The 57,671-nt window shown below is 41.1% G+C and carries 53 protein-coding genes and 1 pseudogene (1 of these 54 running past the window's edge); 32 read left to right on the plus strand and 22 right to left on the minus strand.

Annotation, left to right across the window (positions count from 1 at the left end; translation table 11 throughout):
• From BM266_RS13690 to BM266_RS13700, 3 genes are all read right to left on the minus strand, one after another.
• The coding region (locus tag BM266_RS13690; RefSeq protein ID WP_139220651.1) for a transposase at nucleotides 1-274 on the minus strand (274 nt) is incomplete at its 3' end.
• 77 nt (nucleotides 275-351) lie between these two features.
• Complete coding sequence (locus tag BM266_RS13695) at nucleotides 352-903, minus strand: hypothetical protein (protein WP_093410693.1); 552 nt, start codon at nucleotides 901-903, stop codon at nucleotides 352-354.
• Nucleotides 904-1,286: 383 nt separating this feature from the next.
• Nucleotides 1,287-3,950, minus strand: a complete 2,664-nt coding sequence (locus BM266_RS13700) for a cation-translocating P-type ATPase (RefSeq protein ID WP_093410694.1) — start codon at nucleotides 3,948-3,950, stop codon at nucleotides 1,287-1,289.
• Between the two features lie 424 nt (nucleotides 3,951-4,374).
• On the opposite strand from BM266_RS13700, the gene BM266_RS13705 reads away from it, so the two are divergent.
• Nucleotides 4,375-5,697: an OmpP1/FadL family transporter gene (locus tag BM266_RS13705; RefSeq protein WP_093410696.1), complete on the plus strand. Its 1,323-nt coding sequence runs from the start codon at nucleotides 4,375-4,377 to the stop codon at nucleotides 5,695-5,697.
• A 484-nt stretch (nucleotides 5,698-6,181) separates the two neighbouring features.
• Here the strand turns inward: BM266_RS13705 and BM266_RS13715 are convergent, their stop codons facing one another.
• The 3 genes from BM266_RS13715 to BM266_RS13725 form a co-directional block, all read right to left on the minus strand.
• Nucleotides 6,182-6,640 (minus strand): hypothetical protein, encoded by a 459-nt coding sequence (locus tag BM266_RS13715; protein WP_139220652.1) that lies wholly within the window; start codon nucleotides 6,638-6,640, stop codon nucleotides 6,182-6,184.
• A gap of 196 nt (nucleotides 6,641-6,836) precedes the next feature.
• On the minus strand, nucleotides 6,837-9,395 hold the full coding sequence (locus tag BM266_RS13720) for an ABC transporter permease (protein WP_245760453.1): 2,559 nt from the start codon (nucleotides 9,393-9,395) through the stop codon (nucleotides 6,837-6,839).
• Nucleotides 9,392-10,078, minus strand: a complete 687-nt coding sequence (locus tag BM266_RS13725; protein ID WP_093410700.1) for an ABC transporter ATP-binding protein — start codon at nucleotides 10,076-10,078, stop codon at nucleotides 9,392-9,394. The genes BM266_RS13720 and BM266_RS13725 overlap by 4 nt, the downstream gene beginning before the upstream one ends.
• A gap of 69 nt (nucleotides 10,079-10,147) precedes the next feature.
• On the opposite strand from BM266_RS13725, the gene BM266_RS13730 reads away from it, so the two are divergent.
• Nucleotides 10,148-10,837 (plus strand): arylesterase, encoded by a 690-nt coding sequence (locus BM266_RS13730; protein ID WP_093410702.1) that lies wholly within the window; start codon nucleotides 10,148-10,150, stop codon nucleotides 10,835-10,837.
• A gap of 12 nt (nucleotides 10,838-10,849) precedes the next feature.
• Here the strand turns inward: BM266_RS13730 and BM266_RS16965 are convergent, their stop codons facing one another.
• Nucleotides 10,850-10,987, minus strand: coding sequence for an SOS response-associated peptidase (locus tag BM266_RS16965; RefSeq protein ID WP_139220653.1), 138 nt, complete (start codon nucleotides 10,985-10,987; stop codon nucleotides 10,850-10,852).
• 139 nt (nucleotides 10,988-11,126) lie between these two features.
• Here BM266_RS16965 and BM266_RS13735 point away from each other — a divergent pair, with 139 nt between their 5' ends.
• Nucleotides 11,127-12,191: a transporter substrate-binding domain-containing protein gene (locus BM266_RS13735; protein ID WP_093410704.1), complete on the plus strand. Its 1,065-nt coding sequence runs from the start codon at nucleotides 11,127-11,129 to the stop codon at nucleotides 12,189-12,191.
• Between the two features lie 70 nt (nucleotides 12,192-12,261).
• Here the strand turns inward: BM266_RS13735 and BM266_RS13740 are convergent, their stop codons facing one another.
• Nucleotides 12,262-12,483: a hypothetical protein gene (locus BM266_RS13740; protein ID WP_093410705.1), complete on the minus strand. Its 222-nt coding sequence runs from the start codon at nucleotides 12,481-12,483 to the stop codon at nucleotides 12,262-12,264.
• 14 nt (nucleotides 12,484-12,497) lie between these two features.
• Between BM266_RS13740 and BM266_RS13745 the strand changes: the two genes are divergently transcribed.
• The 6 genes from BM266_RS13745 (at nucleotide 12,498) to phoU (ending at nucleotide 17,940) form a co-directional block, all read left to right on the plus strand.
• The gene (locus BM266_RS13745) at nucleotides 12,498-13,703 is read left to right on the plus strand and encodes a porin (protein WP_093410707.1); all 1,206 of its coding nucleotides are present in this window, start codon (nucleotides 12,498-12,500) and stop codon (nucleotides 13,701-13,703) included.
• 12 nt (nucleotides 13,704-13,715) lie between these two features.
• Nucleotides 13,716-14,654, plus strand: a complete 939-nt coding sequence (locus tag BM266_RS13750) for a PstS family phosphate ABC transporter substrate-binding protein (RefSeq protein WP_093410708.1) — start codon at nucleotides 13,716-13,718, stop codon at nucleotides 14,652-14,654.
• Nucleotides 14,655-14,717: 63 nt separating this feature from the next.
• Complete coding sequence (gene pstC / locus BM266_RS13755; protein WP_093410710.1) at nucleotides 14,718-15,596, plus strand: phosphate ABC transporter permease subunit PstC; 879 nt, start codon at nucleotides 14,718-14,720, stop codon at nucleotides 15,594-15,596.
• Nucleotides 15,589-16,443, plus strand: a complete 855-nt coding sequence (gene pstA, locus BM266_RS13760; RefSeq protein WP_093410712.1) for a phosphate ABC transporter permease PstA — start codon at nucleotides 15,589-15,591, stop codon at nucleotides 16,441-16,443. The genes pstC and pstA overlap by 8 nt, the downstream gene beginning before the upstream one ends.
• On the plus strand, nucleotides 16,444-17,244 hold the full coding sequence (gene pstB / locus BM266_RS13765) for a phosphate ABC transporter ATP-binding protein PstB (protein WP_093410714.1): 801 nt from the start codon (nucleotides 16,444-16,446) through the stop codon (nucleotides 17,242-17,244).
• A 12-nt stretch (nucleotides 17,245-17,256) separates the two neighbouring features.
• The gene (phoU, locus tag BM266_RS13770) at nucleotides 17,257-17,940 is read left to right on the plus strand and encodes a phosphate signaling complex protein PhoU (protein WP_093410715.1); all 684 of its coding nucleotides are present in this window, start codon (nucleotides 17,257-17,259) and stop codon (nucleotides 17,938-17,940) included.
• A gap of 64 nt (nucleotides 17,941-18,004) precedes the next feature.
• Here the strand turns inward: phoU and BM266_RS13775 are convergent, their stop codons facing one another.
• Nucleotides 18,005-18,208 carry a hypothetical protein gene (locus tag BM266_RS13775; RefSeq protein WP_093410717.1) on the minus strand — a complete coding sequence of 68 codons (204 nt, stop codon included), beginning with the start codon at nucleotides 18,206-18,208 and terminating at the stop codon, nucleotides 18,005-18,007.
• Nucleotides 18,209-18,278: 70 nt separating this feature from the next.
• Between BM266_RS13775 and BM266_RS13780 the strand changes: the two genes are divergently transcribed.
• From BM266_RS13780 to BM266_RS13790, 3 genes are all read left to right on the plus strand, one after another.
• Nucleotides 18,279-18,761 carry a DinB family protein gene (locus BM266_RS13780; RefSeq protein ID WP_093410719.1) on the plus strand — a complete coding sequence of 161 codons (483 nt, stop codon included), beginning with the start codon at nucleotides 18,279-18,281 and terminating at the stop codon, nucleotides 18,759-18,761.
• Between the two features lie 246 nt (nucleotides 18,762-19,007).
• Nucleotides 19,008-20,501 (plus strand): flavin monoamine oxidase family protein, encoded by a 1,494-nt coding sequence (locus BM266_RS13785; protein WP_093410721.1) that lies wholly within the window; start codon nucleotides 19,008-19,010, stop codon nucleotides 20,499-20,501.
• A gap of 56 nt (nucleotides 20,502-20,557) precedes the next feature.
• The gene (locus BM266_RS13790; RefSeq protein ID WP_093410723.1) at nucleotides 20,558-21,070 is read left to right on the plus strand and encodes a gamma carbonic anhydrase family protein; all 513 of its coding nucleotides are present in this window, start codon (nucleotides 20,558-20,560) and stop codon (nucleotides 21,068-21,070) included.
• A 206-nt stretch (nucleotides 21,071-21,276) separates the two neighbouring features.
• Here BM266_RS13790 and BM266_RS13795 read toward each other — a convergent pair whose 3' ends face one another.
• A complete protein-coding gene (locus BM266_RS13795; protein WP_093410725.1) occupies nucleotides 21,277-21,816 on the minus strand; it encodes a hemerythrin domain-containing protein in 540 nt (179 codons plus the stop codon).
• A gap of 516 nt (nucleotides 21,817-22,332) precedes the next feature.
• Here BM266_RS13795 and BM266_RS13800 point away from each other — a divergent pair.
• The gene (locus tag BM266_RS13800; protein ID WP_093410727.1) at nucleotides 22,333-22,794 is read left to right on the plus strand and encodes a DinB family protein; all 462 of its coding nucleotides are present in this window, start codon (nucleotides 22,333-22,335) and stop codon (nucleotides 22,792-22,794) included.
• A gap of 150 nt (nucleotides 22,795-22,944) precedes the next feature.
• Here BM266_RS13800 and BM266_RS13805 read toward each other — a convergent pair whose 3' ends face one another.
• The 5 genes from BM266_RS13805 to BM266_RS13825 form a co-directional block, all read right to left on the minus strand.
• Complete coding sequence (locus BM266_RS13805) at nucleotides 22,945-23,946, minus strand: lipoate--protein ligase (RefSeq protein ID WP_093410730.1); 1,002 nt, start codon at nucleotides 23,944-23,946, stop codon at nucleotides 22,945-22,947.
• Nucleotides 23,947-24,245: 299 nt separating this feature from the next.
• Nucleotides 24,246-25,991 (minus strand): trypsin-like peptidase domain-containing protein, encoded by a 1,746-nt coding sequence (locus tag BM266_RS13810; RefSeq protein WP_093410731.1) that lies wholly within the window; start codon nucleotides 25,989-25,991, stop codon nucleotides 24,246-24,248.
• Between the two features lie 161 nt (nucleotides 25,992-26,152).
• Nucleotides 26,153-26,995 carry an aldo/keto reductase gene (locus BM266_RS13815; protein WP_093410733.1) on the minus strand — a complete coding sequence of 281 codons (843 nt, stop codon included), beginning with the start codon at nucleotides 26,993-26,995 and terminating at the stop codon, nucleotides 26,153-26,155.
• A 247-nt stretch (nucleotides 26,996-27,242) separates the two neighbouring features.
• Nucleotides 27,243-27,896: a hypothetical protein gene (locus tag BM266_RS13820; RefSeq protein ID WP_093410735.1), complete on the minus strand. Its 654-nt coding sequence runs from the start codon at nucleotides 27,894-27,896 to the stop codon at nucleotides 27,243-27,245.
• Between the two features lie 165 nt (nucleotides 27,897-28,061).
• Nucleotides 28,062-29,069, minus strand: coding sequence for a TlpA disulfide reductase family protein (locus BM266_RS13825; RefSeq protein ID WP_093410737.1), 1,008 nt, complete (start codon nucleotides 29,067-29,069; stop codon nucleotides 28,062-28,064).
• A gap of 480 nt (nucleotides 29,070-29,549) precedes the next feature.
• Between BM266_RS13825 and BM266_RS13830 the strand changes: the two genes are divergently transcribed.
• Both BM266_RS13830 and BM266_RS13835 read left to right on the plus strand, forming a co-directional pair.
• Nucleotides 29,550-30,107: a DUF4494 domain-containing protein gene (locus BM266_RS13830; protein WP_093410739.1), complete on the plus strand. Its 558-nt coding sequence runs from the start codon at nucleotides 29,550-29,552 to the stop codon at nucleotides 30,105-30,107.
• A gap of 513 nt (nucleotides 30,108-30,620) precedes the next feature.
• Complete coding sequence (locus tag BM266_RS13835) at nucleotides 30,621-31,442, plus strand: DUF7282 domain-containing protein (RefSeq protein WP_093410740.1); 822 nt, start codon at nucleotides 30,621-30,623, stop codon at nucleotides 31,440-31,442.
• An 86-nt stretch (nucleotides 31,443-31,528) separates the two neighbouring features.
• On the opposite strand, the gene BM266_RS13840 is transcribed toward BM266_RS13835, so the two are convergent.
• Complete coding sequence (locus BM266_RS13840; protein WP_093410743.1) at nucleotides 31,529-31,984, minus strand: universal stress protein; 456 nt, start codon at nucleotides 31,982-31,984, stop codon at nucleotides 31,529-31,531.
• 343 nt (nucleotides 31,985-32,327) lie between these two features.
• On the opposite strand from BM266_RS13840, the gene BM266_RS13850 reads away from it, so the two are divergent.
• Nucleotides 32,328-33,734, plus strand: a complete 1,407-nt coding sequence (locus BM266_RS13850) for a glycosyltransferase family 2 protein (RefSeq protein WP_093410747.1) — start codon at nucleotides 32,328-32,330, stop codon at nucleotides 33,732-33,734.
• 175 nt (nucleotides 33,735-33,909) lie between these two features.
• On the opposite strand, the gene BM266_RS13855 is transcribed toward BM266_RS13850, so the two are convergent.
• Complete coding sequence (locus tag BM266_RS13855; protein ID WP_139220654.1) at nucleotides 33,910-34,155, minus strand: YgaP family membrane protein; 246 nt, start codon at nucleotides 34,153-34,155, stop codon at nucleotides 33,910-33,912.
• A gap of 127 nt (nucleotides 34,156-34,282) precedes the next feature.
• Nucleotides 34,283-36,160, minus strand: coding sequence for a S9 family peptidase (locus tag BM266_RS13860; protein WP_093410751.1), 1,878 nt, complete (start codon nucleotides 36,158-36,160; stop codon nucleotides 34,283-34,285).
• Between the two features lie 111 nt (nucleotides 36,161-36,271).
• Here BM266_RS13860 and BM266_RS13865 point away from each other — a divergent pair.
• Nucleotides 36,272-36,768: pseudogene (locus BM266_RS13865) on the plus strand (glycosyltransferase family 2 protein); the annotation flags it as partial.
• Between the two features lie 171 nt (nucleotides 36,769-36,939).
• Here the strand turns inward: BM266_RS13865 and BM266_RS16970 are convergent.
• Nucleotides 36,940-37,110 (minus strand): Lacal_2735 family protein, encoded by a 171-nt coding sequence (locus tag BM266_RS16970; protein ID WP_139220655.1) that lies wholly within the window; start codon nucleotides 37,108-37,110, stop codon nucleotides 36,940-36,942.
• A 192-nt stretch (nucleotides 37,111-37,302) separates the two neighbouring features.
• Between BM266_RS16970 and BM266_RS13870 the strand changes: the two genes are divergently transcribed.
• From BM266_RS13870 to BM266_RS13935, 14 genes are all read left to right on the plus strand, one after another.
• The gene (locus BM266_RS13870; protein ID WP_093410753.1) at nucleotides 37,303-41,793 is read left to right on the plus strand and encodes an AAA family ATPase; all 4,491 of its coding nucleotides are present in this window, start codon (nucleotides 37,303-37,305) and stop codon (nucleotides 41,791-41,793) included.
• Between the two features lie 361 nt (nucleotides 41,794-42,154).
• The gene (locus BM266_RS13875) at nucleotides 42,155-42,619 is read left to right on the plus strand and encodes a (2Fe-2S)-binding protein (RefSeq protein WP_093410755.1); all 465 of its coding nucleotides are present in this window, start codon (nucleotides 42,155-42,157) and stop codon (nucleotides 42,617-42,619) included.
• Between the two features lie 15 nt (nucleotides 42,620-42,634).
• Nucleotides 42,635-44,911: a xanthine dehydrogenase family protein molybdopterin-binding subunit gene (locus tag BM266_RS13880; protein ID WP_093410757.1), complete on the plus strand. Its 2,277-nt coding sequence runs from the start codon at nucleotides 42,635-42,637 to the stop codon at nucleotides 44,909-44,911.
• 113 nt (nucleotides 44,912-45,024) lie between these two features.
• The gene (locus tag BM266_RS13885) at nucleotides 45,025-45,363 is read left to right on the plus strand and encodes a winged helix-turn-helix domain-containing protein (RefSeq protein WP_093410759.1); all 339 of its coding nucleotides are present in this window, start codon (nucleotides 45,025-45,027) and stop codon (nucleotides 45,361-45,363) included.
• A 69-nt stretch (nucleotides 45,364-45,432) separates the two neighbouring features.
• Entirely contained in the window at nucleotides 45,433-46,587 is a 1,155-nt protein-coding gene (locus tag BM266_RS13890) for a cysteine desulfurase family protein (protein ID WP_093410761.1), read from the plus strand.
• Entirely contained in the window at nucleotides 46,584-47,738 is a 1,155-nt protein-coding gene (locus BM266_RS13895) for an XdhC family protein (RefSeq protein WP_093410763.1), read from the plus strand. The genes BM266_RS13890 and BM266_RS13895 overlap by 4 nt, the downstream gene beginning before the upstream one ends.
• Complete coding sequence (locus BM266_RS13900; protein WP_093410765.1) at nucleotides 47,735-48,343, plus strand: nucleotidyltransferase family protein; 609 nt, start codon at nucleotides 47,735-47,737, stop codon at nucleotides 48,341-48,343. The genes BM266_RS13895 and BM266_RS13900 overlap by 4 nt, the downstream gene beginning before the upstream one ends.
• A 93-nt stretch (nucleotides 48,344-48,436) precedes the next feature.
• The gene (locus tag BM266_RS13905; RefSeq protein ID WP_093410767.1) at nucleotides 48,437-48,673 is read left to right on the plus strand and encodes a MoaD/ThiS family protein; all 237 of its coding nucleotides are present in this window, start codon (nucleotides 48,437-48,439) and stop codon (nucleotides 48,671-48,673) included.
• On the plus strand, nucleotides 48,673-49,683 hold the full coding sequence (locus tag BM266_RS13910; RefSeq protein WP_093410769.1) for a HesA/MoeB/ThiF family protein: 1,011 nt from the start codon (nucleotides 48,673-48,675) through the stop codon (nucleotides 49,681-49,683). Before BM266_RS13905 ends, BM266_RS13910 begins: the two co-directional genes overlap by 1 nt.
• The gene (locus tag BM266_RS13915) at nucleotides 49,676-50,119 is read left to right on the plus strand and encodes a molybdenum cofactor biosynthesis protein MoaE (protein WP_093410770.1); all 444 of its coding nucleotides are present in this window, start codon (nucleotides 49,676-49,678) and stop codon (nucleotides 50,117-50,119) included. The genes BM266_RS13910 and BM266_RS13915 overlap by 8 nt, the downstream gene beginning before the upstream one ends.
• Nucleotides 50,120-51,016, plus strand: coding sequence for a bifunctional molybdenum cofactor biosynthesis protein MoaC/MoaB (gene moaCB / locus BM266_RS13920; protein ID WP_093410772.1), 897 nt, complete (start codon nucleotides 50,120-50,122; stop codon nucleotides 51,014-51,016).
• The gene (gene moaA, locus BM266_RS13925) at nucleotides 51,009-52,001 is read left to right on the plus strand and encodes a GTP 3',8-cyclase MoaA (RefSeq protein WP_093410773.1); all 993 of its coding nucleotides are present in this window, start codon (nucleotides 51,009-51,011) and stop codon (nucleotides 51,999-52,001) included. The genes moaCB and moaA overlap by 8 nt, the downstream gene beginning before the upstream one ends.
• Entirely contained in the window at nucleotides 52,001-53,167 is a 1,167-nt protein-coding gene (locus BM266_RS13930) for a molybdopterin molybdotransferase MoeA (RefSeq protein ID WP_093410775.1), read from the plus strand. The genes moaA and BM266_RS13930 overlap by 1 nt, the downstream gene beginning before the upstream one ends.
• 1 nt (nucleotide 53,168) lies before the next feature.
• A complete protein-coding gene (locus tag BM266_RS13935) occupies nucleotides 53,169-53,924 on the plus strand; it encodes a sulfite exporter TauE/SafE family protein (RefSeq protein ID WP_093410777.1) in 756 nt (251 codons plus the stop codon).
• A gap of 135 nt (nucleotides 53,925-54,059) precedes the next feature.
• Here the strand turns inward: BM266_RS13935 and BM266_RS13940 are convergent, their stop codons facing one another.
• From BM266_RS13940 to BM266_RS17155, 3 genes are read right to left on the minus strand one after another with little or no spacing between them, the layout of a single operon-like run.
• The gene (locus BM266_RS13940; RefSeq protein WP_093410779.1) at nucleotides 54,060-54,725 is read right to left on the minus strand and encodes a response regulator transcription factor; all 666 of its coding nucleotides are present in this window, start codon (nucleotides 54,723-54,725) and stop codon (nucleotides 54,060-54,062) included.
• A gap of 9 nt (nucleotides 54,726-54,734) precedes the next feature.
• Nucleotides 54,735-56,654: a tetratricopeptide repeat-containing sensor histidine kinase gene (locus BM266_RS13945; RefSeq protein WP_093410781.1), complete on the minus strand. Its 1,920-nt coding sequence runs from the start codon at nucleotides 56,652-56,654 to the stop codon at nucleotides 54,735-54,737.
• A gap of 59 nt (nucleotides 56,655-56,713) precedes the next feature.
• Nucleotides 56,714-56,878, minus strand: coding sequence for a hypothetical protein (locus BM266_RS17155; protein WP_175494813.1), 165 nt, complete (start codon nucleotides 56,876-56,878; stop codon nucleotides 56,714-56,716).
• Nucleotides 56,879-57,165: 287 nt separating this feature from the next.
• Here BM266_RS17155 and BM266_RS13950 point away from each other — a divergent pair, with 287 nt between their 5' ends.
• A protein-coding gene (locus tag BM266_RS13950) for a hypothetical protein (RefSeq protein WP_093410783.1) crosses the window boundary here: on the plus strand, nucleotides 57,166-57,671 show its 5' portion. The gene runs 136 nt beyond the window's last position; only the first 506 of its 642 coding nucleotides appear in the window; it begins with the start codon at nucleotides 57,166-57,168; its stop codon lies off the right edge, out of view.

The raw sequence follows: 57,671 nt of genomic DNA on the forward strand, positions 1-57,671 counted from the left end.
AGTGAACATTCTCCCGCAGGGCTTGTTCAATTTTTCGGGAAGAATAAATGTTGCGTAAATAGGCATAGATAACAACTTTGAGAAGCATCCGCGGATGATAGCTTGAAGTGCCACCACCTTTATAGCTCTTCTCCAAAGCAGAGATGTCTATATGATCAATAATTGTATTTACTATTCGTACGGGATGATTCTTGGGAACTAAATCATCATAACTGGGAGGAAGAAGACTTAACTGGTCCTGTTGGTAAGTCTTGAATACTACTTTGCTGCTCATGCTTAAAAATAAACATGATCACTTAATTATACAAAAAAGAGGCTGCCTTTTTAGACAGCCTCTTCTAAATACATTTTTTAATCTATGGCAAGTCTGCCATCTTCGGCTTGCTGTTCAATTTTAATAGTCTGACTTCGGTTACCGTTAACCAGCTTTATTTTATAATAAGCTTTTTTAATCTTGTCTCCGTTACCTCGGGCAATATATTTATTCCCTACGGCTACCCAGCCTTTATGATCTCGGTATAGATCTGCCATAATTTTTCTGGAGAGTACAACATCCTTAAAGGACTGTCTATGTCTTTTTAACTCTCCCTCATCATCGAACTCAGCGTTCAAAGCTCCTTTGGTAGTTCTGAAGCTAACAAGATAAGAATCATAATCCTTATCGAGGTGATCGATTAAACTCAGGACATTAAAATTATTCATCATAAATCCAATGGGATTTTGCATAAACTCTCCTGTGTATTCCTCTTTTACTGAAAATGTGAATTCATCAGCTTCTCCAGCAATAATTTTCTCAGAAACCGGGTTCATAAATACCCTGGCTTCTTCCAGTTCGGTAATTTCCTGTGATTGTGCGGTTGCGATAAAGCAAACCAACAACGAATAAAAAATTAAATTTTTCATAACAATAATATTTAGTGATTAATAATTCCGTTTTTAATCGTCAAATACGTGTTATGGGGTTGACTTCAGACTTCTGAATTTTAAGATTCAAAGTCTTTTGAATTGAATCGGGGAGGTAGGATTCCCGATAATTCCTTGCAGAGAGCTGAAGGGTTTAGCTTCCGCGTACTTGTAATTTCTTATATGTAAAAGTAGGTGAAAAGAGTACTGCCCGCAATCCCTTTTTAGGGTGAAATTTTTCCAGATTTATTAGTTAAAAGGCTTATAAATAGATAATTACCGTAAAAAAGGGATTTATCCCCCCTCTTTTAGGGGGAGTGCGTTTTGAAGTTGTTTTAAAATTTTTGAAAATCAGCGGCTTATTTGGAGTGAATCAGAATATTTCAGTTAGAATTATCTCCTCGCTTCCTATGAAAGAGTTTAAATATTTCCATAGCCACAAGAATTATAGTCGCGGTGAAGAATAATTTGATCCATTCTCCTCCAGTCACCGGGTCCAGTGATAGTAGCTCCTGCATAAAGGGAATGTGCAGCGCAAGGATGTGAATACCCTGTGCGGCCAGGATTCCAATAATGAGAATATAGTTATTACTTAAAGGAATTCTGAATGCCGACCGGGTTTCTGAACGTGCATTGAGCGCATGGAAATTCTGAAGTAATACCATTAATAATAAAATAAGATTGCGAGCCGTGCTTTCCTCATAATTCAGGTTATTGAGTAAATGATACCAGAGGCCAAAGGCCAGCATACTGATAACCGAAGCAGATACCAAAGTTTGTTTGATCATTAGGGGATCAAAAATACTTTCATCTGGTTTTCGGGGTTTCTGGGTCATCACCTTTTTCTCACCGGCTTCAAAAGCGAGTGCTACATCCTGTATTCCATTGGTTACCAGATTTAACCATAGCAGTTGCACAGGCAGGAAGGGCAGGGGTAGGCCTGCGATAAGGGCCATACCTATGCTTAATAGTTCGGCCGCTCCCGTGGAGATCAATAAATAGATGATCTTTCTGAGGTTGGAATAAGTAAACCTGCCTTCTTCAATTCCGGCAGCGATGGAGGCAAAATTATTATCGCTTAAAATAATTGAGGCTGTATCTTTGGCCACATCGGTCCCGTAACCCATAGCTACCCCGATGTTTGCCGTTTTTAGGGCCGGGGCATCATTTACCCCGTCTCCGGTTACCGCGATGAAATGTCCTGATTCCCGTAAGGCTTTTACGATTAATTGTTTTTGATGTGGGGAAACGCGTGAATACACGTATTTTGTTTTTAAGATCTCCCGGAAGTTATCTTCACCCCCGGCAATGATTTCTTCCAGCTCGTTTCCACTTATCAGTTCATCCGGACCCTTCGCGATTCCTATCTCTTTTGCAATAGACAGCGCCGTTTCCGGATGGTCTCCGGTGATCATAGCTACCTGAACTCCCGCCCGGTAACAATCCTCCACCGCTGGTTTTGCCTGTGGTCTAAGGGGATCGATAAGGGCGATGAACCCCAGAAATTCCATTTCCGGTAATTCATCTACCGGTTTTACCTCGTCTACATCTCCTCCTCCTACAGCTATGATCCTGTACCCATCCTGGGCATAGCGCACTGATTCCTCCAGGAGCTCGCGGTACTGTTCTTCGTTTATTTTTGGACGTAGCTTTTCTACCGCACCCTTATAGGCAATCTTCAATTGCCCGTTTTCTTTATAATAGACCGCTGCGTATTGTCTTTCTGATTCGAAAGGTATTTCGCTGATCTTTTCTATATTCTGAAGTAGCTCCTTTGGTGAGGAATTTCCCTTGTATGCTATACTTAGCAAGGCTACATCTATAGGGTCTCCTGAATAGCTCCAGTCACTGTTGCTTTTAAATAGCTCACCTTCGTTGCAAATTGTTATGCTGCTTATAATTTTCCTAAGATCATTCGTGGCTTCAAAATTGATTTCGGAATCATTTTCATCCTTGATCTTGCCTTCCCCGTTATAACCTTCTCCGGTAAGGCTAAAAATCTGTTTGTCGGGAAGAACGATTGCCCGGGCTGTTTGCTGGTCTACCGTTAGGGTGCCTGTTTTATCGGTAGCGATAAATGTGCAGCTTCCCAGACCTTCAACGGCGGTTAATTTTCTAATGATGACATTCCTTTTTGCCATCCTGGAAGCTCCTATGGAAAGAGCAACGGTCATCGCTATAGGCAGCCCTTCCGGAATAGCCGAAACAGCCACCGCCACTGCGAAGAAAAATATCTCTTTAATCGGTATTCCACTGTAATAACCCAATACACCCAGCAAAATAACTGCTATAAGGATTATTGTACTGATGCGTTTGGTGAATTTTTCCATCCGCTTTACCAGGGGAGCTTTCCCTATGCTTAACTCTTTAAGGGAGGAAGCAATTTTCCCTATTTCTGTATCTTTTCCGGTTGCGATTACCAGGCCGGTTCCTCTTCCCGTGCTGATAGTAGTCCCTGCAAATAACATATTGAATCGCTCGGCTACGGGAATATTTTCCTCCTCCAGGGGTTCACTTATCTTATCTATGGCCAGGGACTCCCCGGTAAGGATAGCTTCTTCTGCGGTAAGATTATTCTCTCTGATTATCCTGATATCGGCCGGGATCTTATTACCCGACTCCAGAATTACAATATCGCCGGGAACCAGGTCTTCCCCGTCAATTACAAAACTTCTCCCATCTCGCTTTACGCGCACTTTTAGCTTTATCATTTGTTCCAGGGCCGAAGCCTTTGCCTCGGCTTTCCATTCCTGAAAAGCACCTATGATGGCATTGATAAGAAGAACGATGATTATAAAACCGGCATCTGAATATTCTTTGAGCACTATAGAAACTACCGCAGCGACCAGCAAGACATAGATCAACGGACTTAAAAACTGGTTGAGGATGATCCTGAATAAGGTGAGTTTTTTAGCAGAGGGCAGTGTATTCCTGCCGTATTTTTCCATCCTTTCAGGGATTTCTTCTGAAGAAAGTCCTGCGGGGCTAACATTGAGCTTTTTAAGACTCTCTTCTGCGCTGTAATGGTGCCAGTGAAATTCTGCCATCTTATTTAATTATACCTGTTGCTTTAAATGCCTTAAATGATGAAGTCAGTCATCATTTAAGGCCGATTGTAGAGTAGGTAAGTGGGGAGGCAATCATCTTAACAGCTGATAAAATGCAAGTTTTGCCTGTTCTAAAATACGAAATTAGCAGAATAAAAAGTTGTTTTTGACAGAATTTAAAAGTTGCTGTTTAGGGGTTTATACGAAAAAAAAAGTTATCTGGCAATAACATTGGATACTGATAATGTAAAAATATGGTTTTCAGTTATTTAACTGAATTATCTTATCAAAAACTGACGATTATCATAAATTTTATAGGTGAATTAGAAGTACCTTTAATTACCTGAATACTGTTTGTTTATTGAGGATTTCAGACTTTTTAGGTATTATTAAAAATCCTCTTCTATCAACTAATTTTTCAACTATGATAAAAAATATTCTTAATCTAAGCTTTTTACTGTTTTCGGCTTTTGCCTTTTCCCAGGCCGGACACATTATGCAGGGAATGGGCGCCGTAAACATGTCTATGGGCGGTGCCGCAACAGGGCAACCTCTTGATATTTCAGGTGCACTACATTGGAACCCTGCTGCAATTTCCACATTTGACGAAAAAATCATCAAATTTGACCTCGGCTTATTCTATTCGGCTCCAGAACTCTATTCTACGGTGCCTGAGTTTGATGAAACAGGTCAACCCACCGGGAACTTCTACAGCGGGTATACCGAAGACGACCGTGCAGCTTCCCCAATGCCAGCTTTGGCTATGGTATGGGGTAAGGAAGACAGCAGGCATACTTTTGGTGCCTTTCTCTACGGAATTTCTGGCTTTGGGGTGGACTTCCCTGAAAACATGAGCAACCCGATTAGTATGCCTCAAAGTATGGGAGGTTTCGGTCATATCGAATCAGATTATATGTTGCTACAGGGAGGGATCGCTTATGCTTACGAACTTTCTAACAATTTTTCTATCGGCATAAATCCAACTATTAACTATTCAGCTCTTGAACTTTTGCCAAACCCAACAGCTAATCCTACTGCAGCGGGATATCCCAGTGCCGATAAAGCTTCGGCTATAGGTTTCGGTGGACAGGTAGGGCTTTTTTATGATTCCCAGCTAGGCTTTAAAGCCGGAGCTTCTTATAAGACCAGGCAATACTTCAGCGATTTCGAATTTGAGAATACTTATCTGGATAATTCCACTTCTACCAATGAGTTCAGAATGGACTATCCTGCCATTCTTTCCCTGGGTGTAGGCTATTCTGCAGGCGATTTCGATCTGGCCCTGGATTACCGTATGGTAGATTATGAAAACACCGATGGTTTTTCTGAAACCGGATGGACTCAGAATGCCTCGGTGAAAGGCTTTGGCTGGGAAAATATGGATGTGATCTCTGCAGGAATTCAGTATAAAGGAATTAACAAATTGCCTTTACGGGTGGGTTATACCTATAGTTCAAATCCTATTCCGGAAGAGATTGCATTTTTTAATATTCCAGCAACGGCAATTATTGAAACTTCCGTTATGTTTGGTTTAAGCTATCAGATTAATCAAAACTTTAATCTGGATGCGGTTTACCACCACGGTGCAAGCGATGGCCGTACCGCAGGACCATTGCTTAATCCCATGTTCGTACAAAATTATCCTCCCAATGGAGCCATCCCGGGAAGTGAGGTGGCTTATGAGATGACCACGGACATGGTGATGTTAGGAATTAGTTATAAATTCAATGCTAAAGCTCAGCAATAGATTGCGGGTGTCGCAATGAATTTAATTTTACTTTGCCAAAAGGCTCAGTCAGATAATCTGCCTGAGCCTTTTATTATTTCTGGTTTAGGTGTTCCTGCGGTTGTTCAGCCTTTTTAAAATCCGGGTTTAAGTGCTTAAACAAATCTCTTATTAATTTTTCTTAAAATTATGTGAAAATCCACTTATATTTGTCGATTATGTTAAGGTAATTTTAACTTTTGAAAATGGGTGATGAATAATATGATCTTAAAATTGAAACTTGGGCTCTACAAGAGTCTTAATACTCTATGCAAACCTTTTGTGGCCCTGAATCCTAATAAGAAGTACACTTATCTTTTCTTAATGTTGGCGGCTTTTCTTTTGGCAATATTTCTCTTTTTGCTGGGTGCATTTTTGTTTGGATTTTTAAACTGAAGTTCTTTCGCTTAAGCCCATAAAAAAAGGGAGAAAACTCTCCCTTCCATAAGTTAAATTTCAGGATCAATTAATTGCTTTCCATATCCTGCATTCTTTCTTTTACCCTGGCCTGAATTGCGCTGTCTCTTTCCATCATTCTTACCATATGCTGCACCATTCGCTCCCGTTTGGCTTCCGTTAATTGCATAGTAGTATCCTGTTCTAACATGGTCATCATATTCATTCGCATGGAATCCATCATTTCAGGATCGTTCTTCATCATATTTTGCATTTGTTGGCGGCCGTACATATTGCGCATCATAGGCCGGTTCTGCCGCATCATATCCATGGAACCACGATTTCCCCGCATTTCTTCCATAAACTCATTGAAGAGTTCTTCATCATTTAAGATCTGTTGATAAACTTCCTCCCGCTGTTCTTCGTTTTCAGCCAGATTAACGCTGCGATCTTGATCGCAGGAGGTAAATAAAGCCATCATTAATAACATACTCAATGCTGTGCTTAGTCTTACTTTTAAATTTCTCATAATACTCATTTTTGGTTGTTAATTTTCATTGTTTCTTTTGAAAGACCATAAATATATGCTCCCTCAACTTCTAATAATACAGCGTAAACAATTGATAACAATGAAGGTACAAAGTTTTACTGAGCTAATGAATAGCCTTATGTTTTTGTTAACTTTCCAGTTTAATTTCTGAAACATTATTTTTTTCTTCGGGAACTCATCTTCCTTCCCGGCGCAAAACCTCAAGCGGCGGCTTGCTGATAACCCCTGTACTGTTGGCTAATCCTATTGAAACCACTAACAAGACAATGCCCGGGAAAAGTATGAGAAAAGGAACCCAGGAAGGAACAAAGCTGGATTCGAAGACCAGCCACGCCAGTAACTGACTGCTGATAAGGGAGAGCAGAATACCCGAAAGACTTCCTAAAACACCCAGGTAGATGTACTCCAGTGCCGCGATCTTCAGGATCTGCTGGCTTTTTGCGCCAATGGTCCTTAATAGTACGCTTTCTCTGATGCGTTGGTACTTGCTGGTTCTCACTGCACCAATCAGCACGATTATTCCGGTAAGTATGCTGAAGAAGGCCATAAAATTGATGATCCAGGAGATCTTGTTCAGCAAAGCTTCAATAACGCCGAGTACCTGCCGGAGGTCTATGATGGAAACATTCGGGAATTTCTTTACCAGTTGCTGCTGCAAGGCTGCAGATGAACTTTCATCGGCTACTTTTGTGGTGATTACCCTGAACTGTGGTGCTTCCTCCAAAACGCCTACAGGAAAAACGATGGAAAAATTTGGCTGCATCCTGCTCCAGTCTACACTTCTCACACTGCCTATCCGGGTATTGAGCAATACCCCCTGGACATTGAAAGTTACCTGGTCGTCCAGGCCTACCTTGGCATCCTCAGCAAAATTATTGCTGATGCTTATTGGTATATCTCCCTCATTATCTGATGCGGATTTCCATTCTCCCTGCTCTATTATTTCTGAAGAAATAAGGGAATCGCGGTAGGTGGTCCTGAACTCGTGGTTCAATACCCATCGGTTTACCCCTGAAGCAGTGTCCTGTCTTATTTCATTAACCGATTTGCCTTTTATGCTCTGTACCCTCATGGTAACGATGGGAATGTTATCAAGCAATGGAGCATTGTTGCCTGTTATAGTACTTACAACTGAATCCTGTTGTTCCGTTTGTACATCCAGCAGAATCATATTAGGACTATCGGCCTCGGTTTCAAGAGAAGCCTGGGCCAGCAAGAGGTCTTTGCTGAAATAAAGCGTGCTGATGAGAAAACTTCCAACCCCAATGGCCAGGATAAGGATCAAGGTCTGGTTTTGGGGCCTGAACAGGTTTAGCAAGCTCTGCCTAGCCGGGAAACCCCAGGAGTGGGGGAAATATTTTCTTATGGCTTTCATAAACAAAGCTGCAACTCCCGCCAGAATAGAGAAACTTACAAGAATTCCACCTACAAAAGCAAGAGAATATTGCCAGTCCTTGAGCAGCCAGAAAGCAAAAAGAAATATGAATATGAAGATACCCAGAGAGACAAATACTATGGCCTTACGTGATCTCGACGTTTCATTCTCCTGCACGCGGAGCGCCTGCAGCGGGGAGATATAAAGTGTCCCCATTAAAGGATAAAGTGCAAACAGCACCGACATGAATACTCCTAGCAAAACTCCCATTAGAAGTGCCTGTGGCACCAGACTTACCTGTACATCAACCGGTAGCAAGTCCTGCAAAAAGAGAGGGAACAATTGCTGTAAGAGTAGTCCCACTCCTGTACCTGCGATTCCGCCTAAAAGGCCCATAAAGGCTACCTGAATCAAAAAGATAAGGAAACTTTGTCTTCGGGTTGCCCCTAGGCATTTCAACACGGCTACTGCCCGAAGTTTTTCTTTGATATAGATGTTTATAGCACTGGCAATACCCACACATCCCAGTAAAAGGGCGATAAAGGCAACCAGGTTCAGGAACTTACCAAAATTCTCATAACGCCTGCCCAGCCTGTCGCTGGTGGAGGTATGGGTATCAAGATCGGCGTCTTCCAGGTCCAGCACTGGACCAAGGTCTTTGTCCATTTTCTCCAGGTCGGTTTTCGGATCGGCTTTAAAATAAAACTCATAATCTATCCTGCTACCGGTTTGTACCAGTCCCGACTCCTCGATAAATCGATAAGGAATAACTACCGGTGGCGCCACCGAGCTAAAGAACGCGGTACTGCCCGGGACCGAGTGTAGAGCACCCGCCACAGGCAAACGCACCTCACCTATTTTTATAGTGTCTCCGGCCTCTATTCCCAGCTGAAGCATCAGGGTAGCATCTACAAGCGCTGATCCCTGTTTTTGGTATTGCTCGGCCGCCGAAACCGGACTCGTCTCCAAAGCTCCGTAAAAAGGAAAGTCTCCATCAATTCCTCTAACCTGCATAAGCCTGGTAGCACCACTTTTTTCAAAAGCTACCATCGAAGCAAATTTGATCTCTTTTCCATCGGGCCCGCCAAGAGAATCCATTATTTCTGTTACCCGCTCATTCGGCGGATTGTTACTGTCTATTTTGAAATCGGCACCCATCAGGGCCTTGGATTGCAACTGGATATTATTCTTAAGGTTTTCTCCAAAAGACTGGATACTCACCACCGCCGCGATTCCAAGTACGATGGAGGCCATAAACAGGATAAGCTTGCGACCGCTGGCTTTTCCGTCCCGCCAGGCCATTTTTAAAAGCCACCCGAAGTTCGCTTTTCTGGAAGTATTATTTTGTAGTTCCCTCATGATGCAGAAGTCTCTTTGGAGATTATTCTTCCGCCTTTAAGTCTTAAGATTCGCTGGGTTTTTTGGGCGAGTTCCAGGTCGTGGGTGACGATTACCAGGGTGGTACCGGCTTCCTTGTTCAATTCAAAAAGAAGTTTCACCACCTTTTCTCCGGTTACGGCATCCAGGTTTCCGGTGGGTTCATCGGCAAACAGGATGGAAGGTTTGGTGGAAAAGGCCCGCGCCAGAGCCACCCGTTGTTGCTCCCCACCGGAGAGCTGCGAAGGATAATGATCCATCCGGTCTTTTAAACCAACTTTTTCCAACAACTCTTTTCCGGTTTTTATCGCATCTTTAGCTCCCTGTAATTCCAGGGGTACGGCTACATTTTCCAGTGCCGTAAGCGTTGGCAGCAGCTGGAAATCCTGGAATACAAAGCCTACTCGGCGATTCCGCAAAACGGCCCGTTCATCTTCATTTAAATCGCTTAGATCTGTACCGCATAGTTCTATCCTGCCGGAATCGGCCTGGTCCAGACCCGCGCACAGCCCAAGCAGGGTGGTTTTTCCACTTCCCGAAGGCCCAACAATGGCAAAGCTTTCCCGTTCTTCAATATCAAAGCTGATGTCCTGCAGAACCTTTAATCTTTTTGATCCGCTGGAATAGCTTTTCTCCAGCTGCTGTACGTTTAATATCTTTGCCATCTTAGGTCGTATAATTTTTTTACCGATCTCACAAAATAAAGAAATGATTTTGATTATAATCCCACTGCTATGAGAAACATGCCTATCCTGACGATTTTTTTATCCTTTTTACTCCTTACCTCTTGCGGGGAATCCGCAGAAAAAGAGGAAAAAGGACCTGCTGAAGAAACTGCTGAAACCGATCTTCCACAGAAAAATGAGGAAGAAAAAACTATCCTTTTCTTCGGAACCAGTCTCACCGCAGGCCTCGGCCTGGAACCGGAACAGGCATATCCGGCCGTGATTCAGCAGAAACTAGATTCTCTGGGGCTTGATTATGAAGTGGTGAATGCCGGATTAAGTGGAGAGACCACAGCCAGCGGAAGGAACAGGATCAATTGGGTGCTTAACCAAAACGTAGATGTTTTTGTATTGGAGCTCGGGGCGAACGATGGTCTTCGGGGCGTGCCTCTGGAAGAAACCCGAAAGAACTTGCGGGAGATCATAGAGATAGTGCGGGAAAAGAATCCCGATACCCGGATCATTCTTGCTGGAATGCAGATCCCGCCGAATATGGGCGAGGAATATACCTCCGAATTCCGAAATATTTTCCCTGAGTTGGCTGAAGAATACGATCTGGAAATGATCCCTTTTCTCCTGGAAGATGTTGCCGGAATTCCAAATCTGAATCAGCAGGATGGAATTCACCCAACCGCCGAAGGTCAGAAAATAATGGCTGAAAATGTTTGGGAAGTTCTGGAGTCTGAATTACCGGAATAAGTCCGGCTGTTTCTAAACAGCCGTTGCATTCAGCTTCACCTCATAGGGAAAAGCAAAAGCGGAAATTTCCTGGCCGCTAAGCCAGGTCTGCCGATCTTCTTTTTTTAAAACTACGGGCACGCGTTTCTTACTGTTGTGAATTTCACTCATCAGGTCATTGGCTCATTGGTTTCAGGATTGGTCCAGCTGGAATAGATCCCGAATCATTGGCACAACAACCGGTTAAACCTTATTAAGCCCGATTGCCAAAATAATTTTCTTTAATTTGTCAAAAATCCGACTTCCTGTTATGATCAAATATCTGAAACTCCTTCTTTTTATTGGCTTATTTTTTTCCGCAGAAACTTATGCCCAGGACACTTTGGCTTCCACAAGTGAAAAACTACAGATAGGGATCACCGAAACTCCTCCTTTTGTAGTAAAAGATAATGGGGAATATTCCGGGCTAAGTATTTCATCCTGGGAACTAGTCAACGAAGAGCTTGGCGCCGATTATGAATTCAAGGCTTATCCTTCTTTGATAGGCCTGATGGATGCCGTGGAGAAAGGGGAAGTAGATTTTAGTATCAATCCCGTTACGGTTACCGATTTGCGGATGCAACGAATGGATTTCTCTCAGCCCTATTTTATTTCGTTTACCGGGGTTGCCAAAAAGAGTGAAACCATGATATGGACTTATCTGGCCAATCTTTTTAGTTGGAATTTCATAAAAGGTATCCTGATCCTTTTGGGAGTTATCCTGCTTTTTGGTTTCCTGGTTTGGATCTTTGAACATAAGAAGAACAAAGAGGAGTTTGGTCCGGGAGCCCGCGGAATCCTTCAGGGATTCTGGTGGAGTGCGGTTACGATGACCACTGTTGGTTATGGGGATAAAGCCCCCAGGACTTTCGGCGGTAGGTTTATCGGGCTTATCTGGATGTTTATGGCTATAGTTATGATTTCGGGGCTTACCGCGGGAATCGCTTCTTCTCTAACCGTACAGAGTATTTCTGATGAGATAACCTCGGTAGAGGATCTCAAGCGCTTTGATGTGGTTACCGTAACCGGTTCCAGTGCCCTGGAATTGCTCGATCAATATGCTGTTAAAACCGAAGAGGTTGCTGACGAAAGGCAGGGGATTCAGGATATTTTAGACGGAAAGTCAAGCCTTTTTGTATACGACCAGCCTATCCTTAAATATGAGATAGACCGAAGAGACCTGGGTGACGAACTCGAAGTGCTGCAGCAAACGCTTAAGAGGGATTATTACGGCTACAGTTTCCCAAAGGGCTCTCCCTTGCTTAAAAAAATAGATCCAATTCTGGTAGGCACCCTAAAAACTTTGGAGTGGAATAATCTCCTGGAAGAATATTAAATAGCCTTTTTATCAGAAATTTAGGTCCCGGAAACCTGGACATAGGATTCTATATCCTTAAAATTAAAAATTAGATAACCTTGGCTTTACACAGTATTGCTGCATTTACGGCATATTTGTACTTCTGATATGCATTCAGGATTTCATACCATCTTTGTTTTTGTCGATTGAGATGTATGTAGGTTGCCTCGGCCAGGCAACCTTTTTTTAATTTTAGCAGTTTGCTTTTTACTGAACCATAATTTGCACTTAACTTTGGCTTAACATTAAGGTTGGTTATTTGCAGTGACAAAAACAAAGAAAATTATGGAAATCAGAAAAGGCCTAACGACCTTAACTATTATTTTATTGGCATCACTTAATATGCAATCACAAGACCTTTCAGAAAACACCTTCGGGAAAGGCCTTATTAATATTGTGGCAAAAGATAGCTCCTATAGTATGAGTTTTGCCGCGAGATTTCAGTCTCTATATACTTCCGAGTGGGAATTTCCTCATTACGAAGATTTCGAAACCGGAGAATCTAATATGCTGATTAGACGTTCCCGGTTAAAATTCGGTGGATTTGCCTTAACTCCAAAACTTGAATATAAGATAGAAATAGGCCTGTCCAACCGGGATATTTCGGGTGGTTCAAAATATACCGGTAATACTCCACGTTACATTCTTGATGCGGTACTTAAATGGAACTTTTATGAGAACTTCGAACTCTGGGCTGGTCAAACCAAGCTTCCGGGGAACCGCGAAAGGGTAATCTCTTCGGCGAACCTGGAGACTGTAGATCGTTCTCTGGTGAATAGCCGTTTCAACGTCGATAGGGAAATGGGAGTTCAACTGCACCATTTTATTGACCTGGGTAACGACTTTATTATTAAGGAAGCCCTGGCCTTTTCCCAGGGGGAAGGTAGAAATGTGACCACTGGAAATGAAGGTGGATTTCAATACACCGGAAGGTTGGAAGCCCTGCCTTTTGGAAATTTCGATGACTACAAAGGAGCCGATCTTAAAAGAGAACCGGAACCTAAACTTGGAGTGGGAGTGGCCTATGACTACAATAACGATGCGGTTAGAACCAGGTCCAACTCCGGAGCTTATATGGAAACCGATGCCGGACTTTTTGAAACCGACATCAAAACTCTTTTCCTGGATGCTATGTTTAAATACCGCGGCTGGTCGGTTATGGCTGAATATGCCAAACGTACTGCCGATGAAGCTCAAGCGGTGAATTCTGATGGTACCCCTACCGGAGATGTCGTAAATGTAGGGGAAGGTTTTAACCTGCAAACTGGATATGTATTTAAGAATAACTTTCAGCTTACAGGGCGTTACACCAGTCTTGATAAAGCTGCTGGAATAAGCGGTCTTGGAATTCAGGACCAGTACACCCTTGGGCTTTCAAAATATATTGTGGGGCACAAACTAAAAGTACAAACCGACCTTAGCCTCAATAATTATGAGGATGATATAGACAATAGTTTAATGTTTAGATTTCAAATTGATTTTCACTTTTAATACTAAAAAACAATGAAAAAAATTCTATTTACAAGCGCAATGGCATTCCTGATGTTTGCCTGCGGAAATAATAAGAAGGATAGCAGTGGTTCCGGCATTTCCATCGATGGTTCAAGTACAGTTTATCCTGTAACTGAAGCAATAGCCGAAGAATACAGAAATGAAGATTCAGAAGTAGATGTAACCATTGGGGTTTCAGGTACCGGAGGTGGTTTTCAAAAATTTGGCCGTGGTGATATAGATATTGCCAATGCTTCCAGATCTATTAAAGAGGATGAAAAAGCTATAGCCGCCGAGAACAACATTAAATTCATTGAACTCGAGGTAGCTTATGATGGCCTTGCCGTTATAGCTCACCCTGAAAATGACTGGTTAGACTGTATTACAGTTGAAGAACTTAAAACGATCTGGGAACCTGCAGCCCAGGGGAAGATCAAACGTTGGAACCAGATCAGGTCTGAATGGCCCGATGAAGAGATCCATTTATATGGTCCCGGAGTAGCCTCTGGTACTTTCGATTATTTTACCGAAGCTATCAATGGAAAAAGTGGTAGCAGCCGTGGAGACTATACCGCCAGTGAAGATGATAACGTCCTGGTACAGGGTGTTTCCGGAGATAAATACGGCCTTGGCTTCTTTGGATTGGCTTACTACGCAGAAAACAGCAACAAACTTAAATTAGTTGGCGTAGATGGAGGAGAAGGTTGTGTTGAGCCTACTGCAGAAACAGTGAGCAATGGTTCTTACGCGCCGCTTTCAAGACCTTTGTTTGTATATGTGAATAGTTCTTCTATTCAGAATAATCCTAAGGTGATAGACTTTATGGAGTTTTATCTTGAAGAAGTACCTTCTCTATTGAAAGATGTTGGTTATGTTCCCTTAACAGAGGAAGAATATAAAAGAGAAAGAAAGAAGTTTAGTAATTTTGTTGAGCAAAATAAGGCAGAATAATATAATCTTTAAGGAAATTACCGGATCCTTTTAGGGTCCGGATTTTCCATATAATAATTTTATATGCGGAAATTTAAAGAGGTCTTTATCGAAAAGAGCCTGCTAACCAGCGCGCTGATCACCATCCTGATTACTCTGGGGATTATCCTGGTTCTCTCGTTGGAAGCGGTGAATTTCTTCAGGGAAGTTCCTATTATTGATTTCCTTACCGATACGCAATGGACTCCATTGTTTACCGATAAGCATTTTGGGATTATGCCCCTGCTTTCCGGTACTTTGCTTACTTCTTTTATTGCTATTGCCTTTGCGGTACCTGTTGGTCTTAGCATTAGCATTTACATAAGTGAATACGCACCCCGAAGCTTTAGAAAATCAATAAAACCGGCCCTTGAATTACTGGCAGCCGTTCCAACCGTTGTTTATGGTTTTTTCGCATTAACGGTGGTAACCCCTTTTCTGCAAAGTTTTATCCCCGGACTTTCGGGTTTTAACTCTCTATCAGCCGGTTTGGTAATGGGAATAATGATTATCCCCTTTGTCTCTTCCCTGAGTGAGGATGCTTTGCATGCCGTTCCAAATTCTTTACGGGAAGCAGCCTACGGAATGGGCTCTACAAAACTTCAAAATTCATTCAGGGTTTTGGTGCCTGCAGCCTCATCCGGAATAATTGTATCTATTATCCTGGCTATTTCCAGGGCGATTGGGGAAACGATGATCGTGGCTATCGCAGCGGGCCAACAACCCCGTTTAACGATGGACCCTACCGTGCCCGTAGAAACCATTACTGCCTATATTGTACAGGTGAGCCTGGGGGATGTGGAACACGGCAGCCTGGAGTATCGAACTATTTTCGCAGCAGGGATCACCCTGTTCATTTTCACCTTCCTGCTTAATACTTTTAGTTATAAGATCAGGAAAAAATTCAGGGAGAAATATGAATAATATAAAAGCCAACCGACTCAAAGATCAGATCTTTAAGTTCTGGGGAATAGCCTGTACTCTTTTAGGACTGGTTTTACTTGCTATCTTTATAGGTTCTATTCTCATAGACGGTCTGCAAAGAATTGACTGGGACTTTATTACCAGCCTTCCCTCCCGTAAGGCGGAAAGAGCCGGGATTTATACCGCCCTTATGGGAAGTGTGTGGGTACTGGTTCTAACTACCATTATCGCACTGCCATTGGGAATAGCTGCTGCGATCTATCTTGAAGAATACGCCAGAAAAGGCAAGCTCTCGTCGCTGCTTGAAGTGAATATCTCCAACCTTGCGGGGGTGCCCTCAATTATTTATGGCTTGCTGGGACTTGAAATTTTTGTACGTATATTGGAAATGGGCTCCAGTGTGCTGGCCGGGAGTTTTACCCTGGCTTTGCTCATCCTGCCCATTGTAATAGTCTCTACCAGGGAGGCGATAAAAGCAGTGCCTCAATCGGTGAGAGATGGTTCTTTTGCCCTGGGAGCTTCAAAATGGCAAACCGTCGCCCGGCAGTTATTGCCGGCCTCCTTTGGAGGGATACTAACCGGGGTTATTCTTGCGCTTTCAAGAGCAGTAGGAGAAACCGCCCCGCTTATCGTGATAGGGGCCCTAACCTATGTACCATTTGCTCCGGAATCTCCAATGGATGAATTTTCGGTCTTGCCTATTCAGATCTTTAACTGGATCTCAAGACCGCAAGAGGGCTTTGAAGTAAATGCCGCCGCAGCGATTATAATTTTATTATTAATAACTTTCCTGATGAATGGAATAGCTGTTTTCTTCAGAAATAAATGGCAGAAAAAATTAGGATAAATGACGCAACAAGTGAACGATAATATTGTAGATAAATCTATTAAACGAGTGCATAAACTGGAAGCCAAAGGAGTAAAGGTCTTTTATGACGATTTTGAGGCTATAAAGGGCATAGATATGCAGATCAAGGCCAATAAGGTTACCGCTTTTATAGGTCCTTCCGGTTGTGGAAAGTCTACTTTTCTCAGGCTTTTTAACAGGATGAACGACTATGTGGACGGCTTCAGGATGGAAGGTGAAATTCTGATAGACGGTGAGAATATCTATAAAAAGAAGGTGAACGTAGAGCAACTGAGGAAGCAGGTGGGAATGGTTTTTCAGAAACCTAATCCTTTTCCAAAATCTATCTATGAGAATGTAGCCTACGGCCTGAAGATACAGGGCATAAAGGATAAAAAGTACCTGAAGGAAAAAGTGGAGGACTCTCTGAAACAGGTGGCCCTTTGGGATGAGGTAAAGGACGATCTCAACAAATCGGCGATGGCTCTTTCGGGTGGACAGCAGCAACGGCTTTGTATTGCCCGTACCCTCGCGGTAGAGCCTTCCATCATTTTAATGGATGAGCCTACTTCTGCACTCGATCCGCTTTCAACGGCAAAGATCGAGGAACTCATCTACGAGCTGAAACAGAAATACACGATTGTGATCGTAACACACAATATGCAACAGGCAGGTAGGATTAGCGATTACACCGCATTTTTCTATCTTGGGGAATTAATAGAGTACGATAAATCAAAAAAACTCTTTACAAATCCTGAAAAACAGCAAACAGAGAATTATATTACAGGTAGGTTCGGATAAAAAACACGTATTATGATAAGTTTAGATCAACATAAAGAAGCTTTAAATCAGGCCGGGCTTGAAATGCTTCAACTTTGTAACAAACAATTGGAGAACACCCGGGAAGCCTTTTTTACTCACGACAGTGAATTAGCAGAAGAGGTGATTCATACTGAAAACAGGGTGAATGCTCTTGATCTTAGAATAGACCGCGATTGTGAGCGCTTCATCGCCCTTCATAATCCGGTTGCCAGCGACCTGCGGTTTGCCCTGGCCCTGCGGAAAATAAATTTCGATCTGGAAAGAGTAGGGGATCATGCCTACGGGATCTCTAAATATATCGTGGAACTCGACACGCCCATAGACAAAAAAGTTCTTGAAATGATGCGGGTTGAGGAAATGTTCGATGCAGCGCTTTCTATGCTGGAAGATATCACCGATTCCTATGAGGAGGTGGATACCAAAATGGCCAGAAAGGTGTTTAAGAAAGATAAAACTCTTAACCAGATCAATATGGACTCCTTCGGAATTATTTCTGAAGAAGTGCAAAAAGATCCTAAGCTTATCAACCAGTTCCTGCTGCTCTTCTCGGTGATCAAGAAACTGGAACGCATAGGAGACCTTATTACCAATATCGCAGAAGAGATTATCTTCTACAGCGAAGCCGAGGTGATGAAACACCGCAAGAAGAAAAAAGTAAGACGTAGCAAAGACTAAATCTGATATTTTCAGAATCGATTTATATCAAAAACCGGCAGGCCTTCCTGTCGGTTTTTTTGTTTTAAAAAACAGTGTGATTAAAACTATTGTTGACTTCGGAAGGTCCCGATGTCCAGCGGGTCCCGATATTATCGGGAATATCGGGAAGTGTTGTGGAGTTCGTAATATCAAGCAGTTCCCGATACATCCCGAAAGCCTTCGGGATGAAGACTGCTCCCACATTTTCAATTCCCCCGAACTCAACCTGCTGACTTCCCTTCTGCAAATGATAAATATCATTTTAAACTCTTCCGGTTTTTCCTACTTTGTAAAGGTTCAAATCAAAAAGAAATATTATGGACTGCAATGCCTATGCAAACCAACTGGCCGAATTCTCCTGGGAGATCAGGAATGAGAGCCTTGAGATCTTCGAAAGACTGCCTGAAGGCTTTATGAACTGGCGTCTGAACAATAATGCCATGAGCTTTGCCCATATTGCAAAACATCTTATTAATGTAGATGAGCTCTTCCTGGAGATGCTGCAAACCGGAAAAAAAACCTATGAATGGCATCTGGGTTCAGAGGAGCCTCATTACGAAGTAGAAAATGCCGAATTTGAAGAGATTAAACAACGTCTTAAAACCCTTCAAAAAGAACGTCACGCTATCATTCAGGCGATGGATGAAAATACTCTGAACGAGAAGGTTACCGGAGAACTCGGGGAACAAAGCAATATCTGGTCGTTCATTATGCAAAAACTTCTGGAACACGAAATCTATCACCGTGGCCAATTATCTGCCTACCTTAAAATCCTTCAGGGTGAGGGGGAATTAAGTTAAAATCCCGGGAAATTTACAGACATACCGCCGCACTACTGACAGAAAATAGTGACATCATTTTCTGTGTTCAGACTTCAGGTTAACACTTAGCCTTAAAACCCTTTTTTGCATATCCTTAAAATTCAGTATCTTAGACCGAAAGCCTTGTCGGTTTCGAAATTATTACACGTTTTCCTGATCCCCTTTCTGTAATCTCTAAACCTGCTTATCTGTGGTTATAATTTAGAATAACCAATCTTAATAATTATGATACTAAAGGATGCAACACAGATCAACAGAAAAGAATTTATTCAACAATTTAGCCTGGGAATGGGCGCCTTAGGTGCCAGCATGTTTTTTCCTCTTATGGCAGGAGCGAATAATCTGGCCAAAACCAATAATCCCAAAGATATTCTTATTCTCGGCGCGGGGCTGGCAGGTCTTGCCGCCGCCCGGGAACTAGATAAGGCCGGGCATAAGGTCAGCGTTCTTGAAGCCCGCAATCGTCCCGGTGGCAGGGTTTCTACCCTCCGTAATCCTTTTCCCGATGGTTTATATGCTGAAGAAGGCGCTGTGGGATTTTCCTCTACCTATACCCAGTCCCTGAAATATATCGATGAACTGGGGCTGGAGCGTATTCCTTATCCCTTGCCCGAAAAAGAAGTCGTCTACTATTTCAATGGAAAAAGACTGGAAGCTAAGCTTGGAGAAACCGCCGACTGGCCTTACGAGCTAACTGAAGAGGAGAAGAAACTGGATCCGATGGGCTTGGTTTTTAAATATATTATGGAACCTCTTCCTGAAGAAAATTTAAACCCTGATGCCTGGGATCAACCTCCGCTTATAGACCTTGATGAAATCTCGCTCTATGACTATATGAAGCGGCAGGGTGCCAGCGAAGGCGCTATAAAATTGGTGCAAAATACACAATGGTTTGCCGCAGAACCAAAAGAAACCTCCGGGCTTTCCATGGCAGTTTCTGATTTCGGACTCTTTATGAGCGGAACCTCTTTTTTTGTGCTGAAAGGAGGCAATGATAAACTGCCTGCTGCAATGTCAAAGCAGCTTGGCGATAAGATCAAATATAACAGCAGGGTAACCGGACTTCGCGAATCCGATGATAAGGCCTTTGTTGAGGTGAAAAACGACGCAGGTGAAACCGAATATCAAGCGGATTATGTGATCTGCACTATCCCTGCAGCAGTCCTTGCCGGGATTCCTTTTGAACCTGCTTTGCCCGTCCTTAAAGCCGAAGCCTTACAGCAACTACCCGTGCTTGATGTTACCCGTAGCTTTTTCCAAACCAATAAAGCCTTCTGGCTGGAGAAAGATCTTTCAGGAGCGGCTTACACCGATCTTCCTGTGAAACAAATCACCCCTTATACTATGTCGCAAAACCCCGCCGAAAATCCGGGGATACTGGAAAGCTATGCGATGGGAAAAGGAGCAAAAGCTCTCGGAAAACTGGAAAAACAGGAACTGGAAAACAAACTCCTTCCTGAAATTAAAAAGATCTTCCCCGAAATTGGAGATCATCATGAGGACACCTATGTGAAAGCCTGGGGAGAAGATCCCTATGCCCTTGGTGGTCCCAGCTTCCCGGCTCCGGGAGATGTGACCAAATATCTAAAGGCGCTGCAGGAACCTCATGGCCGTTTCCATTTTGCCGGGGAATATACCAGTATTTTGCGGAGTACTATGGAGGGAGCGCTTCGCTCAGGAGCGAATGTAGCAAAAGCGATCAATGCGTTGAAGGGGTAACGGATTGCGGACCTGTTCCTGCCGAAAAATTCCTAACTTTCCCAAAAAAATAAATTATGCCGCTTATTTTGCCCGTAAAAGAAAAGACCCCCGAATTTGGGAAAGATTGCTTCCTCGCTGAAAATGCCACCATTGTTGGCGACGTGGTGATGGGAAATCAATGTTCGGTGTGGTTCAATGCTGTAATTCGGGGAGATGTGAATGCCATCCGGATAGGAGACCGGACTAATATCCAGGATGGGGCCGTGATTCATTGTACTTATGAAAAAGCCGCTACAACTATTGGGAATAATGTTTCTATTGGACACAACGCCATCGTGCATGGCTGTGAAGTAAAAGATAATGCCCTTATCGGGATGGGCGCTATTGTAATGGATAAGGCGGTAGTAGGGGAGAACTGCATTATTGCTGCCGGCGCCGTGGTCCTGGAAAATACCTTCTGCGAACCCGGACATATCTACGCCGGAACTCCTGCGCGAAAGATCAAAAAACTAAGTGAAGACCAGAGAAACAATCTGGAAAAAACCGCTAAGAATTACATCATGTATAGCGGCTGGTTCAAAAAATAAGTTTTTCAATTATTATCCAAAATATGAGGCTCATCATATTTCATACTGCCTCTAATCCCTAATTTAGCTCCTGTCTGGAATACGGTCAGAATACCGGTTGGGTCCCCAGACAGCCCGACCAACAGGTTACTTTTTTGGTTAATAGTAATTAATACTTTTATAAGAACAGGAGGACTGCACCCTCCTGTTCTTTTTTTTGCACCTTGTCAAAGATCTTCCTCCTTGATTTTCAAATAATCTCCTATTAGCAGCACGGCCGGAAATAAGATCTCCTCTTCCAGCTCAGCATGTTTTTCGAGCGCCTTATCATATCCCGAAAGTTCCGGGTGGTTTTCTCTGCGGGCAGCATCCATTATTTCGCTCAGAAAATGGCCGATCATTTGATGTTCCGCCAGCATGGCGTCCCTGTTTTCCCTGAATTTTTCGGTAAGCTGAATGATCTTTGCGCTCTCTTCCGGCAGTTCACCCTTAGCCAGTAATGGCAGGATCCCCAAAGGAGGCAATACATAATCTTCTTCTTCCTTAAAATGAAATTCCATCACTTCATATAGCTCCTTTGCCACTATCCCGGTGCTATCTTCATAAGAAGTGATCGGCTTTAGTCTATCAAGAAAGTAATTATGATCTTTTAAGATCTGGGCGGGCACTTCAGGTTTAACGCTAAACCGCGGAATCGCAGTTTCTTCCTCATTTCTGCAGCTGCTCAGAAATAAAAGGCTTAGGATGATATATAGATAGGACTTCATTATTTTTTATGAAAGGTAGAAAGCCTGAAGCTGAAGTGAAATGATAAAAATCAGTATAGTTTTCTTAGGTTAGTACAGTTCTTGCCACACTAAGATCAATTCTTTAAAATCCCATAATAACTTATATTGATAATTTTATTATCAAAGTGTCTTTTTTGAGTGTAGTACTTTCCCGGCGTAAAATTTTTGAAGCCTTGGAGAAAATTTAGCCGGGAAAGTGCGGTTCCGAGCGCGGTAGCGCTACGGAAACACCTGCAAAAAAGTGTCATTTTTTTGGTTCGTTTTTTTGGACAAGCAAAAAAATGAACATAACCAAGTCAGCAAATAAACACGGAATAAGCCGATTGACAAGAAATGTCAGAAAAGTATTCCTTCTGCAACCGCTACCATGTGCTTAATATCTTAGCAAGCTTAGTTTATTAAATCTTAAACCACCACGGCATCTACCAACCAAAGCCTAAAGACTAACAAACTAAATTCGTAAATTAGACTAGCAAATTCTCAAGAAGAAAACTCATGAAAACCAAAACCGAAACATTACTGGAATTATGGCTGGAAGCCCGCACCCGATTTTCCAACTTGCTGGATGATCTCAGCGCCGATGACCTGAAAAAAAGACTGGGATCCCCAAATTCGGTAGGATTTCTAATTCGACACATAGGCGATGTAGAACTGCTTTTTGCCAAAAATGTTTTTGGAGATTCGGGGGTGAAGGTAGTCGCTAAAACAGTGATCGCGCAAAAAGATACCGGAGAGTGGACTAAGCTTGAAGAACTCAAAGCCTATGTTGCTGAATCCCTGGAGAAATTAAAAGCTATTGTAGAAAAACAAAGCGACGCAGACTGGGAAACAGAGATCAGCACCAAAGAATTCGGCACCAAAACCAAAGCCGAAGCCTTCGGAAGGATCATCTCCCACACCACCTACCACGCCGGGCAACTGGCCATCATTAAAAAATACGGAGAGGTTCAGAATTAAAAAGAGGTAAGCACAAAAAACGTCATCCCGGGCCCTGACCAGATCTGAATTAACCCGTCATCCCGGGCTTGAACCGGGATCTCATCACAAAGGGGAAACATTGAACGCTAAACCCCAAAAGACTAATGACTAAAGACTAACGTCCAATGTCTAACTATCCTCCCCATACACCAACTCAATAAACTCAAGATGAGGGATCTCTCCAAAATATTCTTTTAATTCAATATCCTTCAGCAGTTCATAAATATCCTCTTTTTCGTAGCGGGCACCAACCAGGAGTTTTTCCAGATTTTCTACAGGTTCTTTTCCGAAGAAATCCCCGAAGATCTTAAAATCTTTGATATGGCCTTTTTCCACGAAGATCCGCAGATCGACCTCTCCCACGGAGAAACGTTTGCTGCGTTGAATGTTGAATTTCGGGGAACGCCCGTAATTCCAATCCCAGGTATCGTATTTCTCTTCTTTCAAGCGATGCACGGCTTTCCATTCTTCGGAGCTGAGGTAGTAGCGCTCAAAATCCTCGCTCTCCTCATAGAGGCCTTTTAAAAGCCGACTTCGGAAATCCTCGATTTTCATCGAATCCTTTAAAAACTCCTGGATATTCGCCACCCGGCTGCGCACCGATTTGTGGCCCTTAGACTGGATCTTGCTCATCTTCACATTCAGGGCATTGGCAACTTCCCCCAGCTCGGTGTCCAGTAGGAGGGTACCGTGGCTTATCATTCGTTTGCCTGTGGAAAACTGGGCGGTACCAGAAATCTTCTTTTCCTCTACCTGGATGTCGTTACGGCCCTTGAGTTCGGCATCAAGGCCCATACTCTTTAAAACCTTGATCACCGGTGCCGTGAACTTTTTGAAATTGTTCAGACTCTTTACGTCGTGGTTGGTGATAAAGCTGAAGTTGAGATTTCCGAAGTCGTGGTACACCGCACCGCCGCCGGAAACCCGCCTTACCACCTGGATATCCTTCTCATCGACATAGCCCTGGTTGATCTCCTCCAGGGTGTTCTGATTGCGGCCAATGATAATGGAGGGCGCATTGATATAGAAGAGTAAATAATCGGTATCGGCACTAAAATTTCTTAAGGCATACTCCTCTAATGCCAGGTTCAGTCTCGGATTGTTAACTCCTTCGTTCTCGATGAAGATCATTTCATTTGGGTTTTACGCAAATATAATTAATTCAGAAAGCCTCCGGCCTCATTAGCGATAGGAAAAAACAATCCTTAATCCCGAACCACAAAAGAAACGTCAGCCCGGACTCGATCCGGGATCTCATCATAATTGGGATCAATGCGAAACAACCGACAACAGAAACCCGACATAACGAATCCCGAATCACAAAAGAAGCGTCATCCCGGGCCCGACTCGGGATCTCATACAGCGCATCCAATTAACCAATTAACGAATCCCGAATTAACGAATTAACGGATTCCTAATTAACCAATCCACTACTTAGTCTTTATCATCACCACATAATCAGAGAGGAGTTTGATCTTTTCTGTCAGGCTTTTGCTAGTGATATTATTATCATCAGGTAAAACCAGGGAAGCGGGGAGAACGTCTATTAAATTTTTTAGATAACTCGATTTGATAGCATAGGAAACATTATCGGCAAGGTCGGGGCTAATGATAGCCGAATTTATTCCGATTAATTTCCCGTCAAAGTCGAATAAAGGGCCGCCGCTATTTCCGGGTTGGATAGGGGTGGTCATTTGGTAAGTAGAAATATCTCCCTGGAAACCGGTTTTTGAACTTATTTTACCATCGGTAAATTTTATTTCAGTACCCATTACAGATAAGGCCATAGGATAGCCTAGTGCGAACACATTAGTGCCGATATCAGATAATTCTGTTCCAAAAATATAGGGTAGCTCATCAAAGGGGGTAAATGAAGCATCTTTGATCTTCAGGATAGCAAGGTCATTTTGCCTGTCACTTTGGATGACCTGCGCCTCGTACCGGATCTTCTGCCCATTCCTTATGAATTCAATTTCTATTTGTGAAGCGTCTTCAATTACATGATAATTGGTGGCCAGATACCCGTCTTTGCTGATAAAAAAGCCGGTGCCGTTTCCTTTCCATCCCGGGGCGCTGGATACAGGCCGACTATTGGACACCAGTGCTCCGGGGATGTCCTGTCTTACGATCAGGTTTTCGAACAACACTTCTTTACTCCCGGAAATTACAAATCCTGTATTATTTCCGCGGAAGGAATAAAAGTCATCAGAAAACACCACCCCGCCATTAATGGAATAATAGATCTTATCATCTACTTTCAGGATCTTTAAAAGATTCCTTTCAAAATCTTTATTGATTTTATCAGATTCGGTCCAGTCTGCGAGTTCGAGATTAATCCCTTCGGTTTTGCCTCCTATTCTGAAATAACCGTTTGCCGTAATTGAAAAATAGTAATAATTATCCCAATCTCTGAAACCCCAGATCAGGCCATGACTGTTGTTATTATCGCCGGATTTGAAATCTACAATTGTTTCAATAGAGAAGTTTTCTGAAAGGGAGAGCGGAACGTTAACTGTTTGCTGAAATGTTGTCCCGGAACTCTTCATTTTTAATCCCTGGCCTGAAATTATATTGCTTTTAAATTCCTTTTCATCAGCGTTGAGGTTCCAGCCGTTTTCATTTTCAGCAGTATAGAAAGACTCGTAAAATACCTTCTGACAATTCTCAAATTCATCGCATTCGGTGAAGAACTTCCCAATCATTTCCCCATTGGAAAAAGATAGGCTGCGGTAAAGCTTACCCGATTCGTAATATAAATTATAATCCCCGTGGTATTCCCCATTCTTATATTCGGCTTCCATCTGTAAATTGCCGTTTTCAAACCAGGTCTTATGATTTATAAGGTTACCGGTTTGGTCATAGAGGCTCTCAAATTGTTTCCTACCGTCTTTTAAAACCCCCCGGCTATGTCCGGTAAAGATAGATTTTGAATCGTCAGCCTTATCGATATATAGCGCCCCGTCTATTACAGATTGTAACTCTCCCGTGATAAAATAATCCCTGACTTCTCCTACCGGCTTATCCTGGCTGTCATAGTTTACAACTCTGTAAAAGTCTGCCTTTGAGGCCGAGGTGCCATTCCACTCTTCATCATAATAATATTTTTTCTGGCTTTGTCCTATTGCAGTTCCGGTAATAAGTAAAAGGGAAAACAGGAGTAGGAATTTTATTTTCATTCTAAGTTCATTTTAGTGGGCACAAGATTTCCTTATAAAACATAGCGTAGGAGGATCGGGGAATTCCTGAATAATCAAGTAAAGTTACTGAAAAATCTTTTTAACCCTGCAAGGCTTCTGTCTATCTCTGCAAGGGTTCTAAACCCTTGCAGGGTTAAGGTTTAAATTCTCTCCGGCCAGTTATTAGGCAATTCCCCGCTGAACCCCATTTCCGGTAGCTTATCGATTTCTTCCATTTCTGTTTTGGTCAATTCAAAATCGAACAGATCGATATTTTCTTTAATCCTTTCGGGGGATGTGGATTTTGGAATGGGAATCACCTCATGCTGAATGATCCATCTCAAACAAACCTGTGCAACAGATCTCTTGTGGTTGCCGGCAATTGCTTTTAAGACTTCATTCTTAAAAACTTTCCCTCTTGCCAGAGGCGACCAGGCCTGAACCACTATATTCTGACTCTTACAGAATTCTACCAATTCCTTTTGCCAATACCCCGGATGAAATTCTATTTGATTGATTGCCGGGATCACATTGGCGGTTTGAAATAAGGCTTCTAAATGTTCCCGGAAAAAATTACTAACCCCAATAGCTCTTATTTTGCCTTCGGCTTGTAATTCCTCCATGGCCCGCCAGGTATCGGCATTGGTTTTTTGCCAGTTATCGTAATTTTTAGCATTTGCAGGCCAGTGTATTAAATATAGGTCAAGGTAATCTGTATCCAGCTTTTTTAAAGATTTTTCAAACTCTATTTTAGTTGAGCTGTATCCCAGATTTTCCCGCCATAATTTAGTGGTTATAAAAATATCTTCCCTGGCAACACCACTGGCTTTTATTCCTTTTCCAATAGCTTCTTCGTTCCCGTATTTTGCCGCTGTATCAATTAGACGATACCCATTAGAGATTGCGCTTGAGACCGCTTCATTTCCCTCTTCCTCTGTAGCTTTATAGGTGCCGAAGCCAACAGCCGGTAATTCGATCCCGTTATTTAAGATGATTTTTTTCATAAAACTAAAGTCATTTTCTTAAAATAGGTTTGATTCTTCCAATGATTGCTCACGGTCTCCTCCAACGCGGGAGTAGGGGGGCGCAAAACTGGGCTTAATCATTTCCTATCCTGGTTACTAAAATTACAATTTTTCGGTGATACCAATATTTGAAATCGCTAAATCAGGTTTGCCTTATATTGAAAATTATGTATCAAAATTGGATTAAAATGCCTGGAATTTAGCTTAGTTCTTTGCTGTATGCTGATTAAATACGTTCTAATTCTGTTGAAAACCTGAAAAATTTTAAAACTTCTTTTTCCTCGTCAATTTTACGTAACTGAAGATGAAATCCTTTTAAGCTTTTAATTGCTATTTCAAATTCTTTCATAATTCCTTTAGCACTCTCTTTTTCTTCCTTCAAGGTTTCTTTTGTCGGTTTCTCTAATGTTTTGGTTTTATAATGAACTAATTTATTTCGGAGTGAGATAATCTTATTTAATGATTCGAAGTCTTTAGAACCTCTATCTATACTTTTCGAATAAATCAGCTTCATAACTATTTCCCATTTGGCCTGAACAGATAACTTATCCAAATTTTCTTTGTAATATTTTGAACCAAGTTCGACAACGCCTATTTCGTTAATAAGTGCTTCGTAATATGTAGACAGAATAATCACACCCTGATTAGCAAGCTTGTATTTTTTCTTATTTAAAAAACCTAACTGGTCCATATAATCGACTCTTTCTTGTACAAATTTTTGAGTATCGGGAATAGATTCTGGATTTAATTTCTTTTGATAGTTCTCAATTTCGGAGTTGACATCTAAGATTTGTAGATATAAATCTATAGAAATCTGCAGAAACAGTTCCACGTTTCCACTCCTTAATTGGCCTTTATAATCAGTATAAAATTTTTGCATTCTAGTGTTTTTAACTTGCACATAAAGGTTTTACTTACCGCAAGTTGCGGGAATAGGGATGCGGACTTGTTGGATTAACCATTTGTTTCCTGGTTTACTAAATTGCATTTTTCCGGCAAACCTTTATTTGTGGTGAGCGCTGTTGTAAATTGGGCGAGTTCCGGATTAATTTAAATTTTCAATTATTTTATTTTTCAAATCTTTACTCATTAAATTTTTTCCGATAATGATTCCATTCTTGTCAATAAGAATATTTGATGGAGTGGATGAAACTCCATATGCTTGAAATACTTCACCGTCCCAGCCATTTAAATTACTGCACTGTGGCCATGTAATATTATCTTCATTTATAGCCTTTATCCAGTTTCCTCTGGAATTATCTTTTGAGATACTAATTATATTTAGTCCGTCAGGATGATAATCTTCATATATCTTTCGCAACTTTTCATTCATCATTCTACTTCCAGCACAAGTGGAAGACCAAAATTGAATGAGAGTTAATTCTCCAGTAAGTTCCGAAAGCTTTTGAGTCTTATTTTCTTTATTAGAAATTTCAAAGTCCATATATTTTTCACCTATTTCAGGCATATCTTTTTCCAAAAATTTTGCAACCTTCTGTCCAATAGAAGAGGTTTGTATTTCGGGTGAAAGTTTTGCATAGAACTCCGCAATTTCCTGCTGGTTCCATCGTCTGTTCGCCATTGTTAGAATGTATGCACTTACTAAAGCATCGGGATGCTTGTTTATAAAATCCTTTTCCCTCTGGTTTTTTATGTCATCTGAAATTTCTCCGGCATTAGCATAAACCTTATCTTTCATTTCCTTTGCCAAGCTGTGATTTCTCGAGCCGGTAACCACTGCATTTTTAAAATCTCCTTTTGTGGCATCAAAGGTCATAGGTCTGTTTTCAAGCCACAATTCAGTGAACTTTGTTTTGTCCTTTTTAAATAGCATTACAAATAATACAGGTTCGGGAAGGGTGGTAGTAAACTTAAAGGTGTTGTTACGCACCAAAGCAGAATCAATATTGCCTCCGTTGGCTAAATCCCGGAAATATAAATAGGTGTTATCTTCAATATCTGATGTTTTTCCGGTTAGTGAAAATTCGTTCTTTTGAGCTACAAGAGTATTGACCGTTATTAAACAGAGAATAATTAATTTTTTTGAAGTCATAGGTAGTAATTTAATTACATTAAAAGTTACTGAATCTTTCTTTAGCCTTGTTTACGACTCTTTATAACGTACCTGTTTTAATCCTTTTAGTCAATTTGTTGGGGATTAAAAGTATGTTTTAAAGATTTATAAGTTATTACAGCACAAGACTCATAGGGAAGAATAGCTGCTGTAAAATGTGTTGGTAGGTAAATCTATAAAAAATTTCTTAAAGCTTTTAGGATTTTACCGCCCGAAAGTAAGAAAACAGCAAAATCCGGAAGCTTTTGTTGTCGGTTTGTTTATTTTTTAACAGAAGAAAAGCAGAGAGTGTGAGTATTAGGATGAGCGATTTAATTCATCTTTTACCAAAGATATCCCTTCGGCAGCTCGAAGAAAAATAAGTCTGATACCGGAAAAGAAAATTTGTGAATATCTATTCTCTCGATTATTCAGCAGGCCTGTTATTAATTCTATTTTTGGGACCCTAAAAAAAATGATATGAGCGTAACTTGGTATGAATGTAAGGTGAAATACAAAAAAACACACGACACAGGAGAGCAAAAAATAAGCACCGACACCTATTTGCTGGATGCGGTGTCTTTTACAGAGGCAGAGTCAAGGATCACTGAGGAGATGAAGGCTTATACCAGTGAAGATTTCAGAATAATGAATATAAAGGTCGCCAACTTTTCAGAAGTCCACCCCTTCGAAAACTCAGACAGGTGGTTCAAATCAAAGGTTTCTTTGGTAGCCCTTGATGAAGAAAGCGGGAAAGAAAAGAAGACCAATATTTATTTACTGGTGCAGGCCAACGATGTAAAAGAGGCTTTTGAGAATACCACCAAAGCCATGGAAGATACTATGGGCGATTACACCATCCCGTCTATTACAGAATCTCCCATCCTGGATGTATTCCCATATTTCACCGGGGAAGAAGAACAACTGGAGAAATTCAATGTCCTTGAGGATTCTGAAACTACAGGAGAAGTGAAAGCAGAAGAAACTCAAGTCTCCGAAGCAGAGACTACAGAAGAATCGGCAGAACTAAAAGCATAGGTATAAAATATCTCTCAAAGATTTAATCTTTACTAAAAGGGTTTGACTGATAAAGTCGAACCCTTTTTTCGTGTCAGGCTGTGCCCGACCGGAGGGAGGATGATCGAAGCTCTTTCCATCTTTAAGGTAGAACGGACTAAGTTGAATGATCGTCATCCCGGACTCGATCCGGAATCTCCTCCCTAAAAGCTACCAACCTCACTGCATCACTGCTTTACGAATTAACCAACTCACGAATCCCGAATCAAATGACCGTCATCCCGTCCCGATAGCCATCGGGATGATCCGGGATCTCATCCCTATAAGAACCCAACGTCACTCCATCACTCCGTCACAACGTCACGAATGCACGAACACAAAAATCCTGCTACTCAAGATTGACATATATCATTTCCCCTGTTCTTAATAAGAGATATATTTAATAGTTAAGCCTTGGTCACCTCCGCTCGTGAACTCTATCATTTAGATCAAAGTTCACATTTAAAAAGAATTTTTAATTCAAAGCTAAGTGCCATGCTGTTTAGAAAAGAAATTTTGCTGCTGATCGTGCTTGCTGTATCGGTAGGTTTTACCTCCTGCAGTGACGATGATGATGAGGTTCCTCGAATTGATGAACCAACCGGAAGTTTTACGCTTCCCGATCAACCTTTGGATGGGGAAATGGTGGTTGTAGAAGATTTGTCTATTAGTAAAAATGGATGGATCGTGGTAAGAAGGGACAACGGAAGTAATGAGCCCATAATGACTGAGATAATTTCCATGCCGGAATATGTGCCAGCTGGTGATTATTTGGAATTTAGTATCCGACTTAAAAATAATATCGAGCTCGTTGATGGAGAAAGGCTTTGGGTGAATTTACACGCCGATGACGGAGATAAGATCTTTGAGTATAGTATAAGTAATCAGGCAGATTTACCGATTTTATTGTCTTCAGGAAGTTTGGTAGCCCATTTCTTTATTGTCGATCTGCCGGATCCCACAGGTAGTGTAAGCGCAGATGATCAGGAACTGGAGCAGAACCGGAAACTCAATATAAGTTCTGTAGTTAATAGCCATTCCGGTTGGGTGGTGGTGTATTCTGATGCAGAAGGAGCACCGAATTTAAATGAAATACTTTCAGTCCCCCGTTTTATTGATCCTGGAACTCATACTGATCTTAAGGTTGATCTGGAAGATGATGTGGAAATAGAAAATAATGAATTGCTGTGGGTGGTATTACATACCGATGATGGAGACCAGGTTTTTGAATATAATGTGGATGATGATCTTGACCTACCGGTCTTAACAGAAAATGATGAAATGGTGATGGATTCCTTTAGGCTTAGTTTTGACTGACCTATGGGAAGTTTAATGGTTTCAAATCAGATTATTTATGAGTTTATTCCAACTAAAAACACCTCCGGGCGGAGGTGTTTTTATAATTATTTCAAGTGTTTTTTATCCAAAGGAACGGCAAGTAAAGGAATATTAAGTTCATCTACAAGGTCCTTCTTTTTGTTCGCAGTAAACAGGCTATAGAGAAAGTTCTTCTTTCGGTGCCCGGCCACCACCAGGTCGATTTGATGTTTCTCTGTAATTTTCCGGAGAGATTTAATAACCGGGCCTTCAATTAAAAGTCCTTCGGCCTCTACTTCATTTTCTTTTTTAAGGGCTTCCACCCATTCCTGGATAATCGCCGCCTCTTCTTTGCGTTTTTCAGATCTCTTGTCATAAACATATTGCGGACCGGCTTCCCGCGCGAGGAAATCATCGGGATCAGGTTCTGTCACATGTATGATCCAGAGCTTCGCTTTGGAAAGCTTTGCGATTTCCACCGCCTTGGCTATTAATTGTTCCGCCTCTTGCTTTCGGTCTATGGCCACTAATATGTTTTTCATATAGATTTGATTTTATGAATTTTAAACTTAAGAAAAATAAAACACTTTTAGAATTAACCCCTTTCCAGCAGTTGAGTTTTAGGGCTAATAGATCAGGCTATGAGGACAAAAAATGAGTCAAATGTTCGAAGCAACCGGAAACAGAGAACCCACAGGAACAGAGAACAGATAACCGGGAACATTTGACCATAAAATCGTGGAAAAATTCCCCAGTTCATTCCGGATAGATAAAAACATAGGCTTCAGGATGAACCTTTTAGTAAGTTGGTACGTGGATTGCTTAGGCTGGCGGGTATCGTGTTGGTGATAGGAAACCATCAGGATCAGGTAAAAACAAAAAAGAATGAAAACTAATACCATAGCTTCAGATCAAGTAATTTCTTCCGCAGATAAGTCTGCTTTTAATGAATTTTCCAAACAGAAAAACAAGGCCAGGGATCTCAGAGGGATAATGGTACGGGTAAGTAGCCTGGCCCTACTTTTTGGTGCCGCATATCTGGTTTATGCCTTACAAGGTGATTTCAGCCGATATAATCTTGATGGCCTTAATTCAACCTGGGGAATGGCCATTTTTGTGATCACAGGTTTCTTGCTTTTATTCAGAGCCGGATTCTTTTTCTATAACCTGTATCTCTACCTGCGCTATAAACCGATTTCCTCAGTAAGCAATGAGAACCTACCCACCTGCACCGTGATAGTGCCTGCCTACAATGAAGGAAAGCAGGTATGGGCTACACTGATGAGCCTGGCAAAAAGTGACTATCCTGCCCATAAGCTGGAGTTACTGGCCATTGACGACGGGAGTAAGGATGATACCTGGGAATGGATGCTGAAGGCTAAACGGGAACTGGGTGATCGTGTGAGCATCTATCAACAACCTCAAAACAAAGGAAAGCGTCACGCCCTCTACCGCGGATTTAACATTGGAACCGGGGAGGTTTTTGTCACTGTAGACAGCGATTCTGAAGTTACCAATGATACCTTGCGCAACCTGGTGAGTCCTTTCATAGTTAACGAAAAATGTGGAGCGGTAGCGGGGAACATTCGCGTTCTCAACAACGAAAAAAAGGCTATGCTGCCCAAGATGCTGGATGTGAGCTTCGTCCTGAGTTTCGAGTTTGTTCGCTCTGCTGAAAGCAGTTTGGAATCGGTGCTTTGTACCCCGGGTGCTCTGGCTGCCTACAGAAGAAAAGCTGTTTTTGGCTGTCTTGATGAATGGATCAACCAGACCTTTATGGGGAAAGCTTCAGATATCGGAGAGGATCGTGCTATGACTAACATGATCCTGAAGCAGGGGTATCACGTCCTCTTTCAGAGAAACGCCTTCGCCTATACCAATGTGCCCGAAAAATACACCGGACTCTATAAAATGTTTATCAGATGGGGGAGAAGTAATGTTCGTGAGAATATTGCAATGGCAAAATATGTATTCACCGATTTCAGGGAAAGCTCCAAAACAGGATCGCGACTGCTATTCCTTAACCAGGTATTGAAGCTGGTGATGAGCTACCCTACAATTTTGATGATGCTTTTCTTCATCTCTATGGATCCTGTCCTGTTCTTAAGTTCAACCCTTCTGAGCATCTTGATCTGGTCGAGCTTCCCGGTGCTGTTCTATGCGAAGAGATATAACTTATCCGAATCCTTCTGGGCGTATTCCTACAGCATTCTCTATACCTTTGGCCTATTCTGGATCACTCCATACGCTATTGCCACCGCGAGTAAAAGGGGATGGCTTACCCGTGGGTAAGTCACAAGAAGTTGATATTAAAAGTTAAAAAGAAGGATTCCTTAGGAGTTTTGAGCTTTACTTTGGAGATAATTCTGAACATAACTGGTTGAAAGAAAAAAGCGGGATTCTTATGGATTCCGCTTTGTCTTCTACATTCCTTCATCGCCCATAATACATTTTCGACTTACCAGGCTTAGATAAGAGCTTCCCTGATCTTTTTGACAGGACTTTTACGTTTCCGAGAGTCAATACCGAAAAAATAATTCACGGGGCAGACTTTGGTAATGGCACTCTCTGTAAGAAGGGTTCCCACCACTATGGAGACAAGACCTTCAATTTTTCCTTTATTTCCACCCAACGCCAAGTATCCTACTCCAATTAAGGCGGGACCTGCAATGCTGCGGATGAGCTGATCTTGTTTACCTACATTTTCTTTCATAACATTTGATTTTTTCAACCCTAATTCTGTCTTCTTAATTTAAGAAAAATTAGAACGATTTCCAAGGTAATATAGCATCAAAGAATATTTCTGTTAATTAGCTAATACCCGGATTTGATAAATTCGGTTACATCTCTTCATCCTTGAGATATTTGTTCAGAAACTCCAGAATTTGTTTGTAGCCTTTGATCTCATTTTCCTTTTTGATAAACCCATGGCCTTCATCTTCAAAAATCACATATTCTACCGGCACATTGTTCTTTTTCAATTCAGCTACAATTTCATCAGACTCTACCTGTAATACCCGCGGATCATTCGCCCCCTGCAAGACCATTACCGGATTCTTTACCTGGTCTGCATGGAATAACGGCGATTTGTTGTAAAGTGCTATGGAATCTTTGGTGGCAGGGTCTCCCATTTCTTCGTACAGGGCTGTTTTAAAAGATTCCCAGTAAGGAGGTATAGATTTAAGGGTTCGCAACCAGTTTGTCACCCCAAAGAGGTTGACCCCGACGTCAAATTCTTCAGGAGTAAAAGTCATGGCTGCCATGGTCATATAACCGCCATAACTGCCGCCTATGATGCCAATATTATTTTTATCAATATAATCCTGCTCCTGAAGCCATTTTTTACCCCAGATCACATCCTTAAGATCTTCCTCGCCGTGTTTTTTATCATCCATTTTATAAAATGATTTCCCGTACCCGCTGCTTCCCCGGTTGTTAACTGCTAAAACTGCATACCCGTGGTTGACCAAATACTGAATGAGGGCAGAATATCCTATTCTGGACTGCCCCCCCGGACCGCCATGAACCCATACCAGGGCCGGTACTTTATTCCTTTCAGATGCCTGCTGTGGTTTGTAGTAAATAGCCGGAATCTCGAGTCCGTCAAAAGATTTATACCGAACAACTTCAGAAGCAACCAGATCTTCAGGGTCGATCTCCTCATTCAGGGTGTTGGTTAGTTTTTTGATCTCATTGGTTCTGAAATCATAGACATATAGATTATTAGGGGTTTTGGATGTTCCAATGGTGAGTCTCATCAGGTTTTCACTGTCGGACAGATTTACCGCTTTAATATCTCCATCGGGTACTGCCGGAAGATCTACTGTTTCTCCTGTTTGATTATTTATTACGATAAGGCGGTTCTTTCCGTCTTCATTAATGGCAATTACACGATACTTGTCATTTTCGCTGAGGTAACTGTACATGACGTCCCAATTAGTTTCGTAGACCGTGGACCTTTCTCCGGTTTCCAGGTCATATTCTACCAGATAAGAAAATTCCTTTCCCACATCTGTGATGTAATAGAACTTCTTATCATCTTTACTAAACCCTGAAGCCGAATAACTTCCTTTTTCTTCAGAGATCTCCTTTAGTTGATCCTTCTCCCGATCATAAATAAATAATTTGCTTTCGCTGGTAGTGATAGGTTTAGAAAGCGCGATCAATTGTTCGTTGTGCGACAGACCTTCTAATTGATAGCCTTCGTCATTTTCATAAAGCATTTGGGGCTCCCACGTATCCACGTCCATTTTGTAAATATCAAAGAACTTAGGGTCCCGCTTGTTCGAAAAATAATAAATGGATTCTTTATCATCACTCCAGCCCGCAAAATTGGCTTTTTCATTTTCCCCAGGGGTTAGGTCCTTAACTTCTCCGTTCTTTTTAAGAAGGTATAAATGGCTTATTTCATTTCCGCCTTTATCTGCTGAATATATTATTTCACCTGTTCCGGGGACATAGTCTTCAGCAAAGAAGGAGTCATCTTTAGATTTAGTGATCTGTTTTTTAGAGCCGTCTTTAATATTGATCTCATAAACATTAAAGATACCCGATTCATCACTGCTCATAAGGAGCTTTGTTTCATCATTTGAAAATTCACCTCCACCCACGCGGGTATTACCATAAAATTGTTCGATGGTATAATTCTCTACGGAAGTTGAATCTTGTGAAAATGCCGTAAATCCGAACAGCATAAAGAGCAAAAAAAGAGATTTCATAATTCTGATTTTGATTAGTAATTGAGCTTAATTTCAGGTAGGTGGTAAGAAGGGGAATTCTAATATACCAAATAATTATATAATTATAAACAATTGAACATCAAATGATTTTTTAGCTGTCTTGATGATTGGATCAACCAAACCTTTATGGGGAAAGCTTCAGATATCGGTGAGGATCGCGCAATGACCAATATGATCCTGAAGCAGGGGTATCACGTCCTTTTACTAGAAACGCCTTCGCCTATACCAACGTACCCGAAAAATACACAGGACTCTAAGATGTCAGGTGGGGAAGAAATAATGTTCGGGAGAATATTGCAATGGCGAAATATGTATTCATAGATTTCAGGGAAAGCTCCAAAACAGGATCGAGACTTCTGTTTTTTAACCAGGTATTAAAACTGGTGATGAGCTATGCTGCAATTCTCCTGATGCTTTTCTTTATCTCTATGGATCCGGTTCTGTGGTCTGGCTTCCCGGTCTTGTTCTATGCGAAGAGATATAATTTATCTGAATCTTTCTGGGCGTATTCCTATAACATTGTTTACACCTTTGGCTTATTCTGGATTACTCCCTACGCGATTACCCCCGCAAGTAAAAAGGGTTGACTTACCCGTGGCTAACCAGATTGATATTAAAAGTTTAGATGAAGGGAACCGGGATTGGTTCTTTTTTTTATAAAATATAAAAGGTTCACACAGACCTATAACTGAAGACTGAATTTCTATTTCCCAAATAAATTCATTTTCAAGCCGGCCCCGGTTTTATTATGTGTCTATTTATGACTTTTTAATCTGATCGATTTCCTTTAAGACCTCATTTGCTTCAAACATTTTGTCATCACTTTTACTACGATTAGTGGTAGATAGTTTATGCGCTTCTTCCAGTAGTTTTTTGTATTTCACTTCCAGTTTTTCAACTTTCGATTTTTTCTTAAATAATCCGAACATTTTCTTTTTTATATAAATATATCATAAATACTACTTTAAACAGGTGAACTATCGTTAATTAACCATTGTTTTATTCCCTTCGCCTTGATTTTAAGGGAGATGAAGGCTATGCTTTGTTTTACTGAAAAACCAACTTTAAGCTGTTATAATCTTTCTATATTTATTTTTTCTTAAAAGAAACAACAAGCCTTTATGCACATCATTAATGCCCACCAAAACAATCTCAAAAATATTGATTTAAGCATTCCTGAAAATCAATTGATTGTGGTGACCGGTTTATCGGGTTCCGGGAAATCATCTCTGGCTATGGACGTTATTGCTAATGAAGGATATCGCTATTTTCTGGAGAGTCTCCCTGCTTATAACCAACAAAATGCGCAGATGATCCCCACTGCTGAAGTGGACGATATAGAAGCCTTACTACCGGTGATCAAGGTGGAGCAATCAAAACGCTTCCAGTCTATTAATACCACCTTCGGTACCTTGTCAGAGCTTGCTGCTGTCTTTAGAATTTTATTTGCCCGTTATGCCGGCACTGAGACCATGAGCAAGTCGCTCTTTTCTTTCAATCACCCAAAAGGGGCTTGTGAGCGCTGCCATGGTATTGGTCAGGCAGAATATATCGATCTGGATAAATTGGTCGGAGATGAAAACAAAACCCTTAGAGAAGGGGCTATCACCACTACCTTGCCTAATGGCTATATCGTCTATTCCCAGATCACCGTTGATGAATTAAATAAAGTCTGCCAGGCCCATGGTTTTAGTGTAGATATTCCCTGGAAGGAACTCACGGATGAACAAAAAGATGTGGTTTTAAATGGAAGTGATCGCATCAAAGTTTTTTATGGGAAACATACCTTGGAGTCCCGGCTAAGATGGGAAGGCTTGAAGGCAAAACCCCGGGAAGAAGGCTTTTATAAAGGCATGCTTCCCATTATGAAGGATATTCTAAAACGCGATCGCAATCCGAATATCCTGAAGTTTGCCAGTTCCAAAACCTGTCCGGATTGTAAGGGAGCACGGATTAAAGCTGAACACCTGAAATATAAATGGAGGGGCCTGAACTTTCGGGAATGGATGGCTCTTCCCTTAATCGACTTATATGATAGCCTGAAAAGCTTGGAGGTGACAGCCGGGGAACAAGTATTGGTTGATAAGATTTGTACTCAGTTGTTCGACCTGATAAGACTCGGAATGGAGGAATACCGGTTAAGCACTCCAAGTACTGAAATTTCTTCCGGTGACGCACAGCGTATCAAATTGATCAAGCAGGTAAACAGTAGCCTGCAAGGTATTCTTTATGTATTTGATGAGCCTTCCATCGGTTTATCTGAAGACTACCAAAACTATTTACTCCATATTCTTAATCGCTTGATTAGCCGTGGAAATACGGTCATGGTGGTAGAACACGACTTAAATTTTATCGGATCTGCAGATTGGATAGTGGAATTAGGCCCGGCTGCTGGTGCTTACGGAGGAGAAGTAGTTTTTAACGGTCCGATACAGGAATTTTTAAATGCGGAAGGCCTATCGAGCCCCACCTTAGCTGAATTACAAAAAGCAGATTCCAAATCTGATAAAGAACCTAAACGAGAAACAGCAGATTCATTTCAGCCTCAATTAGGGGAATTGACTGTAGTGGGTAGAAAAACACCTCAAATGTTGCAAAAGCTTTCCGGATATTGTGAACAAGAGGACTTAAAACTGCTTGCGGTATCCGATCAACCCATTGGCAAAACCCCCAGAAGCAATCCTGCTACTTATACCGGCCTGGCTGACAAAATACGTGACCTATTGGCTAAATCCCCGGAAGCGAAATCCCTGAAATTGGCTAAAGGAGCTTTTTCTTTTAATAATAAGAGTGGAAGATGTGAAGCCTGTGAAGGGGCGGGTGTGATCACTCTCTCCATGAATGTGATGGGCACTATCAACCAGATTTGTCCGAACTGTAATGGTAAGCGTTTTAAGGATGAAGTATTGCAAGTGCATTGGAACAATAAAAATATTGCTGAAATCTATAATCTGAGTATAGCCGAAGCTTATGATTTTTTTTCCGGGGAGAAGAAGATTACAAAAATATTGTCTTTGATGTTGCAATTGGGCCTGGGGTATATCAAACTTGGTCAGCCCTCCAACACCTTATCAGGGGGTGAAGCGCAGCGTATTAAACTCACTAAGCATTTTGCCAAACAATCAAAAAAGACCCTTTTATTGCTGGAAGAACCCAGTATTGGATTGCACCAGAAGAATGTGCGGCAGTTGCTAAAAGCTTTGCACCAGCTGAAAAATCAAACGGCAGGTATTATTTGTTTTGAGAATCAACCGCTTTTTCAATCCTCCTGCGATACCCTGGTGGATAATGCCATAAAAGCTGAAGCGCAGGATCTGAAAGAAGCACCGGATCAACGAAGGGATAAGATATCTATAAAAGGAGCTAGAACGCATTATCTTAAAGACCTGGATCTAGAAATACCCAAAAATCAATTATCCGCGATCACGGGAATTTCAGGTTCGGGTAAATCCTCCCTGGTGATTGATACCCTGCATGGCTACGGACTACAGGAAATGACCAAACAATTTTCGACTTATCAGCAGTCCAGAGTAGGAGTGAATTTTCAATTTGAAGTAGATCATATTGAAGGCCTTAGCCCGACTATTTGTGTTACACGTAAAGAAAAAAGCTTTACGGAGCGCTCCGATATTGCCAAGCAAACGGGAATAGATAAGATTTTACGCTTTGCTTTCTCACGAAAAGCGCAGTATGAAGGAAAGGAATTATCAGCCAGTCATTTTTCCAATAATCACGAATTGGGAAAATGTGCCATTTGCGATGGTATGGGTCAGGAATTGCTCCCTGATCTGGATAAAATAGTGCTCGATGATGAAAAGAGTATAGCTGGAGGATTGTTTGAACACAACAAAGCGCTGGCTTATTATGGTCATCCGGGAAGTCAGTTCATGGCGATCGTAAAGGAGCTAGGCAAAACATATGGATTTAGCCTGCAAACACCTTTTAAGGAGCTGACCGAGCAACAAAAAGACATTCTGTTCAATGGTGCCGGTGATAAAGTATGGAAAGCCAATTGGATATACAAAACCAAAACAAATGAAGGCACGCAAGCCGTAAATATGAAATGGGAAGGGCTTTTCCATTACTTAAAAGAAGAATATTATAAAACCCGGAAAAATAAAAATATCGAGAAACTCAAGGCACTTTTCTCTCTCGAGGAATGTAGTCATTGTTCGGGAAGTGGCTTAAAACCGGAACGATTATCCTTTCAAATTAGAGGGAGATCCATTCATGAAATAAGGTTGATGGATTTTAAAGCTTTGGAAAACTGGCTTTCTGCTGATTATAAGCTAGAGGAGATAGATCAAAAACTCATTTTCAACATTGAACCTCATTTGATCAACACCATTATGCGGGCAAAGCAATTGCATATTGATCATCTGCAACTCAATCGAAAATCGACCACGCTTTCCGGCGGAGAAAACCAACGGGTAGCACTAATCAAACAGTTAAACTCTCCGCTGAAAGGCATTACATATCTATTGGATGAACCTTCAGCAGGATTGTCCAATGACAATATTCCCGACTTGATCAATATTCTAAAAGAACTTATTGAGAAAGGCAATACGGTCATTGTGATTGAGCACAATAAGGAGATTATTCTGGCGGCTGACCAGTTGGTTCAGCTCGGACCTCAGGCAGGTAAGTTGGGAGGCTATATTACTTATCAGGGGAGTCCGCAGGATTATTTGAAACAAGCCGATTGTCATCCTTTTTTGAAAGAAGCTTCCAAAGCGATTGAATTAAAAGGAACAAAAGAACCTATTGCCATCCGAAAACTCTCTAAACATACATTAGTAAAAGATGGGTTGGAAGTGCCTGTTGGAGGAATCACGGCTATTAGTGGTAAATCGGGAATAGGGAAAACCACCCTGGTGAAAGAAATCCTGATTCCGAGCATTCAAACGGGCAAGCCGGTCAATTGTGAAAGCATAGTTTTTCCAAAGAAGTATACAGGAGCGCATTATTTTGAGTCTAAAAAACTACGATCACATGGGAATACCTTACTCGTGTCTTATTTAGACCTGCTGAAAGATATAAGTAAGATCTTTGCAAGCGTAACAGGTTCCAAGGCTCGTGACTTTTCTTATAAAACAAAAACCAGTCAGTGCCCAAACTGCAAAGGCAAAGGCTATTTGGAAACCAGCCTGGATGTAGCCGCCAATGCGATTGAAAAATGCGAAGTTTGTAAAGGGCAGCGCTATCAGCCGCATATATTGGCACATACAGTTAAGTCAAAAAATATCGCTGAGGTACTCGCCTTGAATCTCAGGGAATTAAAGGAATGGTTAGAGGAGACTAAGGTTCCTGCCAAAACCCTTCAGTTCTTAAATCTGCTGGAGAATATCGGCTTGGGACATCTTCGCCTGGATCAGCCGGTACAATCCCTTTCTTCGGGGGAGAAGCAGCGATTATTGTTACTGAACTGGCTGCAGGAGCAAACTACCAATGCACTTTATATTTTAGATGAACCCAGCACCGGATTGCATTATGCTGATATTGACCTCTTGTTTGAAATACTAAAAAAACTCAGTGAAGCCAATGATATTCTGATCATTGATCATAATCCGTATTTGTTGGGGAAAATAGGGGTTGGGGTAGTTTTAGATTGAGGGCCTAGACCCGGTTTATCTCTTCAAATTTAGGAGTCAGATAATACTCTTGAACATTAAAATCCTCAATTGTTTTAAGCAGGATTAATTCGTTGGAATTAAAAGGCGGACTTGAAAGGGATGGAATTCTTCTGGCAATCAAATCGGAAAGAGCTAAGGAGGCCGATATCAGGGTTCAGGAGTGGTTGCAGGAGATCAAAATTATATAAGCGCGTTTTTTCATGGCTTGTAAATTCAACCCGATTTATAACTTTAAAAATATTAAGGAATTAAAAGATAAAAGATGGACATGATCTTTATTTTTTATTTTTTTTTTGACTTAATTTAAATGTTTACTTACTTTTAAGCAAAATCTTTTATCATGGCAGAATTTAATGTTACCATCAATGGAGAGAAACGGAGGCTGGAGGTAGATCCTAATACTCCATTACTTTGGGTTTTAAGAGACCATCTAAATTTACCCGGAACAAAATATGGGTGTGGAGTGGCACAATGTGGAGCCTGCACGGTCCATCTTAACGGTAATGCGGTTAGATCCTGCCAGCTCCCGATATCGGCGGTGGCAGATAACGAAATAACAACCATTGAAGGTCTTTCCGAAAATGGAGATCATCCTGTTCAGAAAGCCTGGCTTGAGCACGATGTGCCTCAGTGCGGTTATTGCCAGGCAGGCCAGATTATGTCGGCTGCTGCCTTGCTGAAAAATAATCCCAGTCCAAGCGATGAAGATATCGAAAATGGAATGAACGGCAATATTTGCCGCTGCGGAACATATACCAGAATAAAAGCTGCGATTAAATCGGCTTCAGATTCCAAGTTAGTTTAATTAAATCCGGAAAAAATGAGTAAAGTAAAAACAGGAATGGGCAGAAGATCTTTCATAAGGAATGTTTCTCTTGCCAGCGGTGGATTAATAATTGGTTTCAGTTGGTTGGGTTGTAAGCGTGCGGCAGAGGAAGGTACAGAAGAAATGGCCCTGGAAATGCCAGATGAATGGTTTGAACTTACCGGATATTTAAAAATAGGAGACAACGGTATTGTGACCATTTATTCTCCAAACCCTGAGATAGGTCAGAATGTAAAGACTTCCATGCCCATGCTCGTAGCCGAAGAACTGGATGTGGATTGGAATAATGTGATCGTAGAACAGGCACCTTTAAATACAGATGTTTTTACAAGACAACTGGCAGGAGGAAGTCAGTCTATCCGTCAGGGTTGGGAGCCGTTAAGAATGGCAGGAGCCACAGCGAGACAAATGTTACTTACAGCTGCTGCAAATCAATGGGAAGTTCCGATTTCCGAACTTTCTGCAGACAAGGGAATTATTAATCATACAGGTAGCGACAGGTCTATAGGTTATGGTGAAATTGCCAAAGCAGCCGCAAAAATTGAAGTTCCCGAAGAAGTTGTACTTAAGGAGAACAGTAAATTTAAAATTATAGGCACTTCGCGAAAAAATGTAGATGCAAAAGAAATAGTTACAGGCCAGCCTTTATACGGGCTCGATGTTCAACTTGATGGAATGCTTATCGCAATGATAGTTCAACCGCCGGCTTTTGGAATGGAATTGAAGTCCATGGACGCAGATGAAGTAAAGGGAATGCCCGGTATAAAAGATGTTTTCACAATAGATACGTATCCGGAGGACATGGAAAAGGAATGGAGTGACACAACGTCTTTTCCCAAATTAGTAGTAGTGGTGGGAGATTCTACCTGGCAGGTGATGCAGGCTAAAAAAGCTTTAAAGATAGAATGGGATCTTAATACCGAATTGACAAAACAGATTGAAATTCTTGAAAAATCGGCTGGTCTTTCGGGATCAGGCGGACTTGAAAACACGGATGTCCATTATTCTTTAATGGCTGAGGTTGGTCCTAAAAAATCAGAAATGGTAAGAAGGGATGGGAATCCCGAATCTGCGTTTAAAAATGCGGCTCGTGTTATTGAACGTTCCTACAGCTGCCCGTTTCTTGCGCACAATTGTATGGAGCCAATGAACTTTTTTGCAAATGTTACCAATGGTAAAGCAGAGTTGTTGGGGCCTATTCAAACCCCCGAGTTTGCTGAAAAGAGCGTGAGCAAACGCCTGGGAATGGACCTTGAAGATATAGATATCCAAATGACCCGTATGGGAGGTGGTTTCGGCCGCCGGCTTTACGGACATTTCCTTGTAGAAGCTGCCGTTATTTCTCAAAAAATGGGAGCACCAATAAAACTTGTTTATACCCGTGAGGATGATATGACCAACGGCGTTTATCGCCCGGCTTATCAGGTTACCTACCGTGCGGCCCTGGATGGGAATAATAATCTTACAGCATTTCATGTGAATGCAGGTGGTATTTCTGAAAGTCCTCTTTTTGCCAATCGTTTTCCTGCGGGGGCAATCGATAATTACCTTGCCGAGAGCTGGGCGATCGAATCGAATATTTCCATAGGAGCCTTCAGGGCACCAAGGTCTAATTTCATTGCCGGGGCAGAACAGTCCTTTTTAGATGAACTCGCTGAAGAAATGGGAAAAGACCCTATTCAGTTCCGACTTGATATGCTTAAACGTGCGGAAAATGATCCGGTAGGAGAGGAAAACGATTACGATCCGGCCCGTTATGCGGGTGTTTTAAAGATGGTAAGAGACAAAGCTGGCTGGGATAACAACAGTTCCACTTTAAATAGAGGAGTTGCTGCCTATTACTGTCATAATTCCTACGTGGCGCAGGTCCTGGATATTAGCTTAAAAAATAATGACCCTGTCATTGATAAAGTTACCTGTGCGGTAGACTGCGGAATCGTGGTGAATCCTGATGCCGCCATAAATATGGTAGAAGGTGGAACTATTGATGGTATTGGGCACGCGCTGTACAGCGAGATAACATTTAAGGATGGGGCTACCCAACAAAACAATTTCGATTCCTACAGGCTTATTCGTCATGAGGAAGCTCCAAAGAAAATTGAAGCACATTTCGTTGATAACGGTATAGATCCTACCGGGCTTGGAGAGCCTCCATTTCCGCCGGTTCAGGGGGCTTTGGCAAATGCACTTTACAAAGCAACTGGGGAAAGATTTTATAAGCAACCCTTCATAACCCAATTGAGAAATGCAGGTGGAGATTTGAAAACCTAACAAGATGGCTTTTAGGAATGAGCATAACGGAAACTCGATGTATTCACCAATGATGATATGCGAATTACTACCGATAGCTCGGAAGACCAATAAAAAACAATAAGATTCTACATTTGAAAAAGATCAAATTTAAATGTTGGGTAGAGGAGGAAGGTGAAAAATTTTATGGCCCCGGGCCTCATCAGTTGGTCAAAAGCATTCAGGAGGAAGGATCGCTTTCAAAAGCTGCCGGGCAAATGAATATGTCCTATAAAAAAGCCTGGGATCTTGTTCAGCGGTTAAATAATAATTCTGAAGAGGCCTGGGTTATTCTGAAAAAAGGTGGTCAACATGGTGGGGGGGCTGAAATCACTCCACATGCAATAAAAGCCATGCAGGAATACGAGAAGTTACAACAGAAAATCAGTGAGCTCCTTCAGCAGCAGGAAGATTTAATTAAAGTTTTAAAATAAGCTAAGAGTAAAAGAAATTAGATTTCCCCAAAATATAAATACCGATATATACGCGAATACACAACGAAAATGGCTGTAAAAAGGAAAATATATCTCGACTATAATGCAACCACTCCGGTTGCCCTTAGTGTAGTTGATGCCATGTTGCCCTATTTTACCGAAAAATTTGGAAATGCCAGCAGTGACCATGCATTTGGTTGGGATGCCGGGGAAGCTGTTGAATACGCCCGGGACCAAATTGGCGGACTGCTACATTGTAAACCCACCGGAATCACTTTCACTTCCGGCGCTACAGAAGCCGCAAATCTTGCCCTTTTTGGATTTTGCGAAAGAAACAAACACAAAGGGAATCATATTATTACCTGTGAAACCGAGCATAAAGCCATTCTGGATTCTTTGAAAGCTTTGGAAAGTAAAGGTTTTGAGGTTACCTATCTGAACGTGGATTCTGAAGGAACTATCAACCTCCAAGAATTAGAGCAGGTTATTACTTCCAAAACAATTCTTGTTTGTCTTATGCTGGCAAATAATGAAACCGGATTGATTCATCCAATGATGGATATTGAAAAGATAGTTCATTCTAAAAATGTGAAACTTATGAGTGATATTACTCAGGCTGTGGGCAAGATTCCGGTAGATTTAAAAAAACTGAATTTAGACCTGGCAATCTTCTCTTCCCATAAGATTTACGGGCCTAAAGGTGTGGGCGCTTTGTATATCAATAAGAAAAACAAGATTGGAGTTGATCCATATTTTTTTGGGGGCGGACAGGAAAAGGGAATACGCCCGGGCACATTAAATGTACCCGGAATCGTGGGCTTTGGAAAGGCTGCTGAAATTGCTTTTGCTGAAATGGAGAAGGAGTCAGCAAGAGTTTTAAAACTGAGAAATAAACTGGAAAACGATCTTAAAAATATCGAAGGGGCAACAATTCATGCTGATGCTTGTGACCGACTTCCAAATACAACCAATATTTCATTTGAAAATATTGATGGCAACTTACTGCTAAGAAAATTGAACAGTATGGCAATTTCACGTGGTTCAGCCTGTACTTCAAATACCGTTAAACCTTCCCACGTTTTAAAAGCAATGGGATTAAGCGATGACCGGGCGCTGTCGTCTTTTCGTATTAGTTTAGGAAGGGATACCAGTATTGAGGATATCGAATTTGCGGTAAAAGAGATAACTAAAACTGTAAATCAGCTAAAGAGGGCAATGGTATGAGAGAATTGGATGCCATCATATCGCAATATGAACTTCTGAAGGAACAGGATGTTCAAGGCGTTCTGGCCACGGTGGTGCATGTAGATGGTTCCTCATATCGGAGGGCAGGAGCCAGAATGCTGATCGATGAATTTGGTAATATTACCGGGGCGATAAGCGGAGGCTGTCTGGAGGGTGATGCCCTTCGAAAAGCACTTCATGCCCTGCATCAGCAAAAAAATAAACTGGTTACCTATGACACCAGCGATGAGGACGATGCTATAATTGGCGCACAATTAGGTTGTAACGGAATTATTCAGGTTCTATTTGAACCCCTGGATTATGAGGATGAGCTAAATCCCTGTGAGCTGCTGAAAAAGCTAATTGATCAGAAAAATCCGTCGGCAATCGTAGTACAGTTTAACCTGAATAAATCAAAAGAGCAGCCGGGAACAAAATTGGTGATTTCTGAAAATTCAGAAGTTTTTGGAAGTAAGCCGGAAGAGGAACTATTCAAGAATATTCTGGAACAGGCCCATCTCACTTTGAAAAATAATAAATCTCATTTTGCTGAATATTTAATCGATGAGGAAACGCAGCATATTTTTATTCAGAATTATCAGCCACCGGTAAAACTGATTATAGTTGGCGCCGGGAATGACGCTCAGATCCTGGCGCAACAGGCCGATTTGCTGGGTTGGGATGTGGTGGTAACCGATGGTCGGCCTACGCATGCTAATAAAGAGCGTTTTACCTCCTCCTGCCAGATCATCGTATCAAAACCGGAACAAACCCTTGAAAATATTGAAATTGACCATCGCAGCTGTTTTGTACTGATGAGCCATAATTATAATTATGACCTGGCGGTATTGAAGTTGCTTTTAGCAGAGAAAATGATTCCCTATATCGGAATTCTTGGTCCGTTGAAAAAATACCAGAGGATGTTGGGTGAATTAGAGGAGGAAGGATTTGATCTGAAAAAGGAGGGTGTAAATAATATATATGCCCCGGTGGGACTGGAAATTGGTGCAGAGACTCCGGCAGAGATAGGGCTTTCAATTTTAGCTGAGATTCAATCGGTGTTAACAGGCAAAAATGCCCGGTCCTTAAGGGAGAAATCCACTCCTATTCATGAGAAAAAGGAGAATCAATTTAAGAAAATTCAGATTTGAAGGATAATGCGAAAATAGGAGTTATCATCCTGGCTGCCGGATCTTCCAGCCGACTTGGATATCCGAAACAGCTGGTGGAATTTAAGGGAATTTCCCTGCTTCAGCATTGTATTGATGTGGTGGAATCTTTGAAACTTGATCCCAAAATCCTTGTTTTAGGAGCAAAGGAAGATGAGATCAATAAGAAAATCGATCCCAGGAATTTTGAAGTGGTGATCAATGAAAACTGGGAAGAAGGAATGTCCACGAGCATCAGGAAAGGAATTTCAGAAGCTTTAAAAATTGAAAAAGAACTGGAACAAATACTTATTCTGCTTTCAGATCAGCCTTTGGTTACAAAGGATAAGATTGAGGAGTTAATAGAAGTTCAGCTAAAGAGCAAGCAGCAGGGGACATTTTCAGAATATGCCGGTGAGCCTGGGGTTCCTGCCATTTTTTCCAGGGAGATTTTTTCAGATCTAAAAAAGCTGAAAGGAGATCAGGGGGCTAAAAAACTGATATATAATAAGGATTTTCAATTTGGAACAGTAAAGTTTGAAAATGGAAATTTTGATGTGGATACCACTGCAGATGTGGAATTGCTAAAACAGATGGAAAAAGAATGAAACCAGCATGATGCTGGACACTAAAAAGGGGAATGCGGTGCGATGATTAAAAGTCCGTGCTGAACTCTAAGGTTTTGCCAAAAATTTGAATACATGAAAATAACCATAAAATATTTTGGAATACTTGCTGAAACCTCAGGCAAAAAAGAGGAAATCCTGGAGGTGGATAAGGGAATGTCGGCCGCGGAATTAAAAGGCAGGCAGATCAAAACTTACCAAATCCCGGAGGAGGAATCTGTACAGCTGGCGGTAAATCAAAATTTAAATACTGAGGTAGAATTAAAAGAAGGCGATGAGGTGGCATTTTTGCCGCCCTTCGCAGGAGGATAATGCGCTATAACCGACAAATAAAATTGGATGAGGTGGGTTCTTCCGGACAGGAAAAGCTGCGGAATGCCAGCGTGTTAATCGTGGGCGTTGGAGGTCTTGGCTGTCCTGCAGCCCAATATCTCGCAGGGGCGGGGGTAGGTAAAATCGGGTTAATAGATCATGATAAGGTTTCCATTACCAATCTGCATCGGCAGGTTTTGTATGATGAATTTGACGTTGGAAAATCAAAAGCTTTGGTTGCCAAGGAAAAACTGCAGCGTTTGAACGGGGAAATTGAACTGGTTGCTATTGAAGAGGCTTTAACTATAGAAAATGCTGAAAAGCTTTTTAATCAGTATGATTTAATCATCGATGGAACCGATAATTTTGAAACGAAATATCTCATCAACGATGCCTGCATTTTGACAGGAAAGGCCTGGATTTATGCTTCAATTTATAAGAATGAAGGGCAGCTTTCGGTATTCAATTACCAAAACGGCCCTTCCTATCGCTGTCTTTTCCCGAAGACGACCAAGCAAAATGTGAGTTGTGAAGCTACCGGCGTTTTAGGAGTGACCCCCGGAATTTTTGGAATGCTTCAGGCAGCGGAAGCGCTGAAAATAATCCTTGATGCCGGTACTGTGCTTTCAGGAAAATTGAAGCTGATGAATATTCTTTACGGTACTGAACAGGTATTGAATATTCAGAAAAGACCGGAAGAGATCCGGAAAATTAAAAATGAGGGAATAATTCCCTTCCGGATAGTTTGCGAATTAAAAGATACCGGAAAAACATATCTGGATGTTCGGGAAGACTTTGAACAGCCAAAAGTGAATTCAGAAAAGGTGATCCATATTCCGTTAGAAAAATTAAAGGATCGTTTAAAAGATATTCCCGATATGGAAGAAGTGCTTGTCTTTTGCCAGTCTGGAGAGCGAAGTCAGGAGGCTATTGAAATACTTCAGGAAGATTTCGGGTTTCGGAATCTCAAAAATGTAGAAGGAGGAATCGAAAAAATAATCAATGGATAAGAAAAAACCAAAAAAAGTATTCGTTCAGGGCGCCATTCCGCCGGAAAAGATCGCGCAATCTATTGCGAACCATCAGTCGAAAACCAATATTGGTGCTCATAGCATTTTCCTGGGGCAGATCCGGGCAGATGAGGTGAATGGAAAAGCAGTAGGTGCTATAGAATATTCAGCCTATGAAGAAATGGCCGAAAAAGTATTTCACGAGATCAGGGAGGCGGCATTTTCAAAATTCGACATTACCTGCGCCCATATTTACCATAGTTTGGGTAAGGTGAAAACAGGAGAATTATGTCTTTTTGTTTTCACCTCTTCAGCACACAGAAAAATTGCGATTGACGCCTGCACTTATTTTGTGGAAGAAATAAAGGCTAAAGTGCCCATTTTCGGGAAAGAGATTTTCGAAGATGAAACTCATCAATGGAAAGTTAATAAATAGATGGTTGATATTACCCATAAAATAACGACACTTAGGGAAGCTACCGCTGTAGCTGTGGTTAGAACTTCCAGTGAAGAAACGATTCAGCGTATAAAAGAAAACAAAGTACCTAAAGGCAATGTTTTTGAAATGGCAAAGGCAGCGGGTTTTCTGGGAGTGAAAAAAACCCCCGAATTGTTACCCGATTGTCATCCGCTTCCTATTGAATATACCGGGATCGAATATGAGATTGACGGCCTGGAGATTAAAATTTCGGTTTGCGTTAAAACTATCTATAAAACCGGGGTAGAGGTGGAAGCGATGCACGGGGCGAGTATTGTGGCGCTTACGATGTACGATATGCTGAAACCCATCGATAAGAATATAGAAATCGGTTCGATCAGGCTTCAGAATAAGAAAGGTGGAAAATCTTCGTTTAAGGTTGATGCTGAAGGACTTAGCGCACAGGTGGTGGTTTGTTCAGACACTATTTCAAAAGGAATGGGAGAAGATAAAGCCGGTAAAATGATTGTTTTAAAACTGGAAGCGCTGGGGATTAAAGCCGAAAAGATTATCATCCCGGATGAAGCCGAAGAGATTAGATCGGCTTTAAATAATGCAGATTCAGACCTGATTATTTATACAGGAGGAACCGGAGTAGGTCCGCGCGATGTCACCCCGGAAACCATAGAACCTCTGCTGGATCTTAAGCTAAAGGGCGTAGAGGAACAAATGCGAAGCTACGGCCAGCAACGTATGCCCTACGCGATGCTATCGAGATCTATAGCAGGTATAAAAGACGGAAAGCTTGTCCTGGCCTTGCCGGGATCGACCAAGGGAGCGGCAGAATGCATGGATGCTATATTTCCGCATGTGCTGCATGTATTTAAAGTGATAACAGGAAAAAGACATGATTGAAGAGAACAAAAAGATCGTAGACAATTTTGGAAGAGCGCATACCTATCTCAGAATTTCCCTGACTGACAGGTGCAACCTTAGATGTTTCTACTGCATGCCAGAGGAGGGAATCGAACTAATTGAGAAACCGAATATTATGAGCCTGGAGGAAATCATAGCTCTGGCCGGGAAATTTCGGGATTTGGGGGTAGACACTATTCGCCTAACCGGTGGGGAACCCCTGGTGCGAAAGAATTTTGGGTATCTGGTAGAAGAACTGGCAAAACTGGGCGTCACTTTAAAGATCACGACCAACGGGATCATGCTTGATAAATACCTGGATCTTTTTCAAAAAATAGGACTTCGAAAGATAAATCTTAGTCTGGATACCCTGGACAAGGCTAAATCTGTATTCATCACGAAGCGGGATTATTTTGAGCGCATTATGAAGAACCTGGAAAAGGCTTTGGAGATGGATATGGAAGTCAAACTCAATATTGTCTTGATCAAAGGGGTGAATGATAATGAGATCAACGATTTTATAGAACTGACAAAACACAAGAATTTAACTATTAAGTTCATCGAATTTATGCCCTTTAAAGGCAATAAATGGGATTGGAGCAAGGGAGTTGGAAAACAGGAGATCCTGGATTTGATTTCCAAACGATTTGGAAATATCGACGAACTGAAAAATCCGCCGCATAGTACCTCTTCAAATTTTAAAGTCGACGGGCACGTTGGAAGTTTTGCGATTGTAAGCACCATTACCAGTCCTTTCTGCGATGAATGTAACCGGATTCGGGTAACTGCCGATGGGAAAATGTTGAACTGCCTTTTTGCAAATTCTGAAACTGATTTATTAACTCCACTAAGAAATGGGGAGCAAATGGATGATATCATTATCAATGCTATTAAGACCAAGAAATATTCCCGTGATGGTATGGATGTAAAAATGGATGCCGATCATTATGAGAAAAACAGGTCAATGATTTCAATAGGAGGCTAATGTTAACAATTGAAGAAGCATTAAAGATTATCAAAGATCAGCAGGTTACCCTGACAACTGAAAACAGGAGTTTAAGAGAATGCCTTGGTTTTTCCCTTTCAGAAGATATCATTTCATCATTTGATATGCCCTCTTTTGATAATTCGGCTATGGATGGTTATGCGCTATGCGGAATTTCAAAAGAATATCAAATTATAGGGGAAGTCGCAGCCGGTGAAGAGAGACAACTTACATTAAAAGAAGGAGAAGCAGCGCGGATCTTTACCGGTGCAAAAATTCCGGAAAACACTACTGCAGTAATGATGCAGGAAAAGGCCAGAGCAAGCGGAAAGAAGCTTTTTCTTGAACAGGAGCCGAAGAAGGGGCAGAGTATCAGGCAAAAGGGAGAGGAGTTAAAGAAGGGTCAGGTTGTTTTTGAAAAGGGATACACCATCACGCCTGCCGGAATAGGGATGATAGGCAGTCTGGGAAATGATAAGGTGGAGGTTTTTAAGAAACCTGTCATCAATTTGATTACCACGGGAAACGAATTGGTGAAACCCGGAAATCCAAGACCAGAAGGGCATATCTACGAATCCAACAGCTATGCCTTAGTTGCAGCCTGTGAAAATTATGGATTTATCTGTGAGGATAAAAAACAGATCGAAGATGATTTTGAGGCTATTAAAACCGGAATAAAAAACTCCCTTGAAACTGCAGAGGTTCTGGTTCTTTCCGGTGGAATTTCAGTGGGAGATTATGATTTTGTAAAACAGGCATTGGAGGAAAACGGCGTTGAAGAGCAATTTTATAAGGTTTTTCAGAAACCCGGGAAACCTCTTTATTTTGGGAGAAAGGGAGATAAGTTTGTGTTTGCTTTACCCGGCAATCCGGCATCTTCATTAAGTTGTTTTTATATCTATGTATTGCCATTACTTTATAAGTTAAGCGGTTCAGAAAAGTCAGGATTGGCGCAATACACTTTTCCTATTTCTCATAACTACGAGAATAAATCTGATCGTCCTTCATTTTTAAAAGCAAAAGTCAACAACGGAAAAGTAGAAATATTGGACGGACAGGGATCTTCTATGATTCAGTCAATGGCCCTTGGGAACGCTTTGGTATTTCTGGATGGGGAGAGTTCAGCTAAAAAAGGGGAATTAGTTCAATGCTTCTTAATTTCCTGATATGCCTATTGAATATCTACCGTTCATTTTTTTCTTTATCGCATTATTTTATAGTTCGGTCGGATTTGGCGGTGGATCCAGCTACCTGGCTATCCTGAGTCTTTTTCTTACCGAATTTTATGAAATCCGATCAACAGCATTAATTCTAAATATTTGTGTTGTAAGCATAGGTATATTAGGCTTTCTTAGAAATAGAGTTATTAGTTTAAGACTGTTTTGGCCATTTCTGGTTACAAGCATTCCTATGGCCTATTTAGGCACTCAGTTGATGTTATCACAAAAGCTTTTCTTTCTAGTGCTAGGCTCTTCTTTAGTATTAGCGGGATTTTTTTTACTGCTGAAATATTTTAAGGAACAGTTAGAATCCAAAAAGTTCTCTAAGAATAAGAAACTATTTCTTGGGGGAACTATTGGATTATTATCCGGTGTCTCCGGAATTGGAGGTGGAATTTTTTTATCGCCAATACTTAATTTAATGCAATGGCGAAATCCAAGAATAGTCGCCTCTTTAGCTTCAGTATTTATTATGGTGAATTCTGTGGCGGGAGTTATTGGGTTACATGTCTCGGGAACCTTCCAAATCAATTTTGACTTTTTATTAAAGCTACTTATTGCGGTATTTCTGGGAGGTAGCCTAGGCTCTTATCTAACTAATAAAAAATTTAATCTCAAATTTCTGGGAGTATTGACCGCTCTCCTTGTCTTTTATGTGGGGTTAAAGTTAATTCTTGCATATGGGTTTGATATAAATATTTAGAAACTGAAATTAATTTTTGCAAAAAGAACCAAATAGAATTATTTGAAATTGATTCATCGCTTATTTTCCCATATAGAAATTGATTTTTCACTGCCCAGCAAACGTGTCGTCTGGGTATTGAACTGTAAGATTTTTCTATATCAACTTAAGGTCTTTCATAATTCCAATAAGATGAGGATTGGTGTCTGCATTAAATTCTTCACGTAATTCTTTTAACCGCTTTTCTATTGCGCTTCTACTGCTGGGCTTGATATTTCTCTTCTTTAATTCTTTTTCTATTTCATTTTGGGTATATCCGTTGGAAAGATATTCAACAATACTAATTTCAAACTGATTAAGACTAAGGAGGTTCTTTTGTTTTAGAGCTTTTTCAATGGAAGGGGAGTTGTATGTTAAACCCTCATTTAAATTGAGAATCGCCTGCTTTAGATATTTAAGTCCGTGACGATCCTTACACACATAAGCGTCTATGTTTCCGGAATCCCATAGGTTTCGAACGACTTGTGGGTGGTCTTCAATAGAATTTACAATAACCTTCAGGTTTGGATTTTCAGTTTTCAGTTTAGAAATAAGTTCCTGTCCTGAATTTATCTTTTCATCTCGAAAATCCTGTTTAAAGGAAAGATCACATATAAGCAAATCAAAGGGATAATTATCAAGAATTGCTTTTTTAGCCAAAAGCCAAGCCTGGTCGCAATATTGTGAATGAGTTATATCAACGATTCCGATATCTTCTAAAAGTATCGTAACAGCCTGATTAATACTGTCCATATCTTCCGCCACGAGTACCTTTTTAAACATAATAGTTTTTTATAGTGGAATTAAGATCATAATTTTTAATCCTTTACCCTTTTCAGTCTCAAAAGTAAGTTTTCCATTTACAGAAGAAATACGGTTTTTCACATTTTGCAGTCCGTTGCCGTTTTGAATAGCTTCCCGGGTAGAGCCTTCACCATTATCAGAATAATGAATTCTCAAATATTTTTCTTCTTTACTGAAAACCAAAGCCACTAAGGATGCCTGGCTATGCTTTTTCATGTTTACCATAATTTCCTGTAATACCCTATAGATCACAAATTTTTTTTCACGGTTTATAGTGCTCCAGGGAAAATTCCTTTCGCCACTAATAATTAACCTGGTATCGTCTGGACAAACGTTGGAGAGTAAAGCCACTAGTTGATTTACATAACCTGGCCCTGTATTAATTTTACTGTTTTCTCTAGAAATATCACGGGTGCGGCTGTAAATGCTTTCTAGTTTATCAATTGTTTCTGCAGGGACAACTGCTTCCAAGCCGCTCATAATGTTATATACGTCATTGGCTAACTCGTCGTGAATTTTTTTTGAAATTCGGGTTTCAGTATTATAGATTTCTGTTATTTTTTCCCTTCTATGTTTCTGCCGGTTGTAATAAAAGATAAAAATAGCAAGTCCTATAACAAGAATAGCGAAAAACCCAAGTATATAATTCCGGGTTTTAATCTTCTGATTTTCCAGGGCCTGTAAAGCTGCTGAAGCTTCTAATCTGGAAATCCGCTGCTTCTTCTGTTCCTCATCAAACCTTATTTTTGCAAAAGTATTTTTAGCCTTTAAGTTCACTTTATTTAAACTATCACTAAGGTGAACATATGCTGAAATATACTTTTTGTCAATGGGACTAAGGATAAGTAATTGTTTTAAAGCGTCTACTTGTGCTTGTAAGCTTGTGTTAACTTCACCAGATTCAAGCCATTTTTCTGCATAATCAATAGCTTTTGCATTATTAAGGTTTTTATAGAATTCTGATAAATGATAATAACTAGCTGTTAAACCATTGTAGTCATTAAGTTCCTTTCGCCATTGTAGTGCCTGGTTTAATTTTAAAGAAATATCTACATTTTTGTTTTCCAACCATTTCGTAAATGCCAGATTATCTAAATATCTTGCCCGTGATTTGTAATCTTTTTCAGTAGCCTTACTATAGAGTTCATCAAAAACGGCGATTGCTTTTTTATATTTTTTTTGATCCTGATAAACCAAACCAACATTATTTTGATAACTAAGGCTATCTTCTAAGTTATCTGCATAGCTCAGCGCATTTTTATATTCTATAATCGCATCTTTATAAAAACCCTGGTTGCGATATGCGATAGCAATAATATTGTAGGCACTACTTAAATACTGCTCGTCTTTTTCTTCATTGAGATAGCGTAAAGCTTCAGTAGCAGATTCCTGACTTCCGGTATAATCCTGCCTCCGACTTTGGGCAGTGGCCATTTCCAAACTTTTACGAGCTGCTTTAGAGCTATCTCCAAGTTGAAGGTATCGCTTCCGTGCTTCAAAAGCATTTTTAAAAACTGATTCCTGATTATCTAAATAGCGATTAATAACTGCTTTCCTGTAAAATGCGAGAGCAATCCAGTTTGTATCTTTCTTAAAGGTGGCCAACCGTTTAAGGCTATCTGCAAAAAATAGCGCACTATCAAATTCTTCTAACCGATTATGATAGTATATTTTGTGGTCTAAAAGGAGAGGGTGAAGGCTGTCTTTTTTATTGTGAAGTTTGGATAAGGATTGATTTAAATTCTGAATCTTAATATTTATTTTATCTTCATTTAAAGCCTGTTGATAAAAATAATATGCTGAATTTTTTGCACGACCTTTTCTCAAATCTTCCTCTTGAACATTATTTATACAAGCGCTAGCGAAAAATAAGATCAAGAGGAAAATAATTGGATAGATGGACTTCATAAGGCGAAAATAAAAAAAGCCGCTCAGAAGCGGCCTTTTTAATCAAAAATAGATTCATTTTAATCGCCTCCGGGTTTTTCCTCCTCAGGATCGGTGTTTTCATCTTCCCCATTTGCATAATAATCTTCTGGTGTATCCGTAGCCTCGGCAAGGCTATCTTCGGTACATGACGTGAAATTGAACAATCCGGCCATTAGCAAAAGGGTGAAAATTGCTTTTTTCATCTTTTAAAATTTTAAAATTTGACATTATTAAGCCCGCCCGAAATGATTTCGGTATTTGGGACTGGGTTGGGAAGAATGGGTTTCGCCGGAGCTTCGAGAAGTCTTCCCAATTTTCCCTAGACACCGGGAAACCCTTGCTGTACTGATTGTTTTTTCAGTGACAGGTCAAAATAAAGATGGAAACCACGGACAGTCGCGGACATAAGGCAGACAAGATCCGGACAAGTTTGTCCGACTATCTTGTCTAAAGATTTTTATACATTTAAGGTTGAATTTTGACTTGAAAAATGACCGAGAAATTAATTAATAGCGTCTTTGAAAAAGCCGGTAAAGAATCCGGAAAAGACTCTGTTCACGGAAGAGCCGAATATCTGGCTGAACATATTTCTGAGGTATATAAATTTCAGGTTTCATCAAAAACACTTATCCGATATTATAAAAAGGAATATTCACCTTCTCATCCGCTTACCGATTATCTTTCTCAGTTTTTAGGTTATGAAAATTATGGGGGGTTCGTGAAAAATGAATCAGAGCCAGTCCTTAAGCCAGGAGAAAAAAACTATAAAAAGAATAAAGCCTGGATAATCGCATTAATTTTACTTCCATTGATAGGGGTATCGGCCTATGTTGGTTATCAAAATGGGAAAGAAGAATGTATGATTTGGAAAAAGGATCATTTTGAAAGAACTGCCTGTAGCGGTAAAGAAAATGAGGAATTATTACGGATTTTTCGTCTTGAGAATTTTAAAAAAATAAAACCTACCGATACCACTGCTTTCTTTAAAAACGGAAA

Source organism: Salegentibacter flavus (genome assembly GCF_900115145.1).
In the GTDB taxonomy this organism is placed as follows: domain Bacteria; phylum Bacteroidota; class Bacteroidia; order Flavobacteriales; family Flavobacteriaceae; genus Salegentibacter; species Salegentibacter flavus.

Excerpts from the sequence above, each read along its gene's own strand:
- BM266_RS13870 (WP_093410753.1), top strand. The coding sequence starts at position 37,303 with ATGCACATCATTAATGCCCACCAAAACAATCTCAAAAATATTGATTTA.
- BM266_RS13825 (WP_093410737.1), bottom strand. The coding sequence starts at position 29,069 with ATGACTTCAAAAAAATTAATTATTCTCTGTTTAATAACGGTCAATACT.
- BM266_RS13810 (WP_093410731.1), bottom strand. The coding sequence starts at position 25,991 with ATGAAAATAAAATTCCTACTCCTGTTTTCCCTTTTACTTATTACCGGA.
- BM266_RS13730 (WP_093410702.1), top strand. The coding sequence starts at position 10,148 with ATGAGAAACATGCCTATCCTGACGATTTTTTTATCCTTTTTACTCCTT.
- BM266_RS17155 (WP_175494813.1), bottom strand. The coding sequence starts at position 56,878 with ATGAAAAAAGCAATTTTCACCCTTTTGCTAATGGCCGGATTGTTCAAT.
- BM266_RS13815 (WP_093410733.1), bottom strand. The coding sequence starts at position 26,995 with ATGAAAAAAATCATCTTAAATAACGGGATCGAATTACCGGCTGTTGGC.
- BM266_RS13895 (WP_093410763.1), top strand. The coding sequence starts at position 46,584 with ATGAGAGAATTGGATGCCATCATATCGCAATATGAACTTCTGAAGGAA.
- BM266_RS13790 (WP_093410723.1), top strand. The coding sequence starts at position 20,558 with ATGCCGCTTATTTTGCCCGTAAAAGAAAAGACCCCCGAATTTGGGAAA.
- BM266_RS13940 (WP_093410779.1), bottom strand. The coding sequence starts at position 54,725 with ATGTTTAAAAAGGTACTCGTGGCGGAAGATATGGACAGTATTAATCAG.
- BM266_RS13695 (WP_093410693.1), bottom strand. The coding sequence starts at position 903 with ATGAAAAATTTAATTTTTTATTCGTTGTTGGTTTGCTTTATCGCAACC.
- BM266_RS13945 (WP_093410781.1), bottom strand. The coding sequence starts at position 56,654 with ATGAAGTCCATCTATCCAATTATTTTCCTCTTGATCTTATTTTTCGCT.
- BM266_RS13820 (WP_093410735.1), bottom strand. The coding sequence starts at position 27,896 with ATGCAAAAATTTTATACTGATTATAAAGGCCAATTAAGGAGTGGAAAC.
- BM266_RS13840 (WP_093410743.1), bottom strand. The coding sequence starts at position 31,984 with ATGAAAAACATATTAGTGGCCATAGACCGAAAGCAAGAGGCGGAACAA.
- BM266_RS13930 (WP_093410775.1), top strand. The coding sequence starts at position 52,001 with ATGTTAACAATTGAAGAAGCATTAAAGATTATCAAAGATCAGCAGGTT.
- BM266_RS13835 (WP_093410740.1), top strand. The coding sequence starts at position 30,621 with ATGCTGTTTAGAAAAGAAATTTTGCTGCTGATCGTGCTTGCTGTATCG.
- BM266_RS13700 (WP_093410694.1), bottom strand. The coding sequence starts at position 3,950 with ATGGCAGAATTTCACTGGCACCATTACAGCGCAGAAGAGAGTCTTAAA.
- BM266_RS13745 (WP_093410707.1), top strand. The coding sequence starts at position 12,498 with ATGGAAATCAGAAAAGGCCTAACGACCTTAACTATTATTTTATTGGCA.
- BM266_RS13855 (WP_139220654.1), bottom strand. The coding sequence starts at position 34,155 with ATGAAAGAAAATGTAGGTAAACAAGATCAGCTCATCCGCAGCATTGCA.
- BM266_RS13800 (WP_093410727.1), top strand. The coding sequence starts at position 22,333 with ATGAAAACCAAAACCGAAACATTACTGGAATTATGGCTGGAAGCCCGC.
- BM266_RS13880 (WP_093410757.1), top strand. The coding sequence starts at position 42,635 with ATGAGTAAAGTAAAAACAGGAATGGGCAGAAGATCTTTCATAAGGAAT.
- BM266_RS13875 (WP_093410755.1), top strand. The coding sequence starts at position 42,155 with ATGGCAGAATTTAATGTTACCATCAATGGAGAGAAACGGAGGCTGGAG.
- BM266_RS13780 (WP_093410719.1), top strand. The coding sequence starts at position 18,279 with ATGGACTGCAATGCCTATGCAAACCAACTGGCCGAATTCTCCTGGGAG.
- BM266_RS13905 (WP_093410767.1), top strand. The coding sequence starts at position 48,437 with ATGAAAATAACCATAAAATATTTTGGAATACTTGCTGAAACCTCAGGC.
- moaCB (WP_093410772.1), top strand. The coding sequence starts at position 50,120 with ATGGTTGATATTACCCATAAAATAACGACACTTAGGGAAGCTACCGCT.
- BM266_RS13715 (WP_139220652.1), bottom strand. The coding sequence starts at position 6,640 with ATGAGAAATTTAAAAGTAAGACTAAGCACAGCATTGAGTATGTTATTA.
- BM266_RS13725 (WP_093410700.1), bottom strand. The coding sequence starts at position 10,078 with ATGGCAAAGATATTAAACGTACAGCAGCTGGAGAAAAGCTATTCCAGC.
- BM266_RS13890 (WP_093410761.1), top strand. The coding sequence starts at position 45,433 with ATGGCTGTAAAAAGGAAAATATATCTCGACTATAATGCAACCACTCCG.
- BM266_RS13805 (WP_093410730.1), bottom strand. The coding sequence starts at position 23,946 with ATGATCTTCATCGAGAACGAAGGAGTTAACAATCCGAGACTGAACCTG.
- BM266_RS13935 (WP_093410777.1), top strand. The coding sequence starts at position 53,169 with ATGCCTATTGAATATCTACCGTTCATTTTTTTCTTTATCGCATTATTT.
- pstB (WP_093410714.1), top strand. The coding sequence starts at position 16,444 with ATGACGCAACAAGTGAACGATAATATTGTAGATAAATCTATTAAACGA.
- BM266_RS13795 (WP_093410725.1), bottom strand. The coding sequence starts at position 21,816 with ATGAAGTCCTATCTATATATCATCCTAAGCCTTTTATTTCTGAGCAGC.
- BM266_RS13830 (WP_093410739.1), top strand. The coding sequence starts at position 29,550 with ATGAGCGTAACTTGGTATGAATGTAAGGTGAAATACAAAAAAACACAC.
- BM266_RS13910 (WP_093410769.1), top strand. The coding sequence starts at position 48,673 with ATGCGCTATAACCGACAAATAAAATTGGATGAGGTGGGTTCTTCCGGA.
- BM266_RS13705 (WP_093410696.1), top strand. The coding sequence starts at position 4,375 with ATGATAAAAAATATTCTTAATCTAAGCTTTTTACTGTTTTCGGCTTTT.
- moaA (WP_093410773.1), top strand. The coding sequence starts at position 51,009 with ATGATTGAAGAGAACAAAAAGATCGTAGACAATTTTGGAAGAGCGCAT.
- BM266_RS16970 (WP_139220655.1), bottom strand. The coding sequence starts at position 37,110 with ATGTTCGGATTATTTAAGAAAAAATCGAAAGTTGAAAAACTGGAAGTG.
- phoU (WP_093410715.1), top strand. The coding sequence starts at position 17,257 with ATGATAAGTTTAGATCAACATAAAGAAGCTTTAAATCAGGCCGGGCTT.
- BM266_RS13785 (WP_093410721.1), top strand. The coding sequence starts at position 19,008 with ATGATACTAAAGGATGCAACACAGATCAACAGAAAAGAATTTATTCAA.
- BM266_RS13720 (WP_245760453.1), bottom strand. The coding sequence starts at position 9,395 with ATGAGGGAACTACAAAATAATACTTCCAGAAAAGCGAACTTCGGGTGG.
- BM266_RS16965 (WP_139220653.1), bottom strand. The coding sequence starts at position 10,987 with ATGAGTGAAATTCACAACAGTAAGAAACGCGTGCCCGTAGTTTTAAAA.
- BM266_RS13750 (WP_093410708.1), top strand. The coding sequence starts at position 13,716 with ATGAAAAAAATTCTATTTACAAGCGCAATGGCATTCCTGATGTTTGCC.
- BM266_RS13850 (WP_093410747.1), top strand. The coding sequence starts at position 32,328 with ATGAAAACTAATACCATAGCTTCAGATCAAGTAATTTCTTCCGCAGAT.
- pstA (WP_093410712.1), top strand. The coding sequence starts at position 15,589 with ATGAATAATATAAAAGCCAACCGACTCAAAGATCAGATCTTTAAGTTC.
- BM266_RS13860 (WP_093410751.1), bottom strand. The coding sequence starts at position 36,160 with ATGAAATCTCTTTTTTTGCTCTTTATGCTGTTCGGATTTACGGCATTT.
- BM266_RS13915 (WP_093410770.1), top strand. The coding sequence starts at position 49,676 with ATGGATAAGAAAAAACCAAAAAAAGTATTCGTTCAGGGCGCCATTCCG.
- BM266_RS13735 (WP_093410704.1), top strand. The coding sequence starts at position 11,127 with ATGATCAAATATCTGAAACTCCTTCTTTTTATTGGCTTATTTTTTTCC.
- pstC (WP_093410710.1), top strand. The coding sequence starts at position 14,718 with ATGCGGAAATTTAAAGAGGTCTTTATCGAAAAGAGCCTGCTAACCAGC.